The sequence below is a fragment of the Rhizobium sp. WCS2018Hpa-16 genome (assembly GCF_031843705.1).
GTDB classification, from domain to species: Bacteria; Pseudomonadota; Alphaproteobacteria; order Rhizobiales; family Rhizobiaceae; genus Agrobacterium; species Agrobacterium tumefaciens_C.
Window position 1 is genome coordinate 338,574 of the sequence record NZ_JAVTIX010000001.1, and the last position, 57,084, is coordinate 395,657.

The 57,084-nt window shown below is 55.4% G+C and carries 53 protein-coding genes and 1 tRNA gene (2 of these 54 running past the window's edge); 27 read left to right on the forward strand and 27 right to left on the reverse strand.

What is annotated here, in order from left to right:
- Both RQI55_RS01695 and RQI55_RS01700 read right to left on the reverse strand, forming a co-directional pair.
- On the reverse strand, positions 1-188 hold the 5' end (the start) of the coding sequence (locus tag RQI55_RS01695) for a MarR family transcriptional regulator (RefSeq protein ID WP_311272307.1). 331 nt of this gene lie to the left of the window's left edge; 188 of the gene's 519 nt are visible here — the first part of the coding sequence; its start codon is at positions 186-188; its stop codon lies beyond the left edge, outside the window.
- A gap of 217 nt (positions 189-405) precedes the next feature.
- On the reverse strand, positions 406-1,005 hold the full coding sequence (locus tag RQI55_RS01700) for a DUF1236 domain-containing protein (RefSeq protein ID WP_192064181.1): 600 nt from the start codon (positions 1,003-1,005) through the stop codon (positions 406-408).
- A gap of 188 nt (positions 1,006-1,193) precedes the next feature.
- Between RQI55_RS01700 and RQI55_RS01705 the strand changes: the two genes are divergently transcribed.
- On the forward strand, positions 1,194-1,838 hold the full coding sequence (locus RQI55_RS01705; RefSeq protein ID WP_311272306.1) for an MBL fold metallo-hydrolase: 645 nt from the start codon (positions 1,194-1,196) through the stop codon (positions 1,836-1,838).
- 156 nt (positions 1,839-1,994) lie between these two features.
- On the opposite strand, the gene RQI55_RS01710 is transcribed toward RQI55_RS01705, so the two are convergent.
- From RQI55_RS01710 to RQI55_RS01725, 4 genes are all read right to left on the reverse strand, one after another.
- The gene (locus RQI55_RS01710; protein ID WP_042617292.1) at positions 1,995-2,210 is read right to left on the reverse strand and encodes a cold-shock protein; all 216 of its coding nucleotides are present in this window, start codon (positions 2,208-2,210) and stop codon (positions 1,995-1,997) included.
- A 446-nt stretch (positions 2,211-2,656) separates the two neighbouring features.
- Positions 2,657-3,553, reverse strand: coding sequence for a DMT family transporter (locus RQI55_RS01715; RefSeq protein WP_311272305.1), 897 nt, complete (start codon positions 3,551-3,553; stop codon positions 2,657-2,659).
- Between the two features lie 125 nt (positions 3,554-3,678).
- Complete coding sequence (locus RQI55_RS01720) at positions 3,679-3,951, reverse strand: hypothetical protein (RefSeq protein ID WP_155398778.1); 273 nt, start codon at positions 3,949-3,951, stop codon at positions 3,679-3,681.
- A gap of 234 nt (positions 3,952-4,185) precedes the next feature.
- A complete protein-coding gene (locus RQI55_RS01725; RefSeq protein WP_311272304.1) occupies positions 4,186-5,103 on the reverse strand; it encodes an EAL domain-containing protein in 918 nt (305 codons plus the stop codon).
- 205 nt (positions 5,104-5,308) lie between these two features.
- Here RQI55_RS01725 and RQI55_RS01730 point away from each other — a divergent pair, with 205 nt between their 5' ends.
- Complete coding sequence (locus RQI55_RS01730; RefSeq protein WP_042617288.1) at positions 5,309-6,511, forward strand: pyridoxal phosphate-dependent aminotransferase; 1,203 nt, start codon at positions 5,309-5,311, stop codon at positions 6,509-6,511.
- Positions 6,512-6,560: 49 nt separating this feature from the next.
- Here the strand turns inward: RQI55_RS01730 and RQI55_RS01735 are convergent, their stop codons facing one another.
- Complete coding sequence (locus RQI55_RS01735) at positions 6,561-7,676, reverse strand: calcium:proton antiporter (protein ID WP_243255355.1); 1,116 nt, start codon at positions 7,674-7,676, stop codon at positions 6,561-6,563.
- Between the two features lie 187 nt (positions 7,677-7,863).
- Between RQI55_RS01735 and RQI55_RS01740 the strand changes: the two genes are divergently transcribed.
- Complete coding sequence (locus RQI55_RS01740) at positions 7,864-8,115, forward strand: DUF2188 domain-containing protein (protein WP_192064178.1); 252 nt, start codon at positions 7,864-7,866, stop codon at positions 8,113-8,115.
- A gap of 99 nt (positions 8,116-8,214) precedes the next feature.
- Here the strand turns inward: RQI55_RS01740 and RQI55_RS01745 are convergent, their stop codons facing one another.
- The 4 genes from RQI55_RS01745 to trxB all read right to left on the reverse strand — a co-directional run bounded on the left by RQI55_RS01745 (position 8,215) and on the right by trxB (position 12,144).
- Positions 8,215-9,327, reverse strand: coding sequence for an alkene reductase (locus RQI55_RS01745; RefSeq protein WP_243255357.1), 1,113 nt, complete (start codon positions 9,325-9,327; stop codon positions 8,215-8,217).
- Positions 9,328-9,375: 48 nt separating this feature from the next.
- A complete protein-coding gene (locus RQI55_RS01750) occupies positions 9,376-9,666 on the reverse strand; it encodes a helix-turn-helix transcriptional regulator (RefSeq protein WP_192064176.1) in 291 nt (96 codons plus the stop codon).
- Positions 9,667-10,249: 583 nt separating this feature from the next.
- Entirely contained in the window at positions 10,250-11,146 is an 897-nt protein-coding gene (locus RQI55_RS01755; protein WP_042617283.1) for a LysR family transcriptional regulator VtlR, read from the reverse strand.
- A gap of 23 nt (positions 11,147-11,169) precedes the next feature.
- Positions 11,170-12,144, reverse strand: a complete 975-nt coding sequence (gene trxB, locus RQI55_RS01760) for a thioredoxin-disulfide reductase (RefSeq protein ID WP_042617282.1) — start codon at positions 12,142-12,144, stop codon at positions 11,170-11,172.
- A 242-nt stretch (positions 12,145-12,386) separates the two neighbouring features.
- Here trxB and RQI55_RS01765 point away from each other — a divergent pair, with 242 nt between their 5' ends.
- The 4 genes from RQI55_RS01765 to RQI55_RS01780 are packed head-to-tail and all read left to right on the forward strand — an operon-like array spanning position 12,387 to position 15,792.
- Entirely contained in the window at positions 12,387-12,854 is a 468-nt protein-coding gene (locus RQI55_RS01765; protein WP_192064174.1) for an Lrp/AsnC family transcriptional regulator, read from the forward strand.
- A gap of 51 nt (positions 12,855-12,905) precedes the next feature.
- A complete protein-coding gene (locus RQI55_RS01770) occupies positions 12,906-13,637 on the forward strand; it encodes a glycosyltransferase family 2 protein (RefSeq protein ID WP_243255358.1) in 732 nt (243 codons plus the stop codon).
- Between the two features lie 39 nt (positions 13,638-13,676).
- Positions 13,677-14,894, forward strand: a complete 1,218-nt coding sequence (locus RQI55_RS01775) for a hypothetical protein (RefSeq protein WP_311272303.1) — start codon at positions 13,677-13,679, stop codon at positions 14,892-14,894.
- Positions 14,895-14,931: 37 nt separating this feature from the next.
- Positions 14,932-15,792 (forward strand): hypothetical protein, encoded by an 861-nt coding sequence (locus RQI55_RS01780; RefSeq protein WP_311272302.1) that lies wholly within the window; start codon positions 14,932-14,934, stop codon positions 15,790-15,792.
- Positions 15,793-15,803: 11 nt separating this feature from the next.
- On the opposite strand, the gene galE is transcribed toward RQI55_RS01780, so the two are convergent.
- The 6 genes from galE to gmd are packed head-to-tail and all read right to left on the reverse strand — an operon-like array spanning position 15,804 to position 21,627.
- Positions 15,804-16,796: a UDP-glucose 4-epimerase GalE gene (galE, locus tag RQI55_RS01785; RefSeq protein WP_243255361.1), complete on the reverse strand. Its 993-nt coding sequence runs from the start codon at positions 16,794-16,796 to the stop codon at positions 15,804-15,806.
- Between the two features lie 25 nt (positions 16,797-16,821).
- The gene (locus RQI55_RS01790; protein ID WP_311272301.1) at positions 16,822-18,000 is read right to left on the reverse strand and encodes a DegT/DnrJ/EryC1/StrS family aminotransferase; all 1,179 of its coding nucleotides are present in this window, start codon (positions 17,998-18,000) and stop codon (positions 16,822-16,824) included.
- Positions 18,000-18,791 carry a glycosyltransferase family 2 protein gene (locus RQI55_RS01795; RefSeq protein ID WP_243255363.1) on the reverse strand — a complete coding sequence of 264 codons (792 nt, stop codon included), beginning with the start codon at positions 18,789-18,791 and terminating at the stop codon, positions 18,000-18,002. The genes RQI55_RS01790 and RQI55_RS01795 overlap by 1 nt, the downstream gene beginning before the upstream one ends.
- A gap of 2 nt (positions 18,792-18,793) precedes the next feature.
- Positions 18,794-19,603, reverse strand: a complete 810-nt coding sequence (locus RQI55_RS01800) for an NAD(P)-dependent oxidoreductase (RefSeq protein ID WP_243255364.1) — start codon at positions 19,601-19,603, stop codon at positions 18,794-18,796.
- Positions 19,604-19,609: 6 nt separating this feature from the next.
- Positions 19,610-20,554 carry a GDP-L-fucose synthase gene (locus RQI55_RS01805; RefSeq protein ID WP_243255365.1) on the reverse strand — a complete coding sequence of 315 codons (945 nt, stop codon included), beginning with the start codon at positions 20,552-20,554 and terminating at the stop codon, positions 19,610-19,612.
- Between the two features lie 2 nt (positions 20,555-20,556).
- Positions 20,557-21,627, reverse strand: a complete 1,071-nt coding sequence (gene gmd / locus RQI55_RS01810; protein ID WP_243255366.1) for a GDP-mannose 4,6-dehydratase — start codon at positions 21,625-21,627, stop codon at positions 20,557-20,559.
- Between the two features lie 280 nt (positions 21,628-21,907).
- Here gmd and RQI55_RS01815 point away from each other — a divergent pair, with 280 nt between their 5' ends.
- Together RQI55_RS01815 and RQI55_RS01820 are read left to right on the forward strand one after the other, a co-directional pair.
- Entirely contained in the window at positions 21,908-22,723 is an 816-nt protein-coding gene (locus RQI55_RS01815) for a glycosyltransferase family 2 protein (protein ID WP_042617275.1), read from the forward strand.
- 2 nt (positions 22,724-22,725) lie between these two features.
- Complete coding sequence (locus RQI55_RS01820; RefSeq protein ID WP_311272300.1) at positions 22,726-23,748, forward strand: glycosyltransferase; 1,023 nt, start codon at positions 22,726-22,728, stop codon at positions 23,746-23,748.
- On the opposite strand, the gene RQI55_RS01825 is transcribed toward RQI55_RS01820, so the two are convergent.
- Together RQI55_RS01825 and greA are read right to left on the reverse strand one after the other, a co-directional pair.
- Entirely contained in the window at positions 23,732-24,793 is a 1,062-nt protein-coding gene (locus tag RQI55_RS01825) for a glycosyltransferase family 4 protein (RefSeq protein ID WP_311272299.1), read from the reverse strand. The two genes, RQI55_RS01820 and RQI55_RS01825, sit on opposite strands and share 17 nt — an antisense overlap.
- A gap of 29 nt (positions 24,794-24,822) precedes the next feature.
- Positions 24,823-25,299, reverse strand: coding sequence for a transcription elongation factor GreA (gene greA / locus RQI55_RS01830; RefSeq protein ID WP_042617272.1), 477 nt, complete (start codon positions 25,297-25,299; stop codon positions 24,823-24,825).
- A 222-nt stretch (positions 25,300-25,521) separates the two neighbouring features.
- On the opposite strand from greA, the gene RQI55_RS01835 reads away from it, so the two are divergent.
- Together RQI55_RS01835 and RQI55_RS01840 are read left to right on the forward strand one after the other, a co-directional pair.
- Positions 25,522-26,754 carry a putative DNA modification/repair radical SAM protein gene (locus RQI55_RS01835; protein WP_311272298.1) on the forward strand — a complete coding sequence of 411 codons (1,233 nt, stop codon included), beginning with the start codon at positions 25,522-25,524 and terminating at the stop codon, positions 26,752-26,754.
- The gene (locus RQI55_RS01840; protein WP_243255375.1) at positions 26,754-28,238 is read left to right on the forward strand and encodes a UdgX family uracil-DNA binding protein; all 1,485 of its coding nucleotides are present in this window, start codon (positions 26,754-26,756) and stop codon (positions 28,236-28,238) included. The genes RQI55_RS01835 and RQI55_RS01840 overlap by 1 nt, the downstream gene beginning before the upstream one ends.
- On the opposite strand, the gene RQI55_RS01845 is transcribed toward RQI55_RS01840, so the two are convergent.
- Together RQI55_RS01845 and carB are read right to left on the reverse strand one after the other, a co-directional pair.
- On the reverse strand, positions 28,235-28,675 hold the full coding sequence (locus tag RQI55_RS01845; protein ID WP_042617269.1) for an SRPBCC domain-containing protein: 441 nt from the start codon (positions 28,673-28,675) through the stop codon (positions 28,235-28,237). The genes RQI55_RS01840 and RQI55_RS01845 overlap by 4 nt on opposite strands.
- A gap of 104 nt (positions 28,676-28,779) precedes the next feature.
- On the reverse strand, positions 28,780-32,265 hold the full coding sequence (gene carB, locus RQI55_RS01850) for a carbamoyl-phosphate synthase large subunit (RefSeq protein WP_042617268.1): 3,486 nt from the start codon (positions 32,263-32,265) through the stop codon (positions 28,780-28,782).
- A gap of 258 nt (positions 32,266-32,523) precedes the next feature.
- Here carB and RQI55_RS01855 point away from each other — a divergent pair, with 258 nt between their 5' ends.
- A complete protein-coding gene (locus RQI55_RS01855) occupies positions 32,524-33,192 on the forward strand; it encodes a glutathione S-transferase (protein ID WP_243255376.1) in 669 nt (222 codons plus the stop codon).
- 59 nt (positions 33,193-33,251) lie between these two features.
- On the forward strand, positions 33,252-34,145 hold the full coding sequence (locus RQI55_RS01860) for a neutral zinc metallopeptidase (RefSeq protein ID WP_243255377.1): 894 nt from the start codon (positions 33,252-33,254) through the stop codon (positions 34,143-34,145).
- A 1-nt stretch (position 34,146) separates the two neighbouring features.
- Here RQI55_RS01860 and RQI55_RS01865 read toward each other — a convergent pair whose 3' ends face one another.
- Both RQI55_RS01865 and RQI55_RS01870 read right to left on the reverse strand, forming a co-directional pair.
- A complete protein-coding gene (locus RQI55_RS01865) occupies positions 34,147-34,626 on the reverse strand; it encodes a DUF2938 domain-containing protein (protein ID WP_243255378.1) in 480 nt (159 codons plus the stop codon).
- Positions 34,627-34,767: 141 nt separating this feature from the next.
- Positions 34,768-36,852, reverse strand: coding sequence for a methyl-accepting chemotaxis protein (locus RQI55_RS01870; RefSeq protein WP_311272297.1), 2,085 nt, complete (start codon positions 36,850-36,852; stop codon positions 34,768-34,770).
- Positions 36,853-37,171: 319 nt separating this feature from the next.
- Between RQI55_RS01870 and RQI55_RS01875 the strand changes: the two genes are divergently transcribed.
- Complete coding sequence (locus RQI55_RS01875; RefSeq protein WP_243255380.1) at positions 37,172-38,569, forward strand: MATE family efflux transporter; 1,398 nt, start codon at positions 37,172-37,174, stop codon at positions 38,567-38,569.
- 203 nt (positions 38,570-38,772) lie between these two features.
- Here RQI55_RS01875 and carA read toward each other — a convergent pair whose 3' ends face one another.
- Positions 38,773-39,978, reverse strand: a complete 1,206-nt coding sequence (gene carA, locus RQI55_RS01880; RefSeq protein WP_042617750.1) for a glutamine-hydrolyzing carbamoyl-phosphate synthase small subunit — start codon at positions 39,976-39,978, stop codon at positions 38,773-38,775.
- A 324-nt stretch (positions 39,979-40,302) separates the two neighbouring features.
- On the opposite strand from carA, the gene RQI55_RS01885 reads away from it, so the two are divergent.
- From RQI55_RS01885 to RQI55_RS01900, 4 genes are all read left to right on the forward strand, one after another.
- Complete coding sequence (locus RQI55_RS01885; RefSeq protein WP_243255381.1) at positions 40,303-40,755, forward strand: GatB/YqeY domain-containing protein; 453 nt, start codon at positions 40,303-40,305, stop codon at positions 40,753-40,755.
- 323 nt (positions 40,756-41,078) lie between these two features.
- Complete coding sequence (gene dnaG, locus RQI55_RS01890; RefSeq protein WP_243255382.1) at positions 41,079-43,058, forward strand: DNA primase; 1,980 nt, start codon at positions 41,079-41,081, stop codon at positions 43,056-43,058.
- 388 nt (positions 43,059-43,446) lie between these two features.
- Positions 43,447-45,501: an RNA polymerase sigma factor RpoD gene (gene rpoD, locus RQI55_RS01895; RefSeq protein ID WP_243255383.1), complete on the forward strand. Its 2,055-nt coding sequence runs from the start codon at positions 43,447-43,449 to the stop codon at positions 45,499-45,501.
- A gap of 123 nt (positions 45,502-45,624) precedes the next feature.
- Positions 45,625-46,590 (forward strand): DUF930 domain-containing protein, encoded by a 966-nt coding sequence (locus RQI55_RS01900; protein ID WP_243255385.1) that lies wholly within the window; start codon positions 45,625-45,627, stop codon positions 46,588-46,590.
- Positions 46,591-46,596: 6 nt separating this feature from the next.
- On the opposite strand, the gene RQI55_RS01905 is transcribed toward RQI55_RS01900, so the two are convergent.
- A complete protein-coding gene (locus tag RQI55_RS01905; protein WP_243256936.1) occupies positions 46,597-49,149 on the reverse strand; it encodes an HWE histidine kinase domain-containing protein in 2,553 nt (850 codons plus the stop codon).
- A 415-nt stretch (positions 49,150-49,564) separates the two neighbouring features.
- Between RQI55_RS01905 and RQI55_RS01910 the strand changes: the two genes are divergently transcribed.
- Positions 49,565-49,987, forward strand: a complete 423-nt coding sequence (locus RQI55_RS01910) for a secondary thiamine-phosphate synthase enzyme YjbQ (RefSeq protein ID WP_243256937.1) — start codon at positions 49,565-49,567, stop codon at positions 49,985-49,987.
- A gap of 140 nt (positions 49,988-50,127) precedes the next feature.
- Positions 50,128-50,469 (forward strand): hypothetical protein, encoded by a 342-nt coding sequence (locus tag RQI55_RS01915; protein WP_243256938.1) that lies wholly within the window; start codon positions 50,128-50,130, stop codon positions 50,467-50,469.
- A gap of 103 nt (positions 50,470-50,572) precedes the next feature.
- Here the strand turns inward: RQI55_RS01915 and RQI55_RS01920 are convergent, their stop codons facing one another.
- Complete coding sequence (locus RQI55_RS01920; protein WP_243255387.1) at positions 50,573-51,310, reverse strand: SIMPL domain-containing protein; 738 nt, start codon at positions 51,308-51,310, stop codon at positions 50,573-50,575.
- A gap of 185 nt (positions 51,311-51,495) precedes the next feature.
- Between RQI55_RS01920 and RQI55_RS01925 the strand changes: the two genes are divergently transcribed.
- The 7 genes from RQI55_RS01925 to RQI55_RS01955 all read left to right on the forward strand — a co-directional run bounded on the left by RQI55_RS01925 (position 51,496) and on the right by RQI55_RS01955 (position 56,524).
- Positions 51,496-51,571 (forward strand) — tRNA-Ile (locus RQI55_RS01925).
- 245 nt (positions 51,572-51,816) lie between these two features.
- Positions 51,817-52,875 (forward strand): hypothetical protein, encoded by a 1,059-nt coding sequence (locus RQI55_RS01930; RefSeq protein ID WP_311272296.1) that lies wholly within the window; start codon positions 51,817-51,819, stop codon positions 52,873-52,875.
- Entirely contained in the window at positions 52,875-53,492 is a 618-nt protein-coding gene (locus RQI55_RS01935; protein WP_311272295.1) for a hypothetical protein, read from the forward strand. Before RQI55_RS01930 ends, RQI55_RS01935 begins: the two co-directional genes overlap by 1 nt.
- Positions 53,493-53,711: 219 nt before the next feature.
- Positions 53,712-54,092, forward strand: a complete 381-nt coding sequence (locus RQI55_RS01940; RefSeq protein ID WP_311272294.1) for a hypothetical protein — start codon at positions 53,712-53,714, stop codon at positions 54,090-54,092.
- Positions 54,089-55,276, forward strand: coding sequence for a PfkB family carbohydrate kinase (locus RQI55_RS01945; protein WP_311272293.1), 1,188 nt, complete (start codon positions 54,089-54,091; stop codon positions 55,274-55,276). The genes RQI55_RS01940 and RQI55_RS01945 overlap by 4 nt, the downstream gene beginning before the upstream one ends.
- Positions 55,273-55,869, forward strand: a complete 597-nt coding sequence (locus tag RQI55_RS01950; protein ID WP_311272292.1) for a 7-cyano-7-deazaguanine synthase — start codon at positions 55,273-55,275, stop codon at positions 55,867-55,869. The genes RQI55_RS01945 and RQI55_RS01950 overlap by 4 nt, the downstream gene beginning before the upstream one ends.
- A 217-nt stretch (positions 55,870-56,086) precedes the next feature.
- Positions 56,087-56,524, forward strand: coding sequence for a hypothetical protein (locus RQI55_RS01955; RefSeq protein WP_311272291.1), 438 nt, complete (start codon positions 56,087-56,089; stop codon positions 56,522-56,524).
- Between the two features lie 6 nt (positions 56,525-56,530).
- Here RQI55_RS01955 and RQI55_RS01960 read toward each other — a convergent pair whose 3' ends face one another.
- Positions 56,531-57,084 carry the 3' portion of a hypothetical protein gene (locus RQI55_RS01960; protein WP_311272290.1) on the reverse strand. It continues 271 nt past the right edge of the window, so 554 of the gene's 825 nt are visible here — the last part of the coding sequence; the start codon falls outside the window, past its right edge; it ends in the stop codon at positions 56,531-56,533.

Genomic DNA, 57,084 nt, shown 5'->3' on the forward strand with positions numbered 1-57,084 from the left:
ACCACGCGGTGATGCGCCCGGCCATAATCCAGCTTGGAGAGGATCACATCAGGGTCGGACACGAAATCTCGATAGGCAAAGAAAAACGCCTCGATCGTATCGAAGTCGATCTTTCCGTCATCGACATGCGGAAGCGCAGGGGCTTGCTTGAGAGCGGTCTTTTTCAGCGACTGCGCAGGCACTGTCATTCCTTCATTCTGGCTGGCCACGGGTGCCGGTTGGTACACATGCCGAGACACTACCCGAAAATGAGGCAAACGGGAGGATAGGCGTGATCATTTTGTGTTGCGATCGATAATATGGTGTCGGCTGGACATCAACATCAATATGGGCACGCGGGCCTGCGAACGCAAAAGAGCGCGGACATGCCGCGCTCTCCTGTCGTTCAAATTTGAAATCGAATGCTTACTCGTAGACGTAAACAACACGACGTGTGCTTGGCTCTACCAGAACCGCACGGTCGTTGATGCGAACATAGCTGTATTCGTAATCAGGAACTGTCACCATCTGTGCGCCAGCCGGAACAGTCGTGCCAACAACGACGTCGCCATCATAGGTGATCGTTTCGCCCGGATGCTGGTCAATGTAGGTCATGACCTGCTCAGGTGGGTTCACCTCACCGACACGTCCAAGGTTCGGGTCGCCCGGGTTCGGCTCTGACTGAACATTGGATGTCTTCTCATAGGTCACGACTGGAACGTTGATGTCGCTGCGGCGCTCACGAAGAATAACCGGCGCGCCTTCATACATCACGTTGAGATAATCGGCATTCGCCCAACCACGCAGGCCGTTCACCTCGACGCGGCACCAGGCGCTGCCGTCGATGCAGCCATCAAGCACGGCATCGCTGCCGCGTGTTGCCAAACCGACTTCCGGGTAGTCCTCACCAGGACCGGACCGCACGGAAAGATCGGACGCAGTCGTGGCAACCATTGCTGCATTGGCATATCCGGCGAGCAACGCAAAAGCGCCACCGGCAATCATGATCTTGAGCTTCTTGTTCATTGGTCTTACTCCTTTGAAGGTCGGGGCAAGAACGCGCGAACATCAGGTCTGTTCCGAATTTCATGATCGCTAAAATACAATCTGCTCATACCGATTGGATATTGCACAGGCTTCGTAAACGCCGCCGCTTTGTTGTTTAACCGTGATGAGCAGTCTATAGAGATGCTGTTTTTTGAGAAGGAGAGACCATGGGTAAGCTACAGGCGGGCATTATTCCCGTGACGCCATTTCAGCAGAACTGCACAATCCTTTTCGATGAAGACACCAAGGAAGGCGTCATTGTCGATCCGGGTGGCGATGTCGATGTCATCATCCAGACGGTGACCGAAAACGGTATCAAGCTCAAAGAAATCTGGCTCACGCATGGTCATCTCGATCATGCTGGCGGGGCAAAGGAACTGAAGGAAAAGCTGTCTCTGCCTATCATCGGCCCGCATGAGGATGACAAGCCGCTTCTGGAGCGCATCGAGACGCAGGCGCAAACCTATAGCATTCCCGGCCTTCAGAATGTATTGCCGGATCGCTGGCTGGAGGATGGGGCCACCGTCTCCTTCGGCGATCACGTCTTTGAAGTTTACCATTGCCCCGGCCATGCACCCGGTCACGTCATCTACTACAACCGTGCGCAGGCTTTCGCCCATCTTGGTGATGTGCTGTTCAGCGGCTCGATTGGCAGAACGGATCTTCCCGGCGGCAACCACGAGCAATTGCTGGCATCGATCCGCAACAAGGTGCTGCCATTAGGTGATGAGGTTGGCTTTATCTGCGGCCACGGCCCCGGAGGCCGCATTGGCGAGGAGCGCCGCACCAATCCCTATCTCAAGGGCATCTAGGCGGCAGCCTAAAAGGTTGCAATTGCGTGAGGATGACACGCGCGACGGCAGGGTCGTGCGTTTCAACCCGCAGTGGGCATTGTGTGTTCCTTCCCGCAAATCAAAAAAACCCGGCATTCCTGCCGGGCTTCAACGAGAATAGAAAGTCGTCAGAGGTTAGCCGTCGATCTGGAGATTGACTGCTTTTGGCCCTTTGCCGCGACGATCAGGTTCAGTGTCGAAGCTTACTTTCTGGTTTTCCGAAAGAGCGGACAGGCCAGAAGCCTGTACGGCAGAGATATGAACAAAGATATCGGCGCCACCATTGTCTGGTTTGATGAAGCCGAAGCCCTTGTCTGTATTAAAGAATTTAACGGTGCCAGTCTCGGCCATGCATCAGGTCCTTTTCGCTCTGCCCGTGTTCAGCTCCAGGCAGCATTACAGTTTTGCCCGTGAGGGCGTACGGCAGGCAGTTTTTGAATGTTGAGAATATGGACCTTTGCGTGGAAAGCTTTTGACGTTCTGATCAACGTTATTTTGTCCCCGCCGCTCGGAGTTTTTATCCCCGAGGCATTTGTTTTTTAGGCCTTCCCATGCTCGTAACTCGCCTGAACAGCAACAGATTGCTGTGTTTATTCTAAATTGGCAAGCAAAACTTTTGGGCCATATTCCGCGCCCGTTCACCTCTTTCAAAGCGGTTTTTGCGGCCAATAGCAGATTTTTTCTCGTGCTTTAGCAGTTGTGAAACGAAAACATCGCAATCGATAGGATTTTACACAAAATTTCGCGCAAAAAGAGTAAAGCTTTCTAGAGTATAGGGTCGCGTGAAGCTGTGTATTTCAAGAAATGCCCGTAGCGTTTTTGCGTTTTGACAATTCAGGAACCAGTTCAACCAGCAATATTGCGGTGAAAATAATAGCGCAGCCAATATAGCCTGCGGGCGAAATTTTTTCCTGCAGGAACATTGCCGCAAACATGGCCCCAAACAGGGCTTCGGACGATAGAAAGATCGCTGCCTGAGGCGCTGTCGTATAGCGTTGACCGATGACTTGCAGCACGAAAGCCAGGCCCGAGGAGACGAGACCGACATAAAGGATCTCATAGATCGAGGATGCGATAGCCGTGTAGTTGATAGGCTCCACGAAAGCGCCCGCGAGCATGCTCAGCACTGCACAGACGGCAAACTGTGTGCAGGAGAGTGCAAGGGGCCGGTTGCTTTGCATGACGAACCGCCCCGCCAGCGTGATCTGGATTGCCCAGAAGAAGGCGCAGACGATGCTCAGCATGTCGCCGGTGGTCAGGCTGCTCATGCTTCCTCCCGACAGGAGAAAAATACCGCACAGCATCATCAACGCGCCGGGCCAGACGACCCAATGCGGGTAGCGTCGGTAAATGACGACGGCGATGACCGGCACGAAGATGACATAGAGGGCGGTGAGGAAACTGGAATTGGTGACTGAGGTCGTCAACAGCCCGACCTGCTGGGTGGTTGCTCCCATGAGGAGGGCAAGACCGACGAGAATGAACGCCTTGAACTCGCCCCGGCTCGGGGGTGTCTTCAAGCGGCGGGTTTCCATCATCGCGAAGGGCAGCACGGCAAATGCGGCAATGGCAAAGCGCAGACCTACAAACCAGAGCGGGCCAATCGTATCCATGGCGGTGGATTGCGCCACGAAGCCTCCACCCCAGATCGCAGCGGCGAGCAAGAGAACGAGATTGGCTTGAATGCGTGTCATGGGTCACCAAAAGCAGGGGCCGTGCGACCGCATAACCCTTTTCAACGTGGCGCTGATCTATCAGCTAAGAATTGCCACGGCAAGAACAGGCGAGGGGCCTTTGCAGATGGTTCGAAGCGGGGTTATCAGTCGCGACGCTGGCGCTGGAATGTCTCGCGAATGCTGTTCACTGTCAGCATTATGCCACCAACGGCCAGGGTCGCAAAACCTGTGACCAGAAGAACGATCACAAATATGCGGTCGGATGCCTGGGAGATGGGGGCGGCGGCAATGGCGGATGTGTGGATGGGATCTACCATTTCAGCGGCATGGGATGATGTGGCCAGCCCGGCTGCCATGGTGATCATCACGATAAGGGCGGCCAGCGCCATCCATAGCGTGAAAAGTATCCGTTGCATTCTCAGCCGGTCTGCAGACTTCCGATCATTGAGAAACATCGTTGCGGTCCCTGTTGCACGTCGTTGCGTGTCGAATTTTTTTAAGAAATGAAAGTCATGCGTCGCTGCAATCGAATTGCGCGACGTGGCTTTAAAATTGGCTTGGAAGTGGACGCCATGGAGACCGAAATCGGACCGTCCGGCGTATTTATTGTGGCCATATCAAGGCAGTGGTTAACGGGGTTTAAACAGCGTTCAAATTCCGCGTTTTCCGAAGGTGCGAACCGGTTTTGGACCACGCGGCTCAATCGGTGCTTTCGGGAGTGAAGCCTCCTGGCGCGGAGTGGCATAAGCCGGTGATCGTGCTCCGGAGGCAAGCTCCGGGAACCGGTCGTTGAAGGTCGTCGGCGCCAGCTCGGGGCGGGCCAGCGCATAGCCCTGCATCAGCGAGACACCGAGGTCCCTGCAGATGGCGATTTCGCGTTCTTCCTCGAGTGCTTCGAAAATCGGCTCGATACCTTCGCTCTCGAACTGTTTGACGATGACGCGCAACAAGGCGGCCCCTGCCGAATTGCGCATAAACTCGCGCGCCCACGCTGCCTCGAATTTCACGTAATCGGGCTTGATCAGCTTCACGCGCTCAATATCGGTATCACCGGCCACGAAGCCGGGAAGGGCAACGCGAAACCCCATGGCACGCATGTGTCCGGCAAAATCTGCGAGAAGGCTCGCCTCGGAGGCGCCGTTCTCGGCAATTTCGCACACGATGCGATCCGCAGACATGCCCGCTTGATGAGCCGAGAGCCGCATGCGCTCCACTTCCTGACGCATCTTGGCCGGGGTACGAAACAGGCCGGGGTGAAAGTTGACGAAGATGCGGACGCGTGTGCGCTCCAGCGCGCCGGTGTTCAATATGTGGATGGTGCGCAGAATGCTGTCTATGGCCTCGATATCGCCGGGGCGCACCTGGGCAAACAATTGGGCCGGCGGCACCAGCTCAAGGCCCTGATAGGGGCGAACAAGACCCTCGAAGGAATCGATATCGAGACGCCCATCGGGCAGGCGCCGGAAGATCGGCTGAAGCGCGGATTTCAGTGTGAATGGCGCATAGGTCGTGGACCAAGAGCCATCAGCTTCGCGCACAAGATTGGAGAAAATGCTTTTCGGTGTCATGTCGGTGTACCCGGAAGATCATTTCAACCTGTACACAGTAACGCAAAAGCGTTTCGTGCTGGTTAAGCAGCTTATAAAATGCCGTGGGGTAACGTTTTCATGGCAATTGGTCTTGAAAGAGACCTTGTCTTTCTACATACCAAGTCGCGCAGAGGGCGACCGTCGCAGACCTCTGCCGATGTCAATTTCAACAGGACCGATAAAAATGGCCTTCCTTGCCGACATTCTTTCCCGCGTAAAGCCTTCCGCTACCATCGCCGTTTCCCAGAAAGCCCGCGAATTGCAGGCGCAGGGTCGCGATGTCATTGGTCTTGGCGCAGGCGAGCCGGATTTCGATACGCCCGACAATATCAAGGAAGCAGCCATTGCCGCGATTAACGCCGGCAAAACGAAATACACGCCGGTTTCGGGTATTCCCGAACTGCGCAAAGCTATCGCTGAAAAGTTCAAGCGCGAAAACGGCCTCGACTACAAGCCAGAGCAGACAATCGTCGGCACGGGTGGAAAGCAGATTCTTTTCAATGCCTTCATGGCAACGCTTAACCCCGGCGACGAAGTTGTTATTCCAACACCTTATTGGGTCAGCTACCCTGAAATGGTGTCGATCTGCGGTGGCACGCCGGTGTTTGTTCAAACAACGCTGGAAGGCAATTTCAAGCTGACGGCGGAAGCCCTGGAAAAGGCCATCACGCCGAAGACCAAGTGGTTCCTGTTCAACTCGCCATCCAACCCATCGGGTGCGGCTTACACCCATGATGAGTTGAAGGCGCTGACTGACGTTCTCGTCAAGCACCCGCATGTCTGGGTTCTGACAGACGACATGTATGAGCACCTGACCTATGGCGACTTCAAATTCGTGACGCCTGTCGAAGTCGAGCCATCGCTCTATGATCGCACATTGACGATGAATGGCGTTTCCAAGGCCTATGCGATGACTGGCTGGCGTATTGGTTACGCCGCTGGCCCGTTGCAGCTTATCAAGGCCATGGACATGATCCAGGGCCAGCAGACATCAGGCGCGACATCCATCGCGCAGTGGGCAGCCGTGGAAGCGCTCAACGGCACGCAGGACTTCATTCCGGCCAACAAGAAGATCTTCGAAGGCCGTCGTGATCTGGTTGTCTCCATGCTCAACCAGGCCAAGGGCATCAATTGCCCAATGCCGGAAGGTGCGTTCTACGTTTACCCATCCTGCGCTGGCCTCATCGGCAAGACAGCCCCATCGGGCAAGGTCATCGAGACGGATGAGGATTTTGTGACCGAGTTGCTGGAAACGGAAGGCGTTGCTGTCGTTCACGGCTCTGCCTTCGGCCTCGGCCCCAACTTCCGCATTTCCTATGCAACATCTGAGAAGTTGCTGGAAGAGGCGTGCAACCGCATTCAGCGCTTCTGCGCAAACTGCCGCTAATCGCGATTTTCTAATATCGAAGGCCCGGTCTAGACCGGGCCTTTTTGATTCATAGCCCCAAAAACAGCAGCATCACGAAGGCGGCGAACAGAATGAAGTGCGTCATGCCCTCAATGGCGTTCGTCTCACCATCATTGAGGTTGATGGCTGCGGCAAACAGGGTGATGAAAACCATCACCGTCTGAACCGGCGTCATGGCCATGATGAAGGGCTGGCCGGTATAGAGCGCAATGCCCTCCATGACCGGCACGGTGAGAATGACGGTTGATAGCGACGCGCCCATGGCGATGTTGACGACCGACTGCATGCGGTTGCGAAGGGCAGAGCGCATCGCCGTCATGATTTCTGGCGCTGCCGAAATCGTGGCCACTACGACGGCCATCAATGCCAGCGGCGCGCCGCTGCCTTCCAGCCCGTTGCTCAGGAATGCCGACATGAATTCCGCCAGAGCGCCGATAATGACGACGCCGATCAGAATGATCGCAATCGAGTAGGAAGCCGGGCCATTTTCATCGTGCTCATCCGCTTCTTGCTGCTGCTCGGCGGCGGATTTCTTGCGCTCGTTGCGCGGATAGCTGTAGCTGAAGAAGTAGCTGTGTGGACCGACCTGCATCTTCAGGAACAGCGCATAGAGCGTAATCATCGCACCGATGGTGAAGATGGAATAATAGTGCCACTTCGCCTGAGGAATGAATTCCGGCACGATCATCGAAATGCCCATGGCGGTGAGGATCATCACGACATAGGTGCGCGCCGAATCGTCATTGTAAGGCTGTTCGCCGTGGCGAAGGCCGCCCAGAAGGGCGGCGATGCCGAGAATGCCATTGATGTCGATCATCACAGCAGAATAGATCGTATCGCGCACGAGAGTGGGTGAGGTGGATTCCTGCATGATGATGGCAAGGATCAGCACCTCCACCGCAACGGCAGAAAGCGTCAGGATCATCGTGCCATAGGGGTCTCCTACCTTGGTCGCGAGAATTTCGGCATGATGGGCAACCCGCATCGAGACCAGAATAATGACGCCGATCAACGCCGCAGCGACGATGAAGGAAAGCGTCTTGCCGTGCGCCATCACCATATGCTCGGCGAAATAAGCGGCAACGGCGCAAGGCACGGCTGCGAGCAGCATACGCTCTTGTTTCAGCCTGGTGGCAATCGACATATTCGGCCTTCCGTATCATGGACTGATCAAAACCAATGCTGCGGCAAGATGTGACATTTGCACATTGGGCGATTTGGTAGGATAGTGGTGTTCAAGGACCTGGCGATTGTGCCGCGATCTCGTTCTTCAAATGCACGTTAGCGGCAAAGGTTGCCACGCTCCTTCAATCTATCAGGAGGAAGTGCGCATGACCAAAGTGGTCTACGAGATTGTTGAGCATGATGGAGGCTGGGCCTACAGGATGAGCGGCGCTTATTCCGAGGCATTTCCATCCCACTCCGACGCCGTTCAGGCAGCCCGCATTGCCGCTGCCGAACAGCAGGTGGGCGGTGAAGACGAAGAAATCTACTATCAGGATGAACGCGGCCGCTGGCACGTGGAACACAGCCTTGGTGGCGATAGGCCAGAGGCCGAAGTTGTGGACCGTAGTCCCGGCTGACCGACGGGGCGTCAAATCGCCCATGCATCGCCCAAGTTTTCTCGATGGTGCGGTACGCCGCGCATCCCCATGGGAATACGCGGCGTCTGATATCTGCGTTTAGGCAAGCGCCGGGTAGTCGGTGTAGCCTTCTACGCCGCCGCCATAGAACGTCTGCTGGTTCGGCTCGTTGAGCGGTGCGTTGTCCTTCAGGCGCTGCACCAGATCCGGGTTGGAGATGAACGCCTTGCCGAAGGCAACCGCATCAACCTTGCCGCTGTCCGTCGCGCTGATGGCTGTTTCCCGGTCGTAACCGTTGTTTGCGATCCACAGGCCCTTGCCGCCGGCATTGGTATAGGCGGCTTTCAGCGCGTCATAATCGAAGGGCTTGTCGCCCTGCTTGAAATCACGCGGACCACCCGTTGCGCCTTCGATCACGTGGATGAAGGCAAGGCCGCGGCTACCCAGTTCGCGTGCAACATATTCAAAGAGCGGCTGAGGCTCTGCTTCGAAAATGTCGTTGGCAGGTGTGACCGGGGAGAGGCGAACGCCTGTGCGGCCTGCGCCGATTTCCTTGGCCACCACATCCACGATTTCGAGCAGGAAGCGTGCGCGGTTTTCGATCGAGCCGCCATATTCATCGGTACGCTGGTTGGTGCCGGATTTCAGGAACTGATCGATCAGGTAGCCATTGGCCGCGTGGATTTCTACACCGTCAAAACCGGCATCGATAGCGGCGCGGGCGCCCTTGCGGAAATCATCCAGAACAACCGGAATTTCGCTGAGGCCCAGTTCGCGTGGCTCGGACGTCTCGGCGAAGGTGCCGGTGCCGTCATCATTGATGATGTAGGTCTTGGAATTGGCCCTGATGGCAGATGGTGCAACCGGCTGGCCGCCGTGGGGCTGGAGCGATGTGTGCGAGACGCGGCCAACGTGCCAGATCTGAGCGACAATCTTGCCGCCAGCCTTGTGAACACCCTCGGTCACGGCCTTCCAGCCGTTGATGGATTCCTGCTTGTAAAGGCCGGGAACATCCGCATAGCCCTGTCCCTGCTGGGAAACGGGCGTGCCTTCAGTCACGATCAGGCCCGCCGTCGCGCGCTGCTCGTAATAGGTGGCGTTCAGGTTGTTGGGAATGGCGCCCGGGGAGCGGTTGCGCGTCAAAGGGGCCATGACGACGCGGTTTGCCAGGGAAATATCGCCAGCCTGGGCCGGTTCGAACAGTTTTGTCATGAAATTGCTTTCTCTTCTTGGAGGTCGAGAGCGCCGAAATAGGCGCGCTTAAAGCTTCTGGTTCAGATAGCTGAGAAACTGGGAGATATTCTCCTCGTCACGCTCATAAAAATTCCACTGCCCAACCTTTCGCGATCTGACCAGCCCGGCTGCCTGCAAGGCAGCGAGGTGGGACGAGACTGTCGATTGCGATAGGCCCGATATCTCGAACTGGTGCGCACACACGCCCATGGTAAAGGGATGTGCCTGATTGAAGTGCTGTTCCGGCTGCTTCAGCCATTCCAGAAACTTCAACCGAACCGGATGAGCAATGGCCTTCAAGGCGTCTTCGTGGTTCATATCTTTCTCGTATATCTGTCCATTACGATATTTATATCGGGAATGATCGATATCAAGGGCAGGGCGCAAATTTCTTTCCCCGGGCTTCCCAGGCCAAAAAAAAGGCCGCTGGATTTCTCCGCGGCCTGACAGTTTGAAGGTCGAGACCTCCAGAGGGGAACAGCTGATGGGGCCAACAGGAGCCCGCTACAGCTTTAGAGAATATGGAGTTGCAAGCGTTCAAGAACAAGGGCCATTTGTTCAACAAACGGCTGTTCATCAGAAAATTATTGCGGGTAAAAAAAGAGGGCCACCGGATTACTCCAGGGCCCTTATAAGTGTGAAGGTTAAAAAACCTCCAGAGGGGAACAGCTGACGCGGCGGAACTGGGAGGAAAAGCCGCCGTGTGCATCAGCTGTGTGCGATATGATGCTTATTTGGGCATCGATCAACTGTTTTTTGTGCAGGCCAGCCCTGCGCCCCACGCATCGCTCGGAAATCTTGTCATATTTATTTCGCATTGCTTTACACAATGACATAGGCCAGCAAGGCGATATTGCCTGCTAATTCTCTGTTTCGAAACGATAAATACGAATTTTTGGAATCAGAAATTCCAGTTGCGCGCCTTGGCAACAACGAAATCCCGGAAGACTTTCAGCTTGGCCGCATTCTTCAATTCATCCGGGTAGCAGAAATAGGTATCGAATGACGGAATATCTGCGGGCAAGGAAAGTTGGATAAGGCCGGGGTCGCGGCCAACAATATAGTCCGGCAGGCAGGCGATGCCGATGCCCAGCAGGCAGGCGCGCTTGATGGATGTCTGGCTGTTGATCTGCAAATGCGCAAGACGGGTATTGTCCGATGAGCGCCCGGCATTTTCCAGCCAGTTCACATCAAGAAGATAGTTCGGCGCTGGCTCTCCAAACGAGATGACCTTGTGGTTATCCAGATCCTCGATGGACTGAGGCTCGCCATAGCGGTTGATGTAGGACGGGGCTGCATAGACGTGCATGTGCACGGTAAACAGCTTGCGCTGGATCAGATCGGACTGCTGCGGCTGGCGCAGGCGAATGGCGCAGTCTGCGTGGCGCATGTTCACATCCAGCTCCTCATTGTCGAGAATGAGCTGGATCGACATTTCCGGGTAAAGCTGCAGGAACTCCTGCACCTTGTCCGTCAACCATCCCTGGCCAAGGCCAACGGTGGTGGTAACGCGCAATTTGCCGCTCGGCTTCTCCGTCGTTTCGGTCAGCTGCATCTTGACCGTTTCAAGCTTCAGCAGAACGTCGTGCGCCGTGCGGTAGAGCAACTCGCCCTGTTCGGTCAGGATAAGGCCGCGCGCGTGGCGGTGGAACAGCTTGACGCCGACATCCTGCTCAAGCGCGCTGACCTGACGGCTGATGGCAGATTGCGAAAGGTGCAGTTTGTCTGCTGCATGGGTGAAAGATCCAGCTTCGGCAGCCGCATGAAATATGCGCAGTTTGTCCCAGTCTAACGGCATAGGCATGCGGTGTGTCGCCCTTCTTATTCTGCGGCAACGGCAAGCGGCGCTTGCGCTGCGAGATATCTTTCGGCTTCAAGTGCAGCCATGCAACCCATGCCTGCGGCAGTGATGGCTTGGCGATAGGTATCATCCGTCACGTCGCCGGCGGCGAATATTCCGTCCACATCGGTCGCGGTCGAATCGGGCGCTGTCCACATGTAGCCGTTTGGCTTCAGCTTCAGCTTGCCTTCGAACAGCTCCACAGCTGGCGCATGGCCAATGGCCACGAATACGCCGTGAACCGGCATTTCGGTGATATCGCCAGTCTGCGTGTTGCGAATTCTAGCGCCGGTGACCGATGGCGGCATGGGTGGCTTGGCAGGCGTGCCGACAATCTCGGCAATCTCGCTGTTCCACAGAATGTTCACATTCTCCTTAGCGAACAGGCGCTCCTGCAAAATCTTCTCGGAGCGGAAGCTATCGCGGCGGTGAACGACGGTGACCGACTTGGCGATGTTTGAAAGGTAGAGAGCCTCTTCCACGGCGGAGTTGCCGCCGCCAACCACAATCACATCGCGGTTGCGATAGAAGAAGCCATCGCAGGTGGCGCAGGCGGAAACGCCAAAGCCCTGGAAATGCTGCTCGCTCTCAATGCCGAGCCACTTGGCCTTGGCACCGGTGCAGATGATGAGCGTATCGGCTGTCCACACAGCGCCGGAATCGGTTTTGACCGTGAAGGGGCGGCGGGTCGTCTCAACCTCGGTCACGAGGTCGTTCACGATCTCTGTGCCCACATGGATTGCCTGTTTCAGCATCTGGTCCATCAGAAACGGACCCTGAATGGGATCGGCATAGCCGGGGTAATTCTCGACATCCGTGGTGATCATCAATTGGCCACCCTGTTCCATTCCAGCGATGAGAACGGGCTCGAGCATTGCACGGGCGGCATAGATTGCGGCTGTGTAGCCTGCGGGACCGGAGCCGATGATCAGGACTTTTGCGTGACGGGCAGACATGGAACATTCCTTTCAAAACAAGGTGGCAGATGGGGACAGCCATGTTCCTGGCTCTATCGCGATACACCTTTTCGTTGTCTGGTATTTAAGGGCGTCCTGCGCCGATATTCAAGGGCAGCCTTGCGTTTCCAACAGCCCATACGGAACTCTACACGTAATTTTGTGTCGTGCCATTGAACTATTATTGCGAATCCCGCCGTGAAGAGTAGAAGGAAGCATAAAGCCGAACAAGGAAGACCCGCGTGGCCAGCGTCGAACTCGATGCCATCGATCTGAAAATACTGCGCGAACTGCAGCGCGATGGGCGCATGACGAATGTGGAACTGGCAGACCGCGTTGGTATTTCCGCGCCGCCATGCCTGCGCCGGGTGCGCAAGCTGGAAGAGGCCGGTATCATCGAAGGCTATCACGCCATGCTGAATGCGCCCAAGCTTGGCTTCGACCTCGTGGCCTTCTGCATGGTGGGGCTGAAGCGCCAGTCCGAAACCAACCTCAAAGCCTTCGCCGCCGCCACAGAACGGTGGCCGCTGGTGCGCCAGGCATGGATGGTCTCAGGTGAAAGCGACTTCCTCCTCCACTGCGTCGCCGAAAACCTCACACGCTTCCAGGACTTCGTGATCGAAGTTCTGACTGCGGACGAACACGTGGATACCGTGCGCACCATGCTGACGATACGCCAGGTCAAGCGCGTTGGGCTGGTTGGGGTGTGATGCGCAATCGTTTCGAGTATTTGTCTTCGACTGTCGTTGAAAGCTGAGCATATGAATATCGACATTTCAATCGTAGCAGGCCGACGCCCCGACCTCCTTGAAAGAACGCTGGAAAGCTTTTCGCAGAATGCTTTCCGCTTTCATAATGTCGTGAACGTCTATGCCAACATCGACCCCATTTTTGGCAATGCGGAAGATGAGGCGAAATGCATTTCGCTTTTGGAGGCCCACTTTAACGCCCCCATCATCCACACACCAGAAGTGGCGGGTTTTACGGCTGCGGTGAAAAGGTTGTGGCAGGGCACAACCGCTGACTATGTATTCCACCTTGAGGATGACTGGATTGCGCTCGACACCCTTGATCAGAGGGTCGAGGACTGCTTTTCCGGTGACGTCAAGCAAGTCTCATTTCACAGCGCCAACCAGAATTGGAATATTGGTCGAAAAGGCCATTTGCACCGGGGCAAACATTATCTGAAATTCCTCGGTCTAAAGCTGCCGACCGGTACATTTCCAAAATTCACAACGTCACCCTCGATCATTGATGGCAAGGTAGCGCGTAACTGCGCAAAGCTGATGGACGTGGCTTTTGATCCAGAAAAGCAGTTTTATTCCAATGTGAATAAAGACATGGAAAGCTACATAAGCGTCTTCAACAACTACATATTCTCTCCGAAAGGTGTGCCTGTGGTGGAAGACACTGGAAGAGACTGGCGTGACCAGCGGGGTATACAGAAGAAGATCGTTAACGCGGCAAGTTCGTGGGTTAATGATGGGCAGTAGACACCTCCAAGCATTTGGTATCGAGCGATGGTTATGACTATGGACGAAAAGCCCAGGAAGCTTTTGATCGTTGAACGCAAGCTGATATCGAACCGGGGTCATCACCATACTCAAATCAATGCGCTGAAATCCCTATTCCCAAACCATCAAGCATATATTTTGGCCGGGGATGGATATGATGGATTTTTGGGGACGGCGGTTGGAACAATTGGCACGCGCGATCTGAAGCTTGCGAGGCTGCATGCAAAATTAAAGTGCGGCACTCTTACGCAACGCCTTTCAGCTGGATTTTCCGCCTTGTTGACGGGGCGTCTTCGGCTACCTGCGTCGGCATATGGCCGAAAGCTTGCTGAAGTTTGCATGGAGTTGAACATAACGGGGGAAGACATTGTCATTATCCCGACTGCTGATCTCGATTCATTGGAGTCGGCGCAACATCTCAGCGAAGAATTGGGAGCTCTGGCCCCAACAGTCGCGTTACGCTTTCTCTCGCCGATGCTGGGTGAGAAAGACGCTAAATTTCGAGAGCTCCGGTTTCGGCAGGCAACCCAAAAGCTTTCGCCCCGGCTTCTCCTGTTCACGGAAACGGAGGAAATGGCGCGCCATTTCGGGTCGCGGTTTGGTGTGAATGTTCAAGGCGGATTTTACATGCCTTGCAGCATAGGTTTTGAGAAGAGCGACGCGAATATTTCTGCGTCTAAATCCCATTTCCGCGTCGGAGTTTTTGGTGCCCCTCGGGCAGAGAAGGGTAGCCACCGCATCGCGAATATTGTTCGCTGCGTTGCAGAGCATGAAAAACTGAATGCCGGTCAGTCCATAGAGTTTGTCCTGCAAGGGTCGCCGGAAGATTTATCAGAAACGGGTGTCTATCGCGGATTGAGCGAATTTCTGAGCACCAAAGACGGTGTCGTCGTTTCAAACAGCGGTGACCGTCTTTCACCGGTTGAGTTTGAAAAACTATTCAGGTCCGTCGACATCATTTTGTTGCCCTATGACGTGTCGGTCTATGCCCTTCAAGGCTCCGGCGTGATTCAGGATGCCGTCGCGGCATTAAAGCCGATCGTGCACTCGAAGGGCATGTCCATGTCCAGCTTCCTGAATCATGGAAATGCTTTGGCGGCAGTAAGTGATGAGGACTTTGCCAAGGCGATCATGGAGGTAAGCCGAAATAGTGCGCCATTCGTCGGGGGCGCAATGACTGCATCGAAATACTTCGAAAATTATATGGAAAATTTCCCTGCGATGTTCAATCGTTGAAATCTCAAAGATGCAAGCTGAGAGAGCGTAATAGCATATGGCAATACCGATTATATACGTCCGATACGGCGAGCTTAGAGAGCACACGCAAGTTTCTTTGCGGCAAACGCTAGAACGTAACGACAATGTGTTTTTTCTGGGTAACCACGATCCCGAGGTTGTCGGCGTAAATTACTTCGACATCAGCAAATATGACCATGGCATTGAGGAATTTAAGAATACGTATGTGCACCTAAGTACTAATCGGTATATCTTTGAAGTCTATTGCATAGCCCGATGGTTTTCACTTCGCAATCTCGTCAGAGAGTTGGATCTGGACCATTTTTATTACTGTGACGACGATGTCTTCAATTTTTCCCGAATTGATGAGGTGTACAATCTTTACAAGGGATACGAAGCGGCTTTTCTCTTTCCATCGAATTTGGAACTCGCGTCGGCCTGTTGTTCCTTTTGGACTCGAAAAGCTCTCGAAGATTTTTGTAATTTTATCATTTCTGAATACACAACTAACTTGAAACGATATCTGGAGATCTGGAACGCTGTTTCATCTCGCGATGAGCGGGGTGGGGTAAGTGACATGACGTTTTTATATTTTTTCTCTCAAGGCAGAAATGTGGGCTCTTTAACCGAAGTGACGCCTCAGGGGTGCTTCGACATGAATCCTCTTATTTCACAGAATGCGGTTCTTGATGAATATGAGATGGAGCGTCCTTATCTCCTTAGAAAAGTGATCAAGAAGATGATCTACAAGGATAAGGACGCCTTTTCGTTCAACAGAAAGGCAGAAAAGCTCGTGAGGATATTTGCTGCTCCCGAGCACGCCAAGTTTGAGGTCATAAAGTCGGAAAGGAATATCGTTCGAAAAACGATTTATCGCCTTCTATATTCCGCGCGATAGGACATCAAAGCTCAAACGGCATTTTTTGTGAGAAGGTGGCGTTCCCAGGCCAACGCGCTTCCAACAATCGCGTTGAGGTCATTATGGCGAGGGTGCCAATCCAGTTCTCGTATCGCAAGGGCTGGATTTGCGACGACCATGACAGGATCCCCCCTGCGGCGTGCAACATTATTCCTAACAATTTTTTTGCCAGAAACGATTTCGACTGCTTCTATGACTTCTAACACGGAATATCCTTGGCCGTATCCGCAATTGAATGTTGATGACTTTCTCGTTTCTCTCATTTTTTTTAATGCTAAAAGATGCGCCTCAACCAAGTCCCAAACGTGGATGAAGTCACGAATGCAAGTCCCATCGCGAGTGGGGTAGTCTGTGCCATAAACATCAATGTGTGGTCGCAACCCAAGAGCAGCCTTACACGCGGACTTTATGAGATGCGTCGCAGACTTTGTTGATTGTCCCGTTCTTCCTCTAGGGTCAGCACCCGCCACATTGAAATATCGTAGTGCCGTGTAATGAAATGGATATGCTGTGGAGGCGTCTCTCAGCATTATTTCAGTCATAAGCTTCGAAGATCCATATGGCGACTCTGGTATTGTTTCCCTCGTTTCGTCAACCGTTCCAAGTTCCTTCGGCGTTCCATAAACAGCGGCGGTTGAAGAGAAGACGAAGTTTGGAATGCTTGAGCGCACAGCGCATTCTATGAGAGTTCGGGACTTCGACGTGTTATTGTTATAGTAGGATAATGGGTCTGAGACCGATGCTGGAACGATGCTAGATCCAGCAAAATGAATTATCGCGTCTATTTCGTTGGTGGAAAAAATTTCATTCAAGAGTGATTCATCGCCAACGTCTCCCTCATAAACCCGACATTCCGCTGGCAACGACCACCGAAATCCCGTCACAAAATTGTCGATGACAACAACGTCCTCGTTTGCATCAAGCAAAGCCCATACCATGTGACTGCCAATATAGCCGCCACCGCCCGTAACAAGAACGCTCATAAGAGTAGATCCAACTTTTAATCAATCAACAGGCCACAGCAACGCTCTTGAATATTTCACATATCCTAGAAATATCCCTTTCATCTATATTATGATGATTTGGAAGATACATTCCGTAATCATGCACCTTGTCAGCGTTTGGCAGGTTGGGGTCGACACCTTTTTCTCTTGTCCAGAAGGGATGGCGGGCAATGTTGCCACAAATAAGTGGGCGACTTTCGATACCTTCTTTTTTCAGTAGCTCGTACACTTCAAGTCGATTTTCGACGAAGGTGCCATATGCGAAGGAAGACAAGAGATCCGTCTGGCTGCTTTGGCAGAAATAACCATCGAGATTATTTCGGTATGAATTGAAATTTCTCTGTCGAATGTCACCAATATTGTCAAGTTTCTTCAGCTGAGACCGACCTAGGAATGCTTGGAGATCAGTAGACCGCAAATTGAACCCAGCATAATAAAACGTATAAAGGTTCCGAAATTCGTCGATATTGAATTCTTTAGTCAGTGCATTTCTGCGCTCTGGAGACAAATCCCGCGACCATCCGTGCGACCGCAAAGACAGCATCATCTGATGCAGATCCGAATTGTCTGTCACCACCATGCCGCCTTCGATCGTAGAGATATGATGGCCGTAATAGAAGGAGAACGAACCTGCCTCCCCGAATGTGCCAAGTTTTTTACCCTCCAGCGAACTACCAAGAGCTTCGCAGCTATCTTCCAGTAAGATAACATCATACCTTCGGCATATGTCCTGGATCTCCGACATGTGATTGGCATGTCCGAGTACATGTACGAGAATAAGGACGGCTGGTTTCTCTGTCTTGCAGAGGTGTTCAAGATGATTGAGGTCTAGTCCCAGATTCTGAGGGTCGCAATCACATAATGTTACGTCAAATCCAAACTGTAAGAGCGGCGACACGGTTGTTACCCAACTCACGGCCGCGGCAATAGCCTTGTTATTTCGAAGCATGCCAGCCTGTTTCATAGCGTAGATCATGAGCAGGTTGGAGGACGATCCCGAGTTAGTAAAGACGGCATGGGAGCTCCCCAGCCAGTCCCTGAACTCTTCTTCAAAGGCGATCGTTTCTCCCGCCTTCGTGAGCCTGTTGCCAGCCAGAATCCAGTCGCTCAGCGCCTGAAGCTCTTCTTTGCTGATGGTTTCTTCAGCCAGATTTATAGGTTTGTGTAAGCTAACTTCGGACATCACTTCCAGCCTGTCATTTTTCTTGCAAAACTTAGTATCTTCATCTCACGGTAGTACCGCTTGATTTCGCCGTAAGCCTTGTTGATTTGCAACTTTTTTTCTTTGTCTTTCTTCGCGTCGATCGTAATCGAGCCTTCATGCGCGCGAAACGTGGCAAGAGGCTCCTTAACATATGCCAGTTTTTTGTACCGCAACATTGATTGAAGCGTGATCCAGCAATCCGGTCCCACACCCCGGTATTCGGCGTTGGCCAGCGGCAGGCGCCCTTGGTATAGCGAGTCCAGCAACAACTGTTTCCGGTAAAGTGCGCAACCAGGAGAAATTAGAGAGTTCAATATCTGCTTCTCTAGTCTGGAATTCTTGTAGATTCCTGTTTTGGGTAGCCAGTCGTTAAATTGCGTTTCAATTATTTCAGAGGTTTTATCATCGAAAATGTGAACGCTACTGAACGCAAAACCGACGTCTGGCTCCATCAGCGAGAGGCAGGATTCAATAAAATTAGGCTCTATCCAGTCGTCATCATATTGTAGATGAACAAATTGCGTCGTCGCAGATAAGACACCTTCCAGCCAACAAAAATGTGGGCCGAAATCGTTTTCTCGCTTTATATATCGGACGTTATTTCCATAGGTTTCTACAATTTCGTCTGTGTTATCAGTCGATCCATGATTGACGATAATAACTTCGCAGTTCACCGTTTGAGCGAGTGCGCTGTCTATTGCCGTAGCCAACAGTTTGGCGCGGTTGAAGGTCGGAATAACGATTGTTGCAACGGATTTATTGTCAGCCATTATTAGTCTGTAGCTCCGTTGTTACGTTCGAAAATTTTCAATCTTGTTACATTTGCGAGCAACATGTCGGAATTGCCAACGTGTAGAATGTCCAGTGTTTCTGAGGAAAGCTGCTGAACAAAGTCACTAATTCTGGTTGGTTTGCCAGACCCTATATTTATGATTCCCTGATACTTGGAGAGGGATAGAGCTAAAATGTAATTTGCCGCTTGTTTGGCTGGCAGAAAATCCCGTACGCTGTCTGCTCCGCGTAACTCAAACGGTGAGCTTAAATCGGCCGTAAGGAGACGCTCTTCAATGCGAGGTCGCAAAAAGGAGCCCTTTTGTGCTGGGTCGTGGATCGAGAAAACTCTACCAATTCCCCAGGGAAGGTCGAGTTTATTGCAGACATCTTCAACCACTATCTCCGCCATTCGTTTGGTTTTGCCATAGTAAGACAGCGGGTCAGTAGCGTCGTCTTCTGATATTGCATGTTCGCTCGGGGAGTAAACGTGCGCAGAGGAGCATTGAAAGAAATAAGGTTTGATTTTCTTTTCGGATATTACCTCTAGAAGGGATGTGACGCCGCCTACGTTAACCGAGTATGCTTTTGCAGGATCATTCTCAACGGTCTCGACTGCAACGACGGCGGCCAGATTTATAACGATATCGATGTCGCCTGCTCGTGTCACAGCAGCGTCAATATCGTTTCTGTCCCGAATGTCGCCATCAAATTCATACACCTGAATATGGGATTTTGACGTTAGTGCAGCACATAGATGTCTGCCAACGATTCCTCGACTTCCAGTTATGAATATTTTTGTACGGCTCATTTCGTGCTACCTGAAGTACTGATATATTTTATCTGCGTGATATAGTAAATTCAGACCGGAGCGGAGCTCATTCCTCGGCTCCCAACCCATCGCCCTCAACTTTTCTGCGCTCATCAGCTTGCGTGGTGTGCCATCGGGCTTGCTCAAGTCATGCTTGATTTCGCCTTCAAAGCCAACGATTTCGCAAATAAGTTTTGTCAGGTCGAGAATTGAGATGTCTCCACCGCTGCCGACGTTGATGTGGCTTTCGTCGGAATAGGTTTTCATAAGAAAGACCAAAGCGTCAGCGCAATCGTCGGCGTGGAGGAATTCGCGGCGAGGGGTGCCGGTGCCCCAGATGACCATTTCCGTGTCGCCACGCATTTTTGCTTCATGCGCCTTGCGAAGTAGCGCGGGCAGAACGTGGCTAGATGTTAGATCGAAATTATCGCCTGGGCCATAGAGGTTCGTCGGCATGGCGGAGATGAAGTCGCACCCATATTGTTTGCGATAGGCCTGCGCCAGTTTGATGCCTGCAATCTTGGCGATCGCGTACCATTCATTCGTCGGCTCGAGTGCGCCTGTCAGGAGCGCCTCTTCTGTAATTGGCTGTTCTGCGAACTTTGGATAGATACAGGATGAGCCGAGAAAAAGTAGTTTTTCCACGTTTGAGCGATAGGAAGCCTCAATGATATTGGCCTCTATCATCAGATTTTCGTAGAGGAACTCGGCGGGACGGGTGTCATTTGCTAGGATGCCGCCAACTTTTGCTGCGGCCAGAAACACAGCTTGCGGCTTGTTGGCTGAAACCCAGTCTGTCACCTGTTGCTGGTTTCGTAGATCGATTTCGTCTCGGGTTACGGTGAGAATTTCGCACTGCTCAGCCTCAAGTCGGCGCACGATGGCAGAGCCCACCATGCCCCGATGGCCGGCGACCCAGACGCGCTTGCCCTGGAGATTGTAGAGTGACATTCTCAAAGACCCTTCGGAGCCATTTCCAGCTGCATTGCTTGAAGATCGCTCTCAACCATTTCTCGCGCCAGTTCACGGACACTTGTCTCGTGCTTCCAGCCGAGTTTTGTATGCGCCTTCGTGGGGTCGCCGATGAGGAGGTCCACTTCTGTCGGGCGGAAATAACGAGGGTCTACTTCTACGAGGACCTTGCCGGTGGCCGCGTCGATGCCCTTTTCGTCGACACCCTGACCTTCCCATTTCAGGGTCATGCCGGCATCCGAAAATGCCCATTCCACGAACGACCGAACGGGTGTGGTTTCGCCTGTTGCCAGCACGTAATCATCCGGCTCTTCCTGTTGCAACATCAGCCACATGCCACGCACATATTCCTTGGCGTGGCCCCAGTCTCGCTTGGCATCCATATTGCCGAGATACAGCTTTTCCTGCCGGCCCAGCTTGATGGCAGCGGCTGCGCGCGTGATCTTGCGGGTCACGAATGTTTCGCCGCGCAGGGGGCTTTCATGGTTGAATAGAATGCCGTTTGATGCATGCAGGCCGTATGCCTCACGATAGTTTACCACGATCCAATAGGCGTAAAGCTTTGCGGCGGCATATGGGCTGCGCGGATAAAATGGCGTTGTTTCCCGCTGCGGCACTTCCTGAACAAGCCCGTAAAGTTCCGATGTCGACGCCTGATAGAAGCGGGTTTTCTTCTCAAGTCCGAGGATGCGGATCGCTTCCAGCAGACGCAATGTTCCGATGCCGTCTGCGTTTGCTGTGTATTCCGGCGTCTCGAACGAAACCTGCACGTGGCTTTGTGCGGCAAGGTTATAAATCTCGTCCGGCTGCGTTTCCTGCACGATGCGGATCAGGTTCGTCGCATCCGTCATGTCGCCATAGTGCAGGAAAAAGCGCGGGTTCTCCTCGTGCGGATCCTGATAGATGTTTTCGATACGTCCGGTGTTGAAGGATGAGGAGCGGCGCTTGATGCCGTGGACGATATAGCCCTTGTCGAGCAGCAATTGGGCGAGATAAGCTCCATCCTGACCGGTAACGCCGGTAATGAGGGCTACTTTTTGTTTATCCGCCATTTTGTCACTGCCTTCATGTGATCTAGCGTCGACCAGTGACACGCCGATCACAGCGCGGTCGAAGGTGGACGATAAGTTTTTTGACAAGTCTCTGCTTCATTCGGCGATAACCCAAAAAAGATGCAAAATAAACCATTGATTTGCCGGGCAAGTCACTATCCCGGCCTACATTCCTGCATCTTGTCTTCAAGGCCATTGCAAATTTTGGCAGCTCGGTTTTATAGACTGTTCGGTAGGCCGTTGGCCACAGGTTGCCGCGCTTGCTAATGTAGGAGAACGAATGCAAAAACAGGGTGTCTCCGCTTTCATCATTTGCCTTAATGAAGAGGCATATCTCGGCAATTGCATAGAAAGCCTCGAAAGCTGCGCCGAAATTGTGATTGTCGATTCCGGATCGACGGACGGTACGCAGGCGCTGGTGCAGAGCTATATCGAGAAGGGCTGGCCTATCAGGTTCATGTTCGAGCCATGGCGTGGCTATGCCGGCCAGAAGCACTTTGCCCTGGAGCAATGTACGCAAGCCTGGTGCCTGAATATTGATGCTGACGAGCGGCTGGATGCGGCGTTGCAACAGGCACTGCCGGAACTGATCGCCGCGCCCGATACCATTGTCGGCTGGAAAGTTGCACGTCGTCCGTATCTCATCGGCTATGGCTACACGCCGGAAAACGTGCGCGAGCGCAAGAACCTGCGGCTTATTCGTAATGGCAAGGGTGCCTATGATCTTTCGCAGAAGGTCCATGAGGGTATCGTGCCGTCAGGAGCAGTGAATGCTTCGGAGAAGGGCAGTTTACTGCATTACCGGCCGCTCATTATCGATGAGCAGATATTGAAAGAAAACAAATATTCGACGCTAAAGGCTGACCAGCAGTTTGCGGAAGGTCGCAAGGCTCGTCTTTCGAGTTTGCTGGTCTCGCCGCTTCTCTATTTTCTGCGCCTCTATTTAAAAAATGGCCTCTGGCGCTGCGGCGTGCCGGGCTTTATCGAGGCGGCGACAGGCGGTGTCTATGCGTTTCTCACCCAGGCAAAAATCTATCAGCGCCATGCGCTGAAACGTCGACCCAATGTCGATACGATCGTGCGCGGAAGGACTTAATAATGAAGGTCATGCATTATCACCTTGGCAAGGATGGCGGGGCAGAGCGGTTCTTCGTTCATCTCGTCAACGCTCTCGCGCGCAGGGGTGTTGAGCAGCATGCCGTCATTCGTCCCAATCGGCAGTGGCGTAAAAACATTGACGGTGTTTGCGGCATCACCGAAAGCAACTTCCGCAATTTTTCCCCCGACAGGCTGCTATTGCCGATGAAGGTCATGCGCATGGCGCGTCAGGAAAAGCCTGCCGCGCTCATGTCATGGGCAACGCGCCCCAGCCGGTTGATGCCGGCCTATAAGGGCTGCATCAAGCTTTCTCGACTGGGGGATTATCCCACCAAGCTCGATTACTTCAGCAATACCGATATCCTCGTCTGCAATACGCCGGGTATTGGCGAGCATGTCCGTGCCCTGGGTTGGACGCGTGGCGTCGAAGTGATTTCCAATTTTACCAACACGCAAGAGATCGCGTCCATTTCCAAAGCTCTGCTTGATACACCGGAAAATGCCCCGGTGGTTATGTCGATGGGCCGTTTCGTCAAGCGAAAGGGTTTTCACACCTTGATCGATGCCGTCGCGGCTTTGCCTGGGGTCTATCTCTGGCTGGTGGGCGATGGTGAGGAGCGGGAAAGCCTTGAGGCGCAAGTGGATGCGCGCGGCATGCGTGAGCGGGTGCGCTTCCTGGGATGGCAGGACGATACACGTCCTTACGTTTCGGCTGCAGACATCTTCGTCATGCCCTCAAGCCATGAGCCATTGGGCAATGTCATTCTCGAAGCATGGGCGCAGAAAAAACCTGTGGTCTCGTCCAGATCGGAAGGACCCATGTGGTTCATGCGCGATGGAGAGAATGGGTTGCTTACGGATATTGGCGATGATGCTGGTTTCGCGGCTGCCATCAGCAGCCTTTTGAATGATCGGGCTCTCTCTCAGCGCGTAGCAACTGGCGGACATGAGACCCTGATGCGTCAGTTTTCAGAAGAAGCCGTGTCTTCTGCCTATATCGAACTCTTCAAGCGCAAGCCATAAGCGCCGCGTAGACGCTTGCCAGCCTTGCCGCTTCGCCGTCGATCGTAAAATTCTGCGCCACGTGCTGGCGCGCAGCCAGCGAAGCGTTGATGCGCTTTTCGTCGTCGCTCATCCAGCTTGATGCGGCTTGGCTCATGGCATGCAGATCGTCACGTGGAATGGTGGCTCCGGTCGCATGTTCTACAATCAGCTCAGGGAATGCACCGACATCGGTCGCAATAACCGGCACGGCCGTTGCCATCGCCTCAAGCGGCGTCAGGCCAAAGCCTTCCCAGCGCTGAGGGGCAATGAACAGGTCGAGGGTGCGATACCATTCATTGATGTTGGTGTGCTCGCCCACAAAGAGAATACGGTCTCCAAGGCCTGCAGCGCGAACCTTTTCCTTCAAGCCGTTTTCAAATTCCACATGCGGCCCGGTGGCGCGGCCGGCAATGATGGCAGACCAGCCCGGCTGTTGCGGCAATGTGGCAATCATCGCATCCACGAAAAGGTCCGTGCCCTTTTGCTTGCGCACCCTACCAAAGCAGCCAACATATTTCTTGTTGGCATCAAGGCCGAGGGCACGTTTCGCCTGCGCCTTATCGGCGGGTGGGCAGAAGCGGTCGGTATCGATGCCGTGCATGATGACGGTTCTGGGCAGGTCCATATAGGACGCCGTCTTGTTGCTGGTCGCGATGATGGCATCCATGCGCGAAATCAGAAACTTCGTCCAGCCACTATGCTTGCGCTGGGACGCGGATGTGAAGACCACTTTCAGCTTCATGCGCAGCACATCCCGCATGAGAATGGCAGGCAGCATTTCGATATTGCGCCGCGCATGCCAAACGCGCGGCTTTTTTTCCGGCCCTATTTGCCAAAGCTTCCATAGTTCACGAAAGCGAACATGCGGCAGGCTGCCGGGCAAGCCCGGGCCAATGGCCGCCACCTTCTGCCCCTGCCTGTTTTGAACAGGCAGAAGCTGAATGATCGTAGAGGTTACGCCAGAGAGCCTGCGCTTGAAATTCGGCGCAAGCACCTGGACATCGGCCAAGTCAACATGTTGCAAATTGGATAACTCGGGCAGGGGGCTGCTAATCAACCCCAGTTTACGGAGAGGATCTCATAGCCGCGCGAACCGCCGGGTGCATTCACCTCGATGCTGTCGCCAACTTCCTTGCCGATAAGCGCGCGGGCGATTGGCGAGGAGATGGAAATGCGGCCCTGCTTCACGTCGGCTTCCTGGTCGCCCACGATCTGGTAGGTCTTCTGCTCGTTGGATTCTTCGTCGATGAGCTTGATCGTCGCACCAAACTTGATGGTGGTGCCAGACATTTTCGAGAGGTCGATAACCTCGGCGCGGGCCGTCAGGTCTTCCAGTTCTGCAACGCGGCCTTCATTGTGGCTCTGCGCTTCCTTGGCAGCGTGGTACTCGGCATTTTCCGAGAGGTCTCCATGGGCGCGTGCTTCGGCAATGGCTTCGATGATGCGCGGACGCTCCTCCTGCTGGCGGAAGCGCAGTTCTTCCTGCAACTTGATGAATCCACCCTGCGTCATTGGCACTTTTTCTACCATTTTTTCTTCCTTCGCATTCGATCTACGGTACCCGCAGACACAAAAAGAAACAGGTTCCGGAGCAAAACTACGGAACCATGTCAAAATCACAATTTCCGACACTATATCAGAAGACCGGAGTGATTTGCCAGATAATTTGAAGCCATCCATTTCTAGCAGATTTACGGCCTGATCATATTCAGTTATTGACTTATATTGCAAGAACATATAGTGAACATATGCATGAAAAAGTCAATAAAAGAGCGCTTAGCAGTCCTTTCCGATGCGGCAAAGTATGATGCATCCTGCGCCTCCAGTGGCACGTCGAAGCGCAATTCCTCCGCTTCCGGCGGGTTGGGTTCAACCGAAGGTTCGGGCATTTGCCACGCCTACGCGCCGGATGGACGATGCATTTCGCTGCTGAAGATTCTTCTGACCAACTTCTGCATTTATGACTGCGCCTATTGCATCAACCGGTCCTCCAGCAATGTCGAGCGTGCCAGGTTTACGGTGGAGGAGGCCGTCTGGCTGACGCTCGAATTTTATCGCCGGAATTACATCGAGGGGCTGTTTCTGTCGTCGGGCATTATCCGGTCGTCAGATCACACGATGGAAGAGCTGGTTCGGGTGGCAAAAGAATTGCGCGTCACCCATGGTTTTCGCGGCTATATCCACCTCAAGTCCATTCCCGAGGCATCGGCTCACCTGATCGAGGAGGCCGGGCTCTATGCCGACCGCCTGTCGATCAACATTGAGCTGCCGACGGATAGCGGTATTAGCCAGTTCGCACCGGAAAAACAGCCGGTGAATATCCGCAAATCCATGGCTGACATTCGCCTGAAAATCGAGGAGGCGGGTGAGCCGACGCTTCAGACCAAACGGGTCCGAAAATTCGCACCAGCGGGCCAGAGCACGCAGATGATTGTTGGTGCCGATGGCGCCAATGACACCACCATCCTGTCCACCAGTGCGCGGCTTTATGGCAGCTACGGTTTGCGCCGTGTCTATTATTCAGCCTTCAGCCCCATTCCCGATTCGTCGAAAAACCTGCCTCTGATCAAGCCGCCCTTGATGCGCGAACATCGCCTGTATCAGGCAGACTGGCTCTACCGCTTCTATGGTTTCGACATCGACGAGATTGCCTCGACCCAGAAGGATGGCATGCTGGATCTCGATATTGATCCGAAGCTCGCCTGGGCTCTGGCCAACCGCCAGCAATTTCCTGTCGATGTGAACAAGGCAGATCGTGAAACGCTGCTGCGTGTTCCGGGCTTCGGCACAAAGACGGTGAAATCGATTCTGTCTTCGCGACGGTTCCGGCAATTGCGGCTGGAAGATATTGCCCGCTTTGGCGTGTCGTTGAAGAAGGTCAAGGCATTCGTTGTCGCAGTTGGCTGGTCTCCGGGCAAGCTGACAGAGCGCCCAGATTTGCGGGCCATGTTCGCGCCGCAGCCAGAACAATTGTCCCTCCTGTAATGTACCTGATTTCACTGGAGGGGCGGGGGGATTTTAGCGAGTGGCGCGATGCCGCTCGGCGGTTCCTGTCGGCAAATGTCGCACCACACGAAATCGATTGGCGGTTTCGGGGTGAGGAAACCGGCCTGTTTGGTTTTGAAGAGGGCGACCGTGTTCCAGAGGTGGATAGCGCCGCCAGCGTGAACGTACCTTCGGCCTTCATGCCCTTGGCACAAACCATTATCTGTCACAGCGATCCCTCCCGGTTTGCGCTGCTCTACCGTCTCCTGTGTCGGCTTTCGAAGGACAGGGCCTTGCTTGCGTTCAAGGCGGACGCAGATGTGGCGGAAGCGCGCAAGATGGAGAAAGCGGTTCGGCGCGACAGCCACAAGATGACGGCTTTTGTGCGCTTCAAGGAAGTGCCGCTGGGTGAGGGCGTCGCGGGCCGCCGGCGGTTTATCGCCTGGTTTGAGCCGGATCATTTTATTGTCGAGCGCAAGGCATCCTTTTTCCAGCGCCGTTTCACGGATATGGACTGGATGATCCTTACCCCGAACGGCTCAGCGCGCTGGGATGGCGAAACTCTGGAAACCTCGCGGCTGGCGGCATCAAAGCCCGATCTTTCCGATGAAACAGATGAGCTGTGGCGCACCTATTACGCCAATATTTTCAATCCGGCGCGGTTGAAGATCAAGGCGATGACAGCCGAAATGCCAAAGAAATACTGGAAGAACCTGCCCGAGGCAGACCTCATTCCTAGCCTCATTCTGAACGCCGAAAGGCGGGTTCTGGAAATGGGTGCCAAGGCAGCAACCGAGCCGCAGCTGTTCCACCACCGTCTTCAGGCGGCGGCGGAAAACAGGCCAGCACCAGTCCTGCCGGATGCGGATACGCTTGATGGTTTGAAGCATCAGGCGCAAGGCTGCACGCTTTGCGCGCTGCATTGCAAGGCGACCCAAACCGTGTTTGGTGAAGGACCAGCCAACGCCAATGTCATGATTGTTGGTGAGCAGCCGGGTGACGTGGAGGATCTTGCCGGTCGGCCCTTTGTCGGTCCCGCAGGAAAGGTCTTCGATCAGGTGATCGGCGAGGCTGGCATCGATCGCAAGGCGCTTTACGTGACCAATGCTGTCAAGCATTTCAAATATGAAGCGCGCGGCAAGAAGCGCATTCACCAGCGCCCGGATGCGGGTGAAGTGCAGCGTTGCCGCTGGTGGCTGACACGCGAGATCGATCTCGTCCAGCCGAAGCTCATCGTCGCCATGGGCGCCACGGCTGTCTTCGCCCTGACAGAGCTGCGGGAGAAGCTGTCAGACCTCCGGGGCAGACCGATGCCGATGGAAGGTGGCAGGATGCTGTTCGTCACCGTCCACCCGTCCTATCTTTTGCGGATACCGGATGAGCAGCGGAAAGCGGAGGAGTTGCAGCGATTTCGTGACGATATGTTGGCTGTCCAACGGTTGATGGAAATGGGCGCGAGTTCTGCCACCGCTGTCTCAGTCTAAGAGGCCAGTTTCTCAAGGAGCGAGCCAAGGCGGTCGAAATTCTGCTCGTTGGCGGCGTGAATGAACGGTTTCAAGTCCAGCAGCTCATCCGTCGCATCAAACACCATTTGCCAACGCAATGTCGTTCCCTCTGGCTCTTCGATGAAGTCCATGGCCATCGTGTAAACATGGATGGGCTCGTGATGCTCAAAGGTGATCCGTTCCGGCACCACAACGTCGCGAAACGTCGAGACGTTGTGAAACTCGTTGCCGTCAGAGGCTGTCATGGTCAGCTTCCACGTTCCGTCTGCACGAAAATCGAATGCTGTGATGGCGTTGGTAAAGCCGTCTGGACCCCACCATTTTTCCAATAGGCTGGGATCGGCAAACGTCTGGAACAGCGTTTCGCGATCAACCGGAAACAGTCTCTCGTTCAGGATTTCCAATTTCTCGGTCATGGTTCTCTCTCCGGCCTCGTCGAAGGGGCAAACGCTGCACAAAAGAAAACCGGCCAACAGAGATGCAGGCCGGTTTTGCTAAGATGGGGACGGTCTAGCCGGGATCAGAAATAGCTCTGCAATGGCCGCACGTCGAGGCTACCAGCCTTCAGCGCCTTGATGGCAAGCGCTGCAGATTCGGCACCCGAAATTGTCGTGTAATAGGGCACCTTCTGCATCAGCGTGGCGCGGCGAAGCGACTTGCTGTCAGAGATTGCCTTGTTGCTATCAGTGGTGTTGATCACCAGCTGAACCTGACGATTGCGGATGGCGTCTTCGATATGCGGACGACCTTCCTGAACCTTGTTGATCTTTTCAGCGTTGATGCCCTGTTCAGCCAGGAAGCGCTGCGTGCCGCCGGTTGCGAGAACCCGGAAACCGATCTCCACCAGCTGGCGGATGGCAGGAAGAACCCGTTCCTTGTCATCATCGCGCACCGAAACGAACACGGCACCGGAGCGTGGCAGGTCAACGCTTGCACCCAGCTGCGCCTTGGCGAAGGCCAGGGCGAAATCTGTGTCGAGGCCGATGACTTCACCGGTCGAGCGCATTTCTGGTCCGAGCAGAATATCGACGCCGGGGAAGCGGGCAAACGGGAACACGGCTTCCTTGACGGCAATGTGCTTCAGGTTGCGCGGGTCAGGCTTCTCGCCATAGGCTGCAATGGCCGCATCCAGCTTTTCACCTGTCATGATGCGTGCTGCAATCTTGGCAATCGGCGCGCCGATGGTCTTGGCGACGAATGGCACGGTACGCGATGCACGTGGATTGACTTCCAACACATAGATCGTGCCGTCCTTGATGGCGTATTGCACGTTCATCAGGCCGCCCACGTTCAGCGCCTTGGCCATCGCTGTTGTCTGGCGCTCCAACTCGTCCAGCGTTTCCTTGGAAAGAGAACGCGATGGCAGCGAGCAGGCGCTATCGCCGGAGTGAATACCGGCTTCTTCGATGTGCTCCATGATGCCGGAGACGAAGACATTCTCGCCATCGCACAGCGCATCCACGTCCACTTCGACAGCATTGGTCAGGTAGCTATCGAACAGCAGCGGGTTCTTGCCCAGCAGCGTGTTGATCTGCCCGGTCTTGTCGTTCGGGTAACGCTGCTTGATGTCCTCAGGCACCAGACCGGGAACCGTATCGAGCAGATAGGTCTGCAACTGGCCCTCGGAATGGATGATCTGCATGGCGCGGCCACCCAGAACATAGGATGGGCGAACGACCAGCGGGAAACCGATTTCGGATGCAACGAGGCGCGCCTGTTCTACGGAATAGGCGATACCGTTGTTCGGCTGGGCCAGATCAAGCTTCATCAAAAGCTTCTGGAAGCGGTCGCGGTCTTCGGCAAGGTCGATCATGTCAGGCGCTGTGCCGAGGATCGGGATACCGTTCTTCTCAAGCGCTTCGGCCAGCTTCAGCGGCGTCTGGCCGCCGAACTGCACGATGACGCCAACAAGCTCACCCTTCTCCTGCTCAGCGCGGAGAATTTCGATCACGTCTTCGGCCGTCAGCGGCTCAAAATAGAGGCGGTCAGATGTGTCGTAATCGGTAGACACGGTTTCCGGGTTGCAGTTGATCATGATGGCTTCGAAGCCTGCATCCTTCAGAGCGAATGCGGCGTGGCAGCAGCAATAATCGAACTCAATGCCCTGGCCGATGCGGTTCGGGCCACCGCCGAGAATGACGACCTTCTTGCGATCCGAAACCTGCGCTTCGGAGCGCAATTGGCCGACGAAAGGCGTCTCATAGGTGGAGTACATATAGGCGGTGGGCGATGCGAACTCGGCAGCGCAGGTATCGATGCGCTTGAACACGGGCCGCACATTCAGGCTGTTGCGCAGTTCCGCCACTTCCTTGGGACGCTTTTTCGTCAGGCTGGCAAGGCGCGCATCAGAAAAGCCCATGGCCTTCAGCGAGCGCAGGTTTTCAGCATCCGTTGGCAGGCCGTGCTCACGCACACGCGCTTCCATGTCCACGATTGCCTTGAACTGGGCAATGAACCATGGATCGATCTTGCTGTTCTCATGCACTTCGGCTTCAGACATGCCCATGCGCAGAGCCTGTGCCACCATGCGCAGACGGTCTGGCGTTGGCGTGCCGATGGCTGCGCGAATGGCGTTCTTGGAGCCTTCGCCTTCTTCGTAGCCGGGGATTTCGATTTCATCGAGACCCGTCAGGCCGGTTTCGAGACCGCGAAGCGCCTTCTGCAGAGATTCAGCGAATGTACGGCCAATCGCCATGACTTCACCGACAGACTTCATGGCGGTGGTCAGGATTGGCGATGCGCCGGGGAACTTTTCGAAGGCAAAGCGCGGGATCTTGGTGACGACATAGTCGATGGATGGTTCAAACGAGGCAGGTGTCGCGCCGCCGGTGATGTCGTTGTCCAGCTCATCCAGCGTGTAGCCGACAGCGAGCTTTGCCGCGACCTTGGCAATCGGGAAGCCTGTTGCCTTGGATGCGAGAGCGGAAGAGCGCGATACGCGCGGGTTCATCTCGATGACGACCAGACGGCCATCCTTCGGGTTGACCGCGAACTGCACGTTCGATCCGCCGGTTTCAACGCCGATTTCGCGCAGAACCGCAATCGATGCGTTGCGCATCATCTGGTATTCTTTGTCGGTCAGTGTCAGCGCAGGCGCAACGGTGATCGAGTCGCCGGTGTGAACGCCCATCGGGTCGATGTTTTCGATGGAGCAGATGATGATGCAGTTGTCCGCCTTGTCGCGAACCACTTCCATCTCATATTCTTTCCAGCCGAGAACCGATTCTTCGATCAGCACTTCGGTGGTTGGAGACGCGTCGAGACCGCCGCCGATGATTTCAAAGAATTCCGAGCGGTTGTAAGCAATGCCGCCGCCCGTGCCACCCATGGTGAAGGAAGGGCGGATGATGGCTGGCAGGCCAACCACATCAATCGCCTGTGCGGCAATGGCCATGGCGTGGCTGATGTAGCGTTGCTTGCGGTCTGTCTCGCCAAGGTTCCACTGGTTCTCGAGGTTGTCGAGCGCCTTGTCCAGTTCTGCGCCGGAAAGCTTGGCTTTCAGCTCTGCGCGTGCGGCTTCATGCGTCTTGCGGTCTGCGTCCTTGATGTCGGTGGCGTTGGCCAGCATCGACTTCGGTGTTTCCAGGTTGATCCGCTTCATGGCTTCGCGGAACAGAGCGCGGTCTTCCGCCATGTCGATGGCTTCAGGCTTTGCGCCGATCATTTCAACATTGTAGCGGTCGAGAACGCCCATGCGCTTCAGCGAGAGGGCGGTGTTCAGCGCCGTCTGGCCACCCATCGTTGGCAAAAGCGCGTCAGGACGTTCCTTGGCAATGATCTTTGCGACCACTTCCGGCGTGATCGGCTCGACATAGGTCGCGTCCGCCAGGTTGGGGTCCGTCATGATGGTTGCGGGGTTGGAGTTGACGAGGATGACGCGGTAGCCTTCCTCTTTCAGCGCCTTGCACGCCTGGGTGCCGGAATAATCGAACTCACATGCCTGACCGATGACAATCGGACCAGCGCCGATGATGAGGATGGATTTGATATCTTGGCGCTTCGGCATAGCTCTCGTTCCGCTTTTCGTGTTGCGCAAAAAACGGCCAAGGTGAAACTCACCGGCCGGGGGCGCAATTCCAATCTTTTCAGGCTAGAAGCGGCTTATAGGCAAATGTTTTGGCGAACGGAACCCCGAATCTTCGCTTTCCGACAGGAAAGTGCAATGATCATGGAACTGTCTTGCGGATTGATCCTCTCAACGACTAAAACCGTAGTTATATTAGAATGAAATAAAGTTTATTCCAGAACGATAGAACGAGGCATTATGATATCAGTCCATTATCTCGACAATTCCCGCGCACACCGCATCCTCTGGCTGCTCGAAGAACTCGGGCTTGAATACGACGTAAAGGTCTATGCACGCGGGTCTGACATGCGGGCGCCCAAAACCCTGAAAGACGTGCATCCACTCGGCAAATCCCCCGTGATCGAGGATGGCGGAAAGATCTACGCCGAAAGCGGTGCGATCATAGAGTATTTGATCGATACCTACGCAAAAGGCGCGCTCAGGCCAAAGCAGGGTACGGATGCCTACAGACGCTATGTCTATTGGCTGCATTATGCCGAAGGCTCTGCCATGCCATTGCTTGTGATGAAGCTGCTGTTTTCCCGTATTCCCCGTCAGGTTCCCTTTCTGCTGCGGCCCGTTGCAACACTCATTTCCAAAGGTGTTGCAAGCAAATTCATCAATCCGCAACTGAAAGACAATGTTGCCTTTTGGGAAAGCGAGCTCTCGAAAGATGGGCTGTTTACCGGCGGTGAACTGACGGGCGCAGACATCGCAATGAGCTTCCCGGTGGAAGCCGCCATGAGCCGCGTGGATGGCGTTGATGCACAACCTGCTATTCGGCTTTACCTGGATACGATCCGCGCCCGTCCGGCCTATCAGCGCGCGCTTAAAAAAGGCGGCGCTTATGCCTATGCCAAGAGCTGACCTAACGGAACGCTTTGCTCCATCCAGCGTTTAGGCAGGTCATTCAAGGGGAGACATCTATGCAGTGGAGAGGGCGTCGGCAATCCGACAATATTGAAGACAGGCGTGGCATGTCATCCGGCGGCTCTGGTGGCGGTGGCTTCCGCTTGCCGACTGGCGGTCGCGGCGGCGGCATTGGTATTGGCGGTCTCGTCGTCATCCTGCTGATCAGCTGGGCGCTCGGCATCAACCCGCTCACGCTTCTGTCCGGCGGTGATATCGGCTCTGATAGCGGCAGCCAGCAGACGACTGGCACACGGCCGCAGGGCCAATCCAGCGATGAGACCACGGCTTTCGTCCGTACCGTTCTGGCCGAAACGGAAGACACCTGGGGCAAGCTCTTCAGTGCTTCTGGCGAGACCTATGAAAAGCCGACGCTTGTGTTGTTTGCAGGGCAGGTTCGCTCGGCATGTGGTGCCGCGACGTCTGCCAGCGGCCCGTTCTATTGCCCTGTTGATCGCAAGGTCTATCTGGATACGCAGTTCTTCCGGGAACTGGATAGCCGCTTCGGCGCCTCAGGCGATTTCGCGCAGGCCTATGTCATCGCGCATGAGGTGGGTCACCACATTCAGAACCTGACCGGCGTTCTGCCGGAGTTCAACCGCCAACGCCAATCTATGGGCGAGACGGAAGCCAACAAAATGTCCGTCAAGGTCGAGCTGCAGGCCGATTGCTATGCCGGCATTTGGGGCAAGTCCACGCAGCAGAAGGGCATTCTGGAAGCGGGCGATCTGGAGGAGGCCATCAATGCCGCCCACCAGATTGGTGACGATACGCTGCAGAAGAAGTCGCAGGGCTATGTCGTGCCAGATAGCTTCAATCACGGCACATCGGCGCAGCGCGCAGAATGGTTCCGTCGCGGCTTCGAAAGCGGTCGGGTGGAAGATTGCGACACCTTCTCCGCTGATATCTAAGCTAGGCGAGAAGCAGCGCCGTCACATACATGCCAAGCGCGAATATGCTGTGCGCGACGATATTGAGGGCGCGCACCTTCCATGGGTTGGGCGTCTTTGATGCCGCCCAGCCAATGCCGAGGCCCGGCTGTAGCAGGAACCAGCCTGCGCCAACGGTCGCAATGCCCACCAGCCAAGGCAGCAAGAATGTGGGTGCCGCGAACCATCCATCGGGCACGATGAGGGCAAGAACAACGCCATAGACAATGGCAACTGCATAGTGTGACGCCCATCCAAGGGCGTTCTCATGTGCGTAGGGTTCAGCGTTTGCGATTGTGTCGTGGAAGACCTTGCCCTTGGGCAAATGCCAGAACCAGCGGCCTATCGGACCCCAGTTCGCGGCAGGTTGTTGGAAGAAGCGGTGGAGTATGATGGCCCACACGTCCATGAGGGCGGTTCCGCCAATACCCATTAAAATACCAGCCCAAATCATATCCGACATGATTACCCCCACTGTTTTGCTGGCGGCAACCTCTAGGCTTTTTTGCTGCTCCGACAAGTGCAGGAATGGCGTTAATTGGCAGCATGATGTGGAAAACCGTGGCCGCGTGAGCGGCCACGTTGTTGTCGGGTCAGGTGCGCATCAAGCGGCGCGACTATAGCCTTGCTCACGCTGCGCGTTGGCCAGCTGGAACTGCGCCAGCAGGGCGTTGAGAGCGGCGGCTTCCGTCGCCAGTCCGTGGCTTGCTGCCGTCTGCTCTTCGACCATGGCCGCATTTTGCTGCGTGCCTTGATCGATGGTGTTGATGGCGGTGTTGATCTCCTGCAAGGCCGTGGACTGCTCGCGGGATGCCAGCACGATGGCGTTGATGTGCTGGTTGATCTCCTGCACTTCCGCCACGATGGTATCGAGCGCCTTGCCAGCATTGCCAACCAGCGAGACGCCGGATTCAACCTGTGTCGTAGAGGCGCTGATCAAGACCTTGATTTCCTTGGCAGCGTTGGCAGAGCGTTGCGCCAATTCGCGCACTTCCTGTGCCACCACGGCAAAGCCCTTGCCAGCTTCACCAGCGCGTGCTGCTTCCACACCCGCATTCAAGGCCAGAAGGTTCGTCTGGAACGCGATTTCATCGATCACGCCGATGATCTTGGAAATGCCGGATGAAGACTGTTCGATGCCCTCCATGGCCTTCACCGCATCGCCAACAACCACGCCGGATTTTTCTGCATTGCTGCGGGCACGGGCAACCAGACGGCCGACTTCTTCGGCGCGCTTGGCGGAGTCCTGCACTGTGGTGGTAATTTCTTCCAGTGCTGCTGCGGTTTCTTCCACAGATGCTGCCTGCCGTTCCGTGCGCTTGGCAAGTTCGTCGGCGGAATGGCGGATTTCGCTGGCACCGGCGTCGATGGCACGTGCATTCTGGCCAACATTGACCAGCGCGCCGTTTAGCTTGCTGATGGATGCGTTGAAATCTTCACGCAACCGATCGATGCGTGCCACGAATGGCGTGGTGATGCGGTAACCCATGTCGCCATCGGAAAGATGCGCGAGGCCCTTGGCGAGGGAATCGACGGCGAACTGAATGTCTGCGGCATCCTTGGCGGAGAGCTGCTCGCGCTCATTGCGCTCCCGTTCCGAAAGGGTGCGGGTCTGTTCCGCGTCGCCTTCCAGACGGCGGCGCTCCATGGCGTTGGTGCGGAAGACGGCAACGGCTGCGGCCATGGAGCCGATCTGATCCGTGCGCTCCTGACCGGGAATGGTCACATCCAGATTGCCAGAGGCGAGCTGTTCCATCGCCAGCGTCATCTGCGAAACGGGCTTGATGACAAGGCTGTTCACGAGGAATGCGAGGAAGGCGATCATGCCCGCGACGGCCAGAATGGTAGCGACAACGGCGGCGATGCGGAACTGCGTAATGGATGCGAAGGCCGTGTTTTTGTCGATGACGAGGCCGACCGACCATTCGACACCGGGAAGGCCGGGCACCGCGATAAAGCTGGTGATCTTGTCAGCATCGCCAATGCTGGTCTGGGAAACGGCCTGAGAAATTTTCGGCGTTGCGACCGGGAAGAGATCAGCAAGCGTCTTGTTGATCATGGCTTCGTTGGGATGGATCAGGATCTTGCCATCCTTGTTGACAAGAAACGCATAGCCTTCGTTGCCAGCATCAACGGAGGCGATCATGGAAACCAGTGTTGTCAGCAGGAAGTCGCTTGCGGCAACACCAACCAGCTTGCCATCGCGCTTGACGGGCAGGGCGGCGCTTACCACGAGCTTGCCGGTGGTGGCATCGGTGTAAGGCTCGGTCAGAACGGTGGCATTGGCCTTGACGGCAGCCTGGTACCACGGACGCTGGCGTGGGTCATAACCTTCGCGCATCTTGGTCGATGGGAAGTTGTTGAACGCACCGGTCTCATCGCCGAAATAAGCGGACTTGAATTCGCGCGCCAGCACATCGTTGTGCAGGGCAAGCTCCAGCTTTTCCTTCGTTGTTGCCGTTACCATCGATGCGCCGACCATTTCGGTCATCATCACGCGGCCATTCAGCCAGTTGGCAATGCTCAGCGCAGACTGTTTTCCGGCAGCATTGATCTTGTCTTCAACGAAATGGTTGGCGGCATCACGCTGCAAACCATCAATATAAAAGGAGAAACCTACGAAAGCCGCGACGACCACGCATGAGGCGGCAGCGACGATCCGCGTCATTAAATTGGATTTTTGAGACACTAGCTGACCTCGGAAAGAGACCGGTGGGACCGGGTTTAATGGAGACATGCCCAATGGCGCGTACAGCGTGCATCATGCACCCAGAAAATTGCTTATCATCAAGAATCTGTAGTGTTGAACGGTAAACAAACCCTGCAAAATTGACATGGTGCGTGATGTTGAGACCACAAACTGTTGTAATTTATAATATATTATATTTTGATGACAGTTTTTGCGGGCGATATCATTCTTGCGCCAAGGGCGCGAATATCATAATCAGGGCTCGCGCTTCCCACACAGGTTGTATTGGGCGGCGGTCTTGCATTTTTGAGGTGAGCTAATGTCTTCGTCTGTTGCGGTTGAACGAGCTCCGCTGGGTCTAAACTCATGGGGCGCACATCTGCGTGCAACGCTTGCGCTTGGAATTCCACTGATCGGTGCGCAGCTGGCGCAGCTTGGCATTCACACCACCGACATGGTGATTGTGGGCCAGCTCGGCGCTGAAAAGCTTGCTGCCATGGTTCTCGCAGGCCAGTTCTTCTTCGTGGTCTTCATCTTCGGTTCGGGCTTCTCCGTGGCCGTGGTGCCAATGGTCGCCAATGCCTACGGGCAGGGGAATGCCATACAGGCGCGGCGCGCCTTGCGCATGGGCATGTGGGTTGCCATCGCCTACTGGCTTTTGACCGTGCCACTGTTTCTGAATGCGGAGAAACTCCTTCTGGCGCTGGGTCAAAACCCGGCAGTCTCGGCGCAGACAGGCGAGTATCTGGCCGTCGCGCAATTCGGCCTTTTGCCAGCATTGTTGTTTTATGTCATTCGCGGCCTTGTCAGCGCCATCGGCCGGGCGGGCATTGTTCTCTATGCCACCATCGCCATGTTGGTGCTCAATGGCTTTCTGGCCTATGCGCTGGTGCTCGGTCACTTCGGTGCCCCGGCCTTCGGCATGATTGGTGCTGCCTATGCGGCTGTCATCGTCAACACCTTCAGCCTCATCTTCATCATCGTCTATATCCAGACGCGCGATGAAACACGCCGATATGAATTGTTCGTGCGCTTCTGGAGGCCGGACTTTCACGCTCTTTGGGAGGTGGTGCGCCTCGGCTTGCCCATCAGCATCACCATTCTGGCAGAGGCCACGCTGTTTTCTGCCGCCTCCATCCTCATGGGGCAGATCGGCACGCTTGAGCTTGCAGCCCATGGCATCGCGCTGCAACTGGCTTCCATCGCCTTCATGATCCCGCTCGGCCTGGGGCAGGCGGCAACCGTGCGGATCGGTGTCGCGCATGGGCAGAATGATTATCCCAACCTCGTGCGGGCGGCGATTACGGTATACGGTGTGGCCTGCGCAATCGCTGTGTGTGGTGGTCTGTTGTTTGCCATTGCGCCTGAATATCTCGCCAGCTGGTTCCTCGACCCCAGCCTGGCCGGTGCCGCGGATGTTCTGGCCTATGCCAGCACGCTGGTCATTATCGCGGGTGTTTTTCAGTTGGTGGATGGCATGCAGGTGGTGGCCGCCGGGCTGCTGCGCGGCTTGAAGGATGCGCGGGTGCCGATGATCCTTGCGCTGATTTCCTATTGGCCCATTGGCTTCGCACTTGCCTGGGTCGCCGCATTTCCGCTCGGCTTTGGCGGACCCGGCGTCTGGTTCGGTTTCGTCGTCGGCCTTTCGGCGGCAGCCTTGCTGCTGACGACCCGCTTTTACGTGATGGTGAAGCGCCAAATGCAAACGGCCCACTAACAGAACCTTGGCGGGCCAGATTAAGCTGTTCTGCCGGGCATATTTCCATCAGGATCAGCAACGATTGTCTCGACCATACCTTTGGGTATGCTCTTCACCAACCATCGCTGCCCTGACGAAAATCTGCTCCGGCAAAACACCTCAATCTGACCCGCCAAGGTTCTATAGCGGGCCGTATATTCTCTACATTTCCTAGAGTCTTATCAGCGCTCTGCCAGCGCTGCTTCGCCCTTTTTCTCCCGCAGCAGGTTCACGAAGCGGCGGAACAGATAGTGGCTGTCCTGCGGGCCGGGCGATGCCTCGGGGTGGTGCTGTACCGAGAACACGGGCTTGCCGACGATGCGCAGGCCGCAATTGGTGCCATCGAACAGAGATGTGTGAGTCTCTTCAATGCCCTCGGGCAAAGACTTCGCATCCACCGCAAAGCCGTGATTCATGGAAACGATCTCCACCTTGCCGGTGGTGAAGTCCTTGACCGGATGGTTTGCGCCATGGTGGCCCTGATGCATCTTCTCAGTCTTTGCGCCAACGGCGAGGCCGAGGATCTGGTGACCAAGGCAGATGCCGAACATCGGCACTTCCGTCTTGATCAGGTCCTGAATAACTGGAACCGCGTAAACGCCCGTTGCAGCCGGGTCTCCCGGACCGTTGGAGAGGAAAACGCCATCGGGCTTCAGCGCCATGATGTCTTCAGCGGACGTCTGGGCAGGAACGATCGTGACCTTGCAGTCCAGACCGGCGAACAGGCGCAGAATGTTGCGCTTCACGCCGAAATCCACGCAGACGACATGATACTTGGCTTCGGTCTGCTGAAGTTCGCTGTAACCCTCGTTCCAGACCCAAGGCGTTTCGCTCCAGACGGAGGACTGGCCGGATGTGGCTTCGATCGCAAGGTCGAGACCTTCAAGACCGCTCCAGGCCTTGGCTTCTGCCTTCAGCGCGTCGATGTCGAAAACGCCGTTCGGGTCGTGGGCGATGACAGCGTTCGGCGCGCCATTTTCGCGGATCCAGGCTGTGAGTGCGCGGGTGTCGATGCCGCAAAGGCCGATGATGCCGCGAGCCTTCAGCCATGCATCGAGATGCTTGGCGGCGCGGAAATTGGATGGCTCGGTAATATCGGCCTTGAAGATAACGCCAACAGCGCCGCGGCGTGCGGCGGGCGTCAGGTCTTCGATGTCTTCGTCATTGGCGCCGACATTGCCGATATGCGGGAAGGTGAAGGTGACGATCTGGCCCAGATAGGACGGGTCGGTCAGGATTTCCTGATAGCCGGTCAGCGCGGTGTTAAAGCAGACTTCCGCCTGAACCTTGCCGGTTGCGCCGATGCCGGTTCCCTCGATCACGGTGCCATCGGCCAGAACGAGCATGGCGGTGGGTTTGCGGGTGGTCCAGGGTGCTGTCTCGGTCATCTCGTTTCCCGTTTCTGCCACTTCGGCCCGCCTCTTGAAAAGCAGGGGTAAAGCGGTCATCTTTTTTCGCGGATAAGGGCGCGCGAAAGCCTTCGCGTCGTAACCTTCGTTAAAATCCTGTGCAGGTGCCGGAAAATAACGAAAGGGGGGCGAAGGGTCAACCACGCCCACGCGAAATCCTAGGAATTTAAAGGCATCTGAATCAATGACTTATGCAAATGATTTGCCGATGCATGGTTGCTCGTTTATGCAGCGGGCGAAAATATGACGGAAACGCCTGGCCCGGATTTGCCGGTGGAGATGGCTTTCCCAAGGAGAAATGACATGATCCGCGATACTTTCGCCGATGCTATGAAAGACGCCATGAAAGCCCGCGATACACGCCGGCTCTCCACGATCCGCCTCGTTCAGGCGGCTATCAAGGACCGTGATATCGCCAATCGCGGCGTTGGCAAGGATGCGGTGTCAGACGAAGAGATTCTGCAGATTCTGGCCAAGATGATCAAGCAGCGCGAAGAATCTGCCGGGATCTACGATCAGGCCGGGCGCACTGAGCTTGCCGAGCATGAGCGCGAAGAAATCGCCATCATCAAGGGCTTCATGCCGGAAGAAATTCCGCAGGAAAAGGTGCGCGCCATCCTCGAAGGCGTCATTGCCGAGACAGAAGCCTCTGGCTTGAAAGACATGGGCAAGGTGATGGCCGTTCTGAAAGAGCGTTATCCCGGCCAGATCGATTTCGGCAAGGCATCTGCTTTGATCAAGGAATTGCTGAAGTAAGGCATCCGCTTTTAAAACGGTAAAAGGCAGGGCATATGTGGATGCCCTGCCTTTTTTGTTGCTGGGAAACGCGCTCGGGGGAAAGCGCTTGTTCGACGGAACGGGGAATTTCGCTCGAACCTTCCAGCATGCGACGACGCCGACTTTGAGCCGGTGAGGGGAGATTGAGCCGTTTTTCGCTCTGCTTCAACTTACAAATAGGTAATGTTTCGGAAGCGCGCTGCCTGTGAATAACGGGTATCACCCGTTTCGGCGCTTGGTAATTGCGCGTGGCTGGGCTTATATAACAGACTGGCCAAAACAGGCACTGATCCCAGGTAACAATGCGCTTTTCAAACTCATTTCTCGACGAGATACGTGACCGAGTGAACATCTCTGATGTTATCGGCAGACGTGTGACGTGGGACAGGAAGAAGAGCAACACCTCCAAGGGTGATTATTGGGCATGCTGCCCGTTCCACGGTGAAAAGAGCCCGAGCTTCCATTGCGAGGACCGCAAGGGCCGCTACCATTGCTTCGGTTGCGGTGTCTCCGGCGATCATTTCCGGTTCCTGACCGACCTCGATGGCATGGGTTTTCCCGAAGCCGTGCAGCAGATTGCCGATATGGCTGGCGTGTCCATGCCGCAGCCGGATGTGCAGGCGGAACGGCGCGAGCGCGAGCGCGCCACGCTTCAGGACGTCATGGAAATGGCGACGCTGTTCTTTCAGGACCAGTTGCAGACGGCAGCCGGTGCGCGAGCGCGTGCCTATCTCCGTGATCGTGGCTTGACCGGGCGCACCATCGAAACATTCCGCTTGGGCTTTGCGCCTGATAGCCGCAATGCGCTGAAGGAGCATCTGGCTTCCAAGGGCATTGCCAAGGAGCAGATGGAAGCCTGCGGTCTGGTGGTGCATGAAAATGTGCCGGTGTCCTATGACCGCTTTCGCGACCGCATCATGTTTCCCATTCTCTCCTCGCGGGAAAAGGTGATTGCCTTTGGCGGGCGCGCCATGGCCGCCGATGCGATGGCGAAATATCTGAATTCCAACGAGACCGAGCTCTTTCACAAGGGCAATGTACTCTATAATTTTGCGCGGGCACGGCGCGCCACCCAATCCTCCGGCACTGTCATTGCCGTTGAAGGCTATATGGATGTCATTGCGCTCTATCAGGCGGGCGTCGAAAATGCCGTGGCACCGCTCGGAACGGCGCTGACGGAAAATCAGCTCGACCTGTTGTGGAAAATGTCCACCCAGCCGGTGCTCTGTTTCGATGGTGATGGTGCGGGCATCCGCGCCGCCAGCCGCGCCGCAGATCTCGCCCTCCCGCATATCAAACCAGGGCGCTCCGTCAGCTTTGCCCTGTTGCCCGATGGCAAGGACCCTGATGATCTTGTGCGCCATGAGGGAAGGGCGCCGTTCGACCGGGTTCTGGCCGAGGCCAAGCCGCTGGCCGCGATGATCTGGAGCCGTGAGACGGCAGCCGTCACGTTCGATACGCCCGAAAAGCGCGCCGAGCTTGAAAACCGGCTGCGCCAGATCGTGTCTGTGATTGGCGATGAAACGGTCCGCCGGTTTTACCAACAGGACATGCGCGACCGCCTGAATTCGTTTTTCCAGCCGCAGTTTCAGCGCAACAATGGGCCGAATGGAAACTTCAGGCGTGGCGATGGTACCAATAATCGCCCCGGCCAGAGAACCCCGGCGCGTGGAACGACCACGGGTTCGGGTAGCATTTCAGATCGGCTCAGCCAATCCGGCCTGGTGAAGGGATATCTCGGCGCACCCGCCTTGCGCGAAAGCGTGCTGGCGTTAACCATCGTCAATCATCCGCAGCTTTTGCTGGAGGAATATGACGAGATTGCCGCCATCGATTATGAAAACCGCGATCTGCAAAAGCTCTGGTCGCAGGTTTTAACCTATGCGGGCGAATGCGCGGCGGAACTTTCCCGCGATGGTCTGGTTCAACGTCTGGAGGCTCAAGGATTCGATGCGCTGTTGAAAGCGATGAACCAGCAAGTGCGCAATGCGCGGCTGTGGACCGCCACCGAACAGGCGGCGCCGGAAGATGCGCGTGAAGGCTACACGCAGTCGCTTTCGCTTCACAAGCGCACCAAGGCGTTGCGCTGGCAGAAGATAGACCTTGAACGCGAAATCGCGGAAGCAACGGAAGCGGGAGACGGCGAGCATATGGTTCAACTGATGCGCGCCCTCTCGGAAGTGCAGCTGGAGATCGGGAGAATGGAAAATCAGGAAGCGATCATCGATGGTTTCGGCGTCATGTCCGGCAGGGTCAAGGGGCCGGCCTATGGGCACGGTTAAGTGTTTGATGGTGGCGCAGGCTTGTGTTTTGCGCAGATAGACCTAAATAGGGGTTAAGTTGGTGAAGGCCCGCAAAATGTCGCTGCAATGACGGCTTTTTTGGTTTTTGACCCTCGGTCTGGCCATAAAGGCTTGACGTGAAGGGAAATAGCGGGAATCACCATTCCAGGAAAGTAAGGTGGAATGGGCCTTGGCGGATCGAAACTGCGTAGAGAAGCATTTTTGGATGCACTGTCTTGATATTCCGCCAGTGGGAGCCGTGATTAAGCGGCAATTAAAGATCATTCCGTTAGGTGTTTGACAGTGATTCGCGGCCATTGCCGGATGCTCCAAGGGGCAAACGGTCATGCGGCGAAGCGGATTAGCGTCAGGGAAAGCGACGAGATAGATGGCAACCAAAGTCAAAGAAAACGAAGAAGCTGAAAACGAACGCGATGCTGCGACGGATGGGCCGCTTCTCGATCTTTCGGATGACGCGGTCAAGAAAATGATCAAGGCCGCGAAAAAGCGCGGCTACGTCACGATGGATGAGCTGAACGAGGTCCTGCCCTCGGATCAGGTCGACCCTGATCGCATTGAAGACATTATGGCGATGCTCAGTGAAATGGGCATCAATGTCGTCGAAGACGAGGATGCCGAAGAGGCAACCACCGAAACCGAAGATAAAGAGGCCGACGACGAAGAGTCCGAGGGCGGCGAACTTGCGCCTTCCGCTGGCACCGCGCTTGCCGCTGCCAAGAAGAAAGAACCGACGGACCGCACGGATGACCCAGTGCGCATGTATCTGCGCGAAATGGGCTCTGTCGAGCTTCTGTCGCGTGAAGGCGAAATCGCCATTGCCAAGCGCATCGAGGCTGGCCGTGAGACAATGATCTCCGGCCTGTGCGAAAGCCCGTTGACGTTCCAGGCGCTCATCATCTGGCGTGACGAGCTGAACGAAGGCACGACGCTTTTGCGCGAGATCATCGATCTCGAAACCACCTATTCCGGCCCTGAAGCCAAGGCTGCGCCGCAGTTCCAGAGCCCTGAAAAGATCGAAGCAGACCGCAAGGTTGCTGAAGAGAAAGAAAAAGCCCGCCGTCTGCGCAATCCCGGTGGCGAAGATGATGTAACCAATGTCGGCGGCGAAGGCCTTCCGCATGAAGAGGAAGAGGAGGACGATGACGAGTCCAACTTGTCTCTTGCTGCGATGGAAGCTGAACTGCGACCGCAGGTCATGGAAACGCTGGATACGATTGCCGATACCTACAAGAAGCTGCGCAAGCTTCAGGATCAGCAGGTCGAGGCTCGCCTTGCTTGCACCGGCACGCTGTCCACCGGTCAGGAACGCCGCTACAAGGAACTGAAGGATCAGTTGATCACGGCTGTGAAGTCGCTGTCTCTGAACCAGAACCGCGTCGATAGCCTTGTTGAGCAGCTCTACGACATTTCCAAGCGTCTGATGCAGAATGAAGGCCGTCTGTTGCGCCTTGCCGAATCCTACGGCGTCAAGCGCGACAGCTTCCTTGAGCAGTATCACGGTGCGGAACTCGATCCGAACTGGATGAAGTCGATTGCCAATCTGGCCGCCAAGGGCTGGAAGGAATTCGCACGCGAAGAAAACAACACGATCCGCGATATCCGTCTGGAAATCCAGAATCTTGCTCAGGAAACCGGCATTTCCATCGCCGAATTCCGCCGCATCGTTTCCATGGTCCAGAAGGGTGAGCGCGAGGCGCGTATCGCCAAGAAGGAAATGGTTGAAGCCAACCTGCGTCTGGTTATTTCGATTGCCAAGAAATACACCAACCGTGGTCTGCAGTTCCTCGATCTCATTCAGGAAGGCAATATTGGCCTGATGAAGGCGGTCGACAAGTTCGAATATCGTCGCGGTTACAAGTTCTCGACCTATGCGACATGGTGGATTCGTCAGGCTATCACCCGTTCGATTGCCGACCAGGCGCGCACGATCCGTATTCCAGTGCACATGATCGAAACGATCAACAAGATCGTTCGCACATCGCGCCAGATGCTGCATGAAATCGGCCGCGAACCGACGCCGGAAGAACTGGCTGAAAAGCTGGCCATGCCGCTTGAAAAGGTGCGCAAGGTTCTGAAAATCGCCAAGGAGCCGATCTCTCTCGAAACCCCTGTGGGTGACGAAGAGGATTCACATCTGGGTGACTTCATCGAAGACAAGAACGCGCTTCTGCCAATCGATGCTGCCATTCAGGCCAACCTGCGCGAAACAACCACGCGCGTTCTGGCATCGCTCACACCGCGTGAAGAACGTGTTCTGCGCATGCGCTTCGGCATCGGCATGAACACGGACCATACGCTGGAAGAAGTCGGACAGCAGTTCTCGGTTACCCGCGAACGTATCCGTCAGATCGAAGCCAAGGCGCTGCGCAAGCTCAAGCACCCGAGCCGTTCGCGCAAGCTGCGCTCGTTCCTCGACAGCTAACGGCTGGCGATACGACAGAATCAAACCCGGTCAGTTCTTTTCTGGCCGGGTTTTTGTTTTTCAGGATGGTATTTGCATGTGTGAGGGGCGATTCCTCTCACGATTTAAGGACATGATGTTCTGATGGAACCGACGGCTAAGAACAAATGGTGGCAAGGGAGCTGGACGATTCCGGTTTCGCTTCTGCTGCATGTTCTCGTCGGCGCGACCTATCTTCTGTCTTCCAACTTCACGCCTGCACCGGCAGAGCCTGAAACGGTCAACGTTGAAATGGTGGAGCCGCCGAAGGACGACCCGCCACCAAAGCCCGAGGAAAAGAAGGCCGAAGAGCCCCCGCCGCCGCCCGCGCCGGAAAAACCAGCAGAGCCGCCACCACCGCCTCCGCCGCCCCAAATGGCGCCTGTCGCCATCAGGCCCGGCCCGACGCAATTGGATGAACGCGACGAGCCCGGCGAGCAGGATGCGGGTGGGCAGGAGCAGAAAGAGCCCGAGAAGCAGCCAGATGTGGCGCAGCCTGCTCAGACGCTGCCTGACGTGGCTGAGGAGAAGCCTGAGCCTGCTGCAGCGGCTGAGAAGGCCACTGCAGACGAGGGCGAGATTGCTGCGGCTGAAGCACCGCCGCTGCTTGACGTGGCAACCGTGGCTCTGCCCGTGCCCAAGCCTGAAACAAAGCCAGCGCCGGAACCAGCAAAGGCAGCACCCGATGGTGAGGAGGGGCCTAACCTGAAGCCCGCCAAGAAGATACTGGTCGGGGCAAAACGCCCCGGTGCCATGTTGCGCCAGATCATGGGCAACCTGAAGCCAAAGGATCGCGTGGCGCAATTGTGCGTGGCCGAGGCAATGGCTCAGATAAAGCAGGAGCGAAACGGGCAGTATGACGGCCTTGAGCCGCATACCGGCAAAAACTATCCGATTGCCGGAAACCTGATGAATGCGCAGGGCGCATTCAATGTCGGTACACAATGGTTCCCGATCAACTATCGCTGCGAAGTCGATATCGACAACTACATCGTGACCGACTTCCGCTACGCGATTGGTGCAAAGCTGACGCCAGATGACGTCAAGCGCTTGAAGCTTGTCGTTCGCTAGCCCCTATCAGGCAGGAACCTGCTTGCCGACAAGCTTACCGATGGATGCCAGCAAAGCATCCTCATCATAGGGCTTGTGGATAACAGGCACGTGGGAAAATTCCGGCGGTATCATGATGCCATCGGCATAGCCGGTGGCGAACATGAACGGAATGCCACGGCGCAGAAACTCATGGGCAACGGGTATGGAGGTATCCGAGCCGAGGTTGATGTCGAGAATGCCCACATCAGGCGTCACATTCTTCAATTTCTCCAGCGCGGTCGTCGATGACGTTGCTGTCTCGATATCTGTAATGCCGTGCGCTTCGAGCATGTACTCGACGTCCATGGCAATCAGCATCTGGTCTTCGACAAGAAATACCCGCAATGGTTCCTCCGGGGAATAGGGTCTGGAATAGGGCCGCTCCGATGCCGCAACTGCCTCTGGAGAGGTCGTGGGTCCCGGCGTTGCGTGGCGGGCAGGCAGCAGGATTTCGGCTTCGATGCCGTGAGGTGTGTAGGTGATCTTGCTTTTTCCGCCGAGATCATAGGGAACGCTGCGGTTGATCAGCGCCGAGCCAAAGCCCGTTCTGGTCGGTGGTGTCAGTGTGCCGGGCACAGTCTCGCGCCAGGAAACAACGCAGTCACCGATATCGTTCAGTTCCCACAGCACGGAAAGCTTGCCACCGGCTGGCGCAAGCGCCCCATATTTCGCGGCATTCGTTGCCAGCTCATGCAAAACGAGAGCCATGACCGAAAAGGCGCGCGCGTCGAGAAGAACACTTGGTCCACGCGCCTCAACTTCAGCATTTGGAGAGCGGTGCGGAGAAAGCTCTGCATCCAGCAGATCCCGAAACAGGCCGCCGCCTTCACCGCGAATGACCTGGTCATGCGCAAAGGACAGCGCCTGAATGCGCCCCTTCAGGGCCGAGACATATTCCTCGAGCGTGCGTCCTTCCTGCGTGGGGTTGCCCACCAGAGACTTGATAATCGCAAGCACGTTTTTGACGCGGTGGTTCAGCTCTTCGTTCAGCATGCGCTGACGCACTTCTGCCTGCGCACGTTCACCCGCCATCAACTCGCTGTGGCGGAAGGCAACCTCCACGAGGGCAACGCGGGCTGCCTCGGCAATCTGCCGGTCATCCTCGGTCCATGGCTGTGCCTGTTTGTAAACGGTCTCCTTCCACAGCGCAAAGCTCTTGCGCGGCGTCAGGCGGTCGCCAAGTGGGCCGGTCTCGTAGGATTTTTCTGGATTTCCACCCCAGTTCAGGGTCTGCACCAGTTCGCGACGGAAGAACAGCAGATAGTCATCCTTGACCTGCGACAGCGGAACAGCCAGCACGCCTGCAATCTCTCCTGAGAGATGTTCGGCTTCCGGCAGGTTGTGGATGAGGGAGTGGGTTGCCCACACGCGCCCTTCCGCAATGGAACTGACCAGCCGCCCAAGTTGCGGCGCCATATCTTCCGAAGGCGCGTGACCCTGGCTGCACCAGCGCCCATTCATCCACACAGCCACGCCATCGCAGGGAAGAAGTGACCGGAAATCGGCAAGGTTCTCCACCAGCAGTTCTTCGATATTGTTGTGGTGCGCAGCAAGACGCAGGAACTTGTCCAGCGAGGCATGCGCCTCCTGCGCTGTGATGAGTTTTCGCTTCTGCTTCAGGGCCTGAAGGTGGAGGGAGAAAAACTCCCCGAACATTTCAGCCGCAATGCGCGTGGGCATTGGCAAGATACGGGGCGAATAATGGTGGCAGGCAATCAGCCCCCACAGCTGACCATCGATGATAATCGAGATCGACATGGAAGCCGATACGCCCATATTGCGCAGATATTCGCAATGGATGGGTGAGACGCTGCGCAAATGCGCAAAAGAAAGATCGAGCGGCTCACCCGAAAGATCCAGCACAGGCTCCACCGCAATGCGCTCGCCGTTGGAATTGGAAATGATCCGCAGGGTGTTCTTGAGATAAAGCGTTCGCGCCTGCTGCGGAATGTCGCTGGCGGGAAAATACTGGCCCAGAAAGCTTTCCAGCGCCGGCTGCTTTGCTTCGGAAATTACCTTTCCGGCACCATCCTGCTCAAACCGGTAGACCATCACGCGATCATAGCCCAACATCGCCTTGACGAGCCGCGTGGCGCGGGAAATCAGGCTGTCCACGCTATCTGCTTCGCGAATGCGGTCGATCATCAATTGCGCCGTGTGCAGAGGCTGCGCTTCCTCGCTGGCCGGTTCCAGCTCGATGATGGTCACGGATTTGTAGCGATGGATTGCAATGTCGAACAGCGTTCCAGCGGGCAGCTTGACGCTTGGCAAGAGCGCAGGGCGGCTGCGGTTTGCGGTCACCGTCAGCGCATTTCTCAAATCGTGAACGACAGTGGCGCCGAGAAACTCCTCAATCGGCTTGCCCGTCATCGAGGCGGAGATTCCCAGCATCTCAGCGCAGTTGACCGAATGGCGCAGCACCGTGCGCATGGCACTGTCGCAGGCAATCAGACAGCCATGCGGCTGTATGTAACCGGGAATATGGATGGGTTCCCTGTCGCAATTGGTAAGATCGACCTGCTGGTTTGGCGACGTCATAGAGTAGTCTTTCGATTTGGGAGAGAGGCCGTATCTATCGAGTTTCGTCTCATCCATAACCGAATATGCGATGTCGAAGAAGCATTGAGCCTTTGTGTGGAAACTGCAAGGGGATTGGTGTGGCTGCGCACTTGAAGATCGTCATACATGCGTCGTGCCGTTCCCCGTTGTGCCCGGTGTCACGCCAAACGCTCGATATGAAGCGGGCGCGCACAACATCACCTGTGCAGTAGAACGACAAGTCTCGGGATTTTGTTCCAGTCAGAAATGCTAGAATACGGGAAGTATTTGCGACCAGCGTTAATCGACCCCAGACCTTAGCCTTTACTGTCAAACCAGTCCAAACAGGATTTTCGCCACAGATAATGATATGGGTCGCTGCCACCTCATTCCCGACCTGAAAGTGAACATCGCCATGCCACAGAAGTTGATCGGTATTTCCACGCGCGGGCAGGGGCTTTACGAGTTTACGGATGCGGCTCTGGCTTTCGTCAGATCTGTCGATCCGGAGGAAGGGCTGCTCACCGTGTTTGTGCGCCACACCTCGTGTTCGCTTCTGATCCAGGAAAATGCAGATCCGGATGTGCAGCGGGATCTCAAGACGTTCTTTGCACGAATGGTCCCGCCGTCCAGCGATCCATCGATGGATTGGGTCGTCCATACTGCGGAAGGCCCTGATGATATGCCTGCCCATATCAAATCAGCGCTGACGCAGGTCTCCATCGGCATCCCTGTCACCCATGGAGATCTTGTGCTTGGAACGTGGCAGGGCATCTATCTCTTCGAGCACAGAGACCAGCCCCATAACCGCCAGATCTTCCTCCATCTCTCGACATGAGTGGCGTCGTCGAAATTTAGCAATAATGAATACAATCTGAATGTCCGGTTCTGAAAACATTCACACCGCTCTGGATATCGTCATGACAGTCGACCGGGCCGTCTGGCATCCCGGCGAATGACAGGAAACGGAGTATGACAATGATCAGCACATTTGCAAAAGCAGGCGTTGCGGCCCTTATCGCCCTCGGTGGCATTTCTGCGACGGCATCCACCGCGTCGGCAGGTCCAGATGTTCGCTACGGAATTTACGTGCAGGATGGCTATCGCCACGGCGGCCACCACGGCTGGGGCCGTCCAGATCGCGGCCGTGATCGTTGCGCACCCTGGATGGCTGAAGAAAAGGCCAACCGCATGGGTCTGCGCCGCACACGCGTGGTTGATGTTTCCCCGCGCCGCGTCGTTGTTGCCGGCATCAGCCGCCATGGACGGGATCGCGTTGTGTTCGCCAATGTTCGCGGTTGCCCGGTTATCCGTCGCTAACCGCACCAAGTCTATTTGAAAACAAAAATCCCCTCGTCATTTCAGTGGCGAGGGGATTTTCTTTTGTGGGGTGATGAGGCGCTAAACTGCGCCTCATCAGATGTTACTGTTGCAGCGCAAAGGTTACGTTGACCGTCACCTTGTAGCTGTTTTCACCCGCTGCAATCGGCACGCTATCCGATTTTTCCATTGCCGCTGCGCGCATCATCGTCTGCGGAACGGGCAGGGGCCGCTGCATGTTTTCACTGATCTCGATGATCGGACCCAGCTTCACACCGGCAGCCTCGCTCAGCGTCTTGGCCTTGGCTATCGCATCAGCCACCGCAGCCTTGCGCGCTTCCGTTACCGTTGCTTCCGGCTTGTCATTGGTAAAACTGATGTCGCCGCCCTGGTTGATGCCCAGCTTGACCGAGCTGTCCAGAATCGAGCCGAGCTTGGCAAGATCGCGCACCCGCACCGTCAGCCCGTTATTGACCTGATAACCGGTGATTTCAGGCGCGATATAGACGCCGTCTTTAGGCTCGAACTGCTTGTACACAGGCTGAACGGAGAAATTGCTGGTCTGCAAATCCCTGTCTGCGATGCCTGCAGCCTTCAGCGCGGCCTGTACCTCGGTCATTGCCTTGCTGGATTCACTCATTGCAGCCGCTGCCGTTTCGGCCTGCTTCATCACGCTGAACGACAAAACCGCCATATCAGGCGCGACGGCGGCATCGCCTTCACCGGATACGCTGATGACCGGCTCGCGTTTCGTATTTTCCTGCGCCGAAGCAACAAGCGGCGAGGCAACCAGCGCGGTAAACGCACACAGCGCCATTGAGCGTACTCGTATCGATGTCATTAAGCTTCCTCTTCATCATGTCCCTGATACGTGTGTTGCAGGAGATTATGTAGCGAATACGGCATAGTTCACACGTCGCCGGTTACAACGGCTTGTCGCGTCCAGAAAATTGCGTTAAAGCCAAATCCGCGTCGGGTTGAACCATTGCAACCCCCGCATTCCGGCAAGGCTTCAAGCACCGGAAAGGGCCTGTAGCTCAATGGTTAGAGCCGGCGGCTCATAACCGCTTGGTTGGGAGTTCGAGTCTCTCCAGGCCCACCATTTTTCTCTAGTTCGTCAGACTCGGTGATTTTTTCATCAATTCGATTTAACTGACGTCCATTGATTTAATTGAGGAAATCTTATTGCCACCGTTCGGTGAACCGACTTTTCCGCAAGTCGACCAAAACCGCTATAACGCCCTACGAGTAGTCTACGCGTAGCTGTGTGAATAACGCTTAACTACCCATTGCAAGAGCTGGGGTGTGATCTTACATCTTTACTCAATTTTTATTGGAGATTCTTGGATGAGCGACTTCAGTAAAGGCAGTGGCGGTATTTTTGGACTTGGACTTGGGATACCGCAGACCGAGAAAACGAATGATTTCACTGGGCTCGGGTCCCTGTTCGAATCGTTGAGCGAATCGGTTCGTCGACGGAGTTCGTGGAATGATCGCTTTACGCATTGGGAAAAGGCGGAAAGCACAACGGAAACAATAGCAATAGAGCGCGGACGCTCCGTCGTTCAAGGCATTCTCGAAGCCAATCAAGGTCTTCGCTCAGAGGGTGTGAGGTTTGTCCCACAGGGCAGCTTCACCAATCGCACGAACGTCCGCAACGAAGCCGACATCGACTTGCGGGTCCAGCATCCGTTGCTTCGAATCGAACACGAAGCGGGGGTCGATCCAGCATCTGCCAATAATGCTTACGGCTACTACGACGTCGGCCGCACCTATACGCAGATCGCGGGCGACATGCGCGCGACGATCGCAGCCGAATTGAAGTCTTCGCTCGGTAAGAGCAACATCGACGATTCGGGAAAGAAGGCGATCCGGGTCAAGGGCGTGGCAGGCAGCCGCGGCGAAGTTGATGTCGTCTCCTGCTTTACCCTGCACCACATCTTTATTCCGCAAGGCGCTTACCAGTACGATCGCATCGAGGGCGTAGCTATTCTCGGTTTGGATGGAAGCTGGACCCTCAACTATCCAGATCAGCACATTGCGAACGGACGCTTGAAGCGGACAACTACCAACCATCAGTTCAAGCGGATCGTCCGTATCGTCAAGCGTATGCAGTCTGACATGATCGAGCACGGCGTCATCACCGAGCGCGTTCCGTCTTTCCTGGTCGAATGCTTGATTTATCTGGTTGAAGACCACCACTTCGTCATGAACGAAGACCGCTACGACCGCGTGAAACGCGTCCTGAATCGCAGCCTCGAGATCATCTCGCAGCCCAGGCTGAACCTCAACTACTACCCTGAGATCAACGGCATTAAGCCGCTCTTTGGCGTCAAGCAAGCATGGACAGTAGAGAAGGCTCACTGGTTCCTCGCGAGCGCGATACGCCACCTCGGAGAATGCTGATGTGGTCTCTTCTCCAGCGAAAGACGCAGGTGACGATCATTGTCTTTGCGTCGGTCGTTTCCACACTGGGTTTGCAGGCGCTCTGGCTTTGGTTGATGGGCGAGCAAACCAACTGGTGGAAGTGGCTATCGCTAGTGGTGTTCATAGTCGGTGTGGTTTTGGTGACCGCTGCAGACCTGCTCTGGTTCCCTATCGCGCGAAGGTTTCCGATCCTGCAAAGAAAGCTGTTTCCAGACCTGAACGGGGCGTGGAAAGGTCATCTCTATTCGACATGGGTAAATCCTGAAACCGGACAGACGCCGCCGCCGATAGCGACGACCATAACGATCCGCCAATCGTTTTTCTCGACTAGCATCACTCTCCAAACGGGCGAGTCGCGTTCGCAGTCGACGCGAGCCTTCCTCGAGCCAGATTACGTGAACCGTCGGTACCGCGTCTGGTATAGCTACAACAATGATCCTCAGGCCGTTTACAGGTACCGAAGCTCACCGCACGAAGGCGTTGCCTATTTAGACCTTGACTGGGACAAGAATCCTAACGAGCTCGTCGGAACTTATTATACGGCGAGGAAGACAACTGGCGATATGAAGCTCAAGCGAAAGCGGGATCAAAGCTAGCCGACGATGAATCTTACGCAAACCCTGTGATCTTAGAGGACACCACCGTCAAGCCGATGCCGAATACACATCTGCAACTGGCGATCAGTGGATTTGCATCTCGCTAGTTCCCCATAATCGATAATTATACAGCTTCTTCAAAGTCATAATACAACCCTACCGATTGACTGATGCTAAAGTAGAGATAATCTGGCTACTCAGCAAAGGAGGAGCTACGATATGTCCGGACCAGGTGACCCTCGCAATAGCGACAATAATGACACGAGATGGGCACCCACATCGACTACGCCCCAGCCCGGGCAGGGTGGAGGCGGTGGCGGCGCAGATGCCGCGGGGACCAACCCCTGTGTATTTACGGAAGAAACCATCCTCGCGTCTCCCAACATGGCTGTCATCAGCACCATTTCTGTCGGGGCCATTCTGAAGGTCGTTCAGGCGGGATCGCGTGTTGTCGCGCAAGCCCCGGCGGGTACAGCAGGCGCGATAACGTCGGCGCGATTGCCGGACATCATCCAGTGCCTAAATGCTGGACAAAAGTATCTTGCCAGCGTGACGCAAATTAGCGGTGGCGCGGTAACCGTGGAAATCTATCCGGCATGAGCGTTATCGATATTGTCGGCGGCATCTACCGTGAGGAATGCGCCTTTCCATATTGGGATCAATTGTATGGCTCGGCAGGCCGCGCGGCGTCTGCGTTAACCGGACACGTCTCGAGCATCAATCTCCATAGTGCATTGGCAACCGAGGGACTCGTGACCGCGAACGCGATTTTTGCGTCCGAGGGAATCAATCTCCGAATTACCCCGCGGAAGCAATCAATCGGCTTCGAGTATCTTCATTGCCTCTCTGTCCCGAAGATCAAACCGGGATGGAACGTCGAGCAAGTCAGCATGCCGTCTGTTTCGGGCGATGTTATCATAAAGTTCGGAATGCTCGAGAGCGATCCAGTGGTGTCGGGCGGCCATGTTGTTTACGACCCGCAGTCGCCTTCAAATCCAGTGCCATTCTCCACTTCGGGGTCGGCGGCCAAGCATCTTGCAATTATCGCCAACCGCGGCGAGATACTCGCTCTCGCGAAGACGCTATCCGTCGACACCGCGGTATCCACCCTATTCAAAGCCGAGAAGGCAGAAGTAATCGTCGTCAAGGACGGTATCAACGGCGCGTCTGTCTACGAGGCTTCGGGTTCAAACTATGTACCCGCTTACGTAACGCAGAATGTTTTCACAATCGGTTCCGGTGACGTCTTTGTTGCTGCGTTCGCGCTCGCTTGGGCAATAAATGGAGCGTCGCCCGCACAGGCTGCGGAATACGCCAGTCGTTCGACAGCGGATTATGTCGAAACCCGCATGCTTCCGATTGTTCCACTGGGCGCCGAGCCTACTGCACGTAGGCCAGTGGCAAAAGCGGGTGGTCATATTTATCTCGCCGGACCATTTAGGGAAGTCGGCCAGCGGATGATGGTCGACGACGCACGAGAGCAACTGCAGAGATTGGGAATGAGCGTCTTCAGCCCGATTCACGATATCGGACCCGGAACGGCGGACATTGTGGTAAAGCAAGACCTCGCGGCTATCGTTCAGTGTGACGCCGTCTTTGCGATTTTGAACGGGAGCAGCCCTGGAACCGTATTCGAGGTCGGCTATGCGCGCGCCCTTGGCAAACCCGTGTTTTGCGTTGCCCAGAATATGCGTGACGTTGATCTCAAGTTACCAAAGGGATCAGGCGCACATCTCCATCAAGACTATGTCAGTGCTCTTTTCCAGATAGCGTGGCGCGCATGAGGCGGGCTCTACTCCTGTCAGGTGGCATGGATTCCACATCGATTGCCTATTGGCGCAAACCCGATCTCGCGATCACCATCGATTATGGCCATAAGGCAGCAGCCGGGGAAATCCGTGCAGCCACTGCTGTCTGCACGGCGCTCGCTATCGAACACAAGATCATTCATTGCGATCTCTCGGCACTCGGGAGCGGCGACCTCGCTGGCACTGAGGCCGACCCCCATGCACCAGCCAGCGAATGGTGGCCCTACAGAAACCAGATGCTGGTCACCATTGCGGCAATGGAGTGCATCAAACACAAGATCAATGTTCTTGAAATCGGAGCGTTGCGAACCGATGGGTTCCACGTTGACGGACGTCAGGAGTTCGTGGACGCGTTGAGTGAATTACTGTCGATGCAGGAAGGTGAACTGAGACTGGAGGCTCCCGCGGCCGCCTATTCCGCCGAGGAACTTGTGCAAGTTTCAGGCATCCCGATGGATGTCCTCGCTTGGTCGCACTCCTGTCACAAGAGTGACTATGCGTGCGGTTACTGCCGGGGTTGCGAGAAGCACTATCTCACAATGAGGGCGATTGGCGTTGCGCCCTATTGATCCGAGCCCTACGGGTAAACCTCCCGAGTTGTCCGCGCCGAGCTGGCTTGAAGCCAGAAGGCTAGAGATACCCGTCATAGATTGTCCGCGACGGGACTTTGCCGACCTCCTACGTACCAGACGCTCAACGCGACAGATGCAGGTCGCTGCTTTATCCCAGGTGGCATCCGTGGTTCGGGAAGCCCTCAAAAGCGATTTTATAGGGACCGGATCGCATATGGGACGTAAGCTGAAACGAGTGATCTCCGCTGGCGCGCTTCATCCCATCAGGTGCGTTATCATCGATCCCCATGGATACGCGGTCTCATACGACGACAACGATGACGCATTCCTCGCGGTCAAACCGCGCAAGCCGGACCTCATTGCAGAAGGGTTGGAGAGTTGCTCGACAGTACTCCCATCGGCGCATGGTCACGTCATCGTGCTGATAGCCGATGTCTACTTGACGTCCACGGTATACAAAAACCCGGGGTCATTACTTTGGCGCGACGCTGGCGCTGTTCTGCAAACTCTGGCGCTGACGAGCGAAGCATTCGATCTCGGCTTTTGCCCCCTCGGCATCCTCGGGCAGGACTTCGCCGACGCACTTCTTCCCGAAGACGACCACTATCTTGGGGTCGGCGTCGCAGTGATAGGACAGCGCGTTTCAGTGTGAGAGAAATCAGAACGCGAGTTGGAGCTGAGTGGTTGCGACCGTCTTTATCGGTCTGGAGGTCGGCCCGATCCGCCTCATGAGGTCCCAGATGACAGCATCAAGAACACTGGCTCGCACTTTGATGGCCTGCGCGAATTTCAGGAATAGGTTCTCAAGACCGAAGTAGTCTTTGGCGGGATGGGTGTCCTCGTCAAAAACGTTCATCATCACGCAGGCACGGTGAAGATGGACGTCTATTATGGCGACTTCGTCCGAATCCAGATGATTGCGGACAACCCAGGACGCGGTCTTAGGTCCGACCCCCGGTAGACCGAGCAATTGCTCCCTGAGTTCGCGCTCTGGAACGTCGACAGAAAAACTCCGCGCTATTGACAAAGAACGGGCTAAATACGAGGCTTTCTGACCAGCGAACCGATAGCGTCTCGATTTGCCGTCAAAACTGAACGGTTCGAGCAACCTGTCGAGGAGGTCCTTCTCGCTGGCGTGACCATCAAGTAGCTCGTCCTTGCGCAGGCGTTCGAACGCGACCATTCCCATCTCGGCAGGAATTCCGTAGCCGC

Bases quoted from the DNA above. Each gene is read 5' to 3' on its own strand.
- RQI55_RS01700 (WP_192064181.1), bottom strand. From the start codon at position 1,005: ATGAACAAGAAGCTCAAGATCATGATTGCCGGTGGCGCTTTTGCGTTG.
- RQI55_RS01705 (WP_311272306.1), top strand. From the start codon at position 1,194: ATGGGTAAGCTACAGGCGGGCATTATTCCCGTGACGCCATTTCAGCAG.
- RQI55_RS01710 (WP_042617292.1), bottom strand. From the start codon at position 2,210: ATGGCCGAGACTGGCACCGTTAAATTCTTTAATACAGACAAGGGCTTC.
- RQI55_RS01715 (WP_311272305.1), bottom strand. From the start codon at position 3,553: ATGACACGCATTCAAGCCAATCTCGTTCTCTTGCTCGCCGCTGCGATC.
- RQI55_RS01720 (WP_155398778.1), bottom strand. From the start codon at position 3,951: ATGCAACGGATACTTTTCACGCTATGGATGGCGCTGGCCGCCCTTATC.
- RQI55_RS01725 (WP_311272304.1), bottom strand. From the start codon at position 5,103: ATGACACCGAAAAGCATTTTCTCCAATCTTGTGCGCGAAGCTGATGGC.
- RQI55_RS01730 (WP_042617288.1), top strand. From the start codon at position 5,309: ATGGCCTTCCTTGCCGACATTCTTTCCCGCGTAAAGCCTTCCGCTACC.
- RQI55_RS01735 (WP_243255355.1), bottom strand. From the start codon at position 7,676: ATGTCGATTGCCACCAGGCTGAAACAAGAGCGTATGCTGCTCGCAGCC.
- RQI55_RS01740 (WP_192064178.1), top strand. From the start codon at position 7,864: ATGACCAAAGTGGTCTACGAGATTGTTGAGCATGATGGAGGCTGGGCC.
- RQI55_RS01745 (WP_243255357.1), bottom strand. From the start codon at position 9,327: ATGACAAAACTGTTCGAACCGGCCCAGGCTGGCGATATTTCCCTGGCA.
- RQI55_RS01750 (WP_192064176.1), bottom strand. From the start codon at position 9,666: ATGAACCACGAAGACGCCTTGAAGGCCATTGCTCATCCGGTTCGGTTG.
- RQI55_RS01755 (WP_042617283.1), bottom strand. From the start codon at position 11,146: ATGCCGTTAGACTGGGACAAACTGCGCATATTTCATGCGGCTGCCGAA.
- trxB (WP_042617282.1), bottom strand. From the start codon at position 12,144: ATGTCTGCCCGTCACGCAAAAGTCCTGATCATCGGCTCCGGTCCCGCA.
- RQI55_RS01770 (WP_243255358.1), top strand. From the start codon at position 12,906: ATGAATATCGACATTTCAATCGTAGCAGGCCGACGCCCCGACCTCCTT.
- RQI55_RS01775 (WP_311272303.1), top strand. From the start codon at position 13,677: ATGGACGAAAAGCCCAGGAAGCTTTTGATCGTTGAACGCAAGCTGATA.
- RQI55_RS01780 (WP_311272302.1), top strand. From the start codon at position 14,932: ATGGCAATACCGATTATATACGTCCGATACGGCGAGCTTAGAGAGCAC.
- galE (WP_243255361.1), bottom strand. From the start codon at position 16,796: ATGAGCGTTCTTGTTACGGGCGGTGGCGGCTATATTGGCAGTCACATG.
- RQI55_RS01790 (WP_311272301.1), bottom strand. From the start codon at position 18,000: ATGTCCGAAGTTAGCTTACACAAACCTATAAATCTGGCTGAAGAAACC.
- RQI55_RS01795 (WP_243255363.1), bottom strand. From the start codon at position 18,791: ATGGCTGACAATAAATCCGTTGCAACAATCGTTATTCCGACCTTCAAC.
- RQI55_RS01800 (WP_243255364.1), bottom strand. From the start codon at position 19,603: ATGAGCCGTACAAAAATATTCATAACTGGAAGTCGAGGAATCGTTGGC.
- RQI55_RS01805 (WP_243255365.1), bottom strand. From the start codon at position 20,554: ATGTCACTCTACAATCTCCAGGGCAAGCGCGTCTGGGTCGCCGGCCAT.
- gmd (WP_243255366.1), bottom strand. From the start codon at position 21,627: ATGGCGGATAAACAAAAAGTAGCCCTCATTACCGGCGTTACCGGTCAG.
- RQI55_RS01815 (WP_042617275.1), top strand. From the start codon at position 21,908: ATGCAAAAACAGGGTGTCTCCGCTTTCATCATTTGCCTTAATGAAGAG.
- RQI55_RS01820 (WP_311272300.1), top strand. From the start codon at position 22,726: ATGAAGGTCATGCATTATCACCTTGGCAAGGATGGCGGGGCAGAGCGG.
- greA (WP_042617272.1), bottom strand. From the start codon at position 25,299: ATGGTAGAAAAAGTGCCAATGACGCAGGGTGGATTCATCAAGTTGCAG.
- RQI55_RS01835 (WP_311272298.1), top strand. From the start codon at position 25,522: ATGAAAAAGTCAATAAAAGAGCGCTTAGCAGTCCTTTCCGATGCGGCA.
- RQI55_RS01840 (WP_243255375.1), top strand. From the start codon at position 26,754: ATGTACCTGATTTCACTGGAGGGGCGGGGGGATTTTAGCGAGTGGCGC.
- RQI55_RS01845 (WP_042617269.1), bottom strand. From the start codon at position 28,675: ATGACCGAGAAATTGGAAATCCTGAACGAGAGACTGTTTCCGGTTGAT.
- carB (WP_042617268.1), bottom strand. From the start codon at position 32,265: ATGCCGAAGCGCCAAGATATCAAATCCATCCTCATCATCGGCGCTGGT.
- RQI55_RS01855 (WP_243255376.1), top strand. From the start codon at position 32,524: ATGATATCAGTCCATTATCTCGACAATTCCCGCGCACACCGCATCCTC.
- RQI55_RS01860 (WP_243255377.1), top strand. From the start codon at position 33,252: ATGCAGTGGAGAGGGCGTCGGCAATCCGACAATATTGAAGACAGGCGT.
- RQI55_RS01865 (WP_243255378.1), bottom strand. From the start codon at position 34,626: ATGTCGGATATGATTTGGGCTGGTATTTTAATGGGTATTGGCGGAACC.
- RQI55_RS01875 (WP_243255380.1), top strand. From the start codon at position 37,172: ATGTCTTCGTCTGTTGCGGTTGAACGAGCTCCGCTGGGTCTAAACTCA.
- carA (WP_042617750.1), bottom strand. From the start codon at position 39,978: ATGACCGAGACAGCACCCTGGACCACCCGCAAACCCACCGCCATGCTC.
- RQI55_RS01885 (WP_243255381.1), top strand. From the start codon at position 40,303: ATGATCCGCGATACTTTCGCCGATGCTATGAAAGACGCCATGAAAGCC.
- dnaG (WP_243255382.1), top strand. From the start codon at position 41,079: ATGCGCTTTTCAAACTCATTTCTCGACGAGATACGTGACCGAGTGAAC.
- rpoD (WP_243255383.1), top strand. From the start codon at position 43,447: ATGGCAACCAAAGTCAAAGAAAACGAAGAAGCTGAAAACGAACGCGAT.
- RQI55_RS01900 (WP_243255385.1), top strand. From the start codon at position 45,625: ATGGAACCGACGGCTAAGAACAAATGGTGGCAAGGGAGCTGGACGATT.
- RQI55_RS01905 (WP_243256936.1), bottom strand. From the start codon at position 49,149: ATGACGTCGCCAAACCAGCAGGTCGATCTTACCAATTGCGACAGGGAA.
- RQI55_RS01910 (WP_243256937.1), top strand. From the start codon at position 49,565: ATGCCACAGAAGTTGATCGGTATTTCCACGCGCGGGCAGGGGCTTTAC.
- RQI55_RS01915 (WP_243256938.1), top strand. From the start codon at position 50,128: ATGATCAGCACATTTGCAAAAGCAGGCGTTGCGGCCCTTATCGCCCTC.
- RQI55_RS01920 (WP_243255387.1), bottom strand. From the start codon at position 51,310: ATGACATCGATACGAGTACGCTCAATGGCGCTGTGTGCGTTTACCGCG.
- RQI55_RS01930 (WP_311272296.1), top strand. From the start codon at position 51,817: ATGAGCGACTTCAGTAAAGGCAGTGGCGGTATTTTTGGACTTGGACTT.
- RQI55_RS01935 (WP_311272295.1), top strand. From the start codon at position 52,875: ATGTGGTCTCTTCTCCAGCGAAAGACGCAGGTGACGATCATTGTCTTT.
- RQI55_RS01940 (WP_311272294.1), top strand. From the start codon at position 53,712: ATGTCCGGACCAGGTGACCCTCGCAATAGCGACAATAATGACACGAGA.
- RQI55_RS01945 (WP_311272293.1), top strand. From the start codon at position 54,089: ATGAGCGTTATCGATATTGTCGGCGGCATCTACCGTGAGGAATGCGCC.
- RQI55_RS01950 (WP_311272292.1), top strand. From the start codon at position 55,273: ATGAGGCGGGCTCTACTCCTGTCAGGTGGCATGGATTCCACATCGATT.
- RQI55_RS01955 (WP_311272291.1), top strand. From the start codon at position 56,087: ATGGGACGTAAGCTGAAACGAGTGATCTCCGCTGGCGCGCTTCATCCC.